This is a genomic window from uncultured Porphyromonas sp. (assembly GCF_905372525.1).
Classification (GTDB): domain Bacteria; phylum Bacteroidota; class Bacteroidia; order Bacteroidales; family Porphyromonadaceae; genus Porphyromonas.
On the sequence record NZ_CAJPPN010000009.1, the window covers coordinates 1 to 57,671 of the forward strand.

Genomic DNA, 57,671 nt, shown 5'->3' on the forward strand with positions numbered 1-57,671 from the left:
ACTCACGACCCAGTGATTAAGAGTCACTTGCTCTACCAACTGAGCTACAGAGTCATTGATTTGTGTCAGGAGTAGTGACCCCGGTGAGGCTCGAACTCACGACCCAGTGATTAAGAGTCACTTGCTCTACCAACTGAGCTACAGAGTCAATAATTGGTTGGTACATATCCCCAATAACTGAAGTAATGAGGCTCCCTTCACAAATCGTGTGCAAAGGTAGTCTAAACTTTTGAAATCACCAAATATATTTCGCTTTTCCCCTGCCAATTACACACTCTATCTCCCCCCAATAGCTACTGTGATGGAGGTGTGCAGAGGAGCCCAGCAGGTCATGAGCATGCCCGTGCAGGCTCCGTACAGGCTAAGAGACGAACCCTCAGAGGTACCCTGCTCACCTCCCCTCGGGTGCCTCTACTCCTACTATAATATATACAGAATTGAGTGAGTATACAGAAATTACTTATTTTTGTGTAGGCTAGGGGCTTAGGTGGGGTCTTCTTTCCCGGTATAGGACAAGAGGCGAGCCGCCCCCTGAACTCATTACAACATAGCTATATAGCGCAGACATACAAGAAATGGAGAAGGCAATACACAGAGCACTGATCTCTGTGTTCCACAAGGAAGGCTTAGCAGAGATCCTAGCCCTCCTACACCAGCAAGGAGTAGAGTTTGTATCGACAGGTGGTACAAGTACCTTCATCAAGAGTCTCGGCTACGAGACCACCGAGGTAGAGGACCTAACGCAGTACCCCTCTATGCTCGGCGGACGGGTCAAGACCCTACACCCAGCCATCCAGGGGGGTATCTTGGCTCGCCGTTCGCACGAGACGGATCGGGAGGAAGTCGCTCGGTACGGGCTCTCACTCATCGACCTCGTCATCGTAGACCTCTACCCCTTCGAGGCAACGGTAGCCTCAGGGGCGAGCGATGAGGAGATCATCGAGAAGATCGACATCGGCGGGATCAGCCTAATCCGAGGAGCAGCGAAGAACTACGAGGACGTCGTGATCATCCCCTCGCAGGCAGACTATGCTACGCTCCTAGGCTACCTGCAGAGCCAGGGCGCACGTACCACCCTAGAGCAGCGTCGCCACCTAGCCCGTCGTGCCTTCGCCGTGAGCTCTGGCTACGACGCGGCCATCTTCCGCTGGTTCGACGGAGCCGATGCCTCCGCCCTGCGCCTCAGTGTAGACACAGCACAGCCCCTGCGCTATGGGGAGAACCCACACCAGCGTGGAGTCTTCTACGGAGACCTCTCTCGGTACTTCACCCAGCTGCACGGCAAGGAACTCTCCTACAACAACCTCCAGGACATCGAGGCTGCCGTCAGCCTCATCCAAGACTTCGACGAGCCCACCTTCGCCATCCTCAAGCACAACAATGCCTGTGGCTGTGCCTCCCGTCCTACCCTCCTAGAGGCTTGGCGTGATGCGCTGGCAGGTGACCCCGTCTCAGCCTTCGGAGGGGTGCTCATCGCCAACCGCCCGATCGACCTCGAGACTGCTCGTGAGATCGACAAGCTCTTCGTAGAGGTACTCATCGCTCCAGACTTTTCCCCCGAGGCGCTCGAGGTACTACAGAGCAAGAAGAACCGTATCCTCCTGCGCCAGACAGCTCCCGTCACCAGCGACTGGAGCTACCGTACGATGCTGGGCGGAGTGCTCGCTCAGCAGACCGACCAGGCCACAGAGACTATAGCCGACCTACGGTGCGTTACTAAGGTAGCGCCCACCGAGAGCGAGCAGGCTGATCTGGTCTTCGCGACGAAGCTCGTCAAGCACAGCAAGAGCAATGCGATCGTCCTAGCCAAGGACGGACAGCTCATCGCCTCGGGTGTAGGGCAGACCTCGCGTGTGGATGCTCTCAAGCAGGCGATCGAGAAGGCTCGCCACTTCGGCTTCAACCTCCGGGGAGCGGTACTCTCTAGCGATGCCTTCTTCCCCTTTGACGACTGCGTGACGCTAACTGCAGAGGCTGGCATCACGGCCTTGGCACAGCCCGGGGGCTCCGTACGAGACGCCGACAGCATAGCAGCGGCAGACAAGTATGGTGTGGCGATGGTCATGACAGGCATCCGCCACTTCAAGCACTAAACAAACAGCAAATAAGACTCACCAACCAAGTATAGAGACAAGCATGGGACTATTTTCCTTCAGGCAAGAGCTAGCCATGGACCTCGGCACAGCCAATACCATCATCATCAAGGACGACAAGATCGTCCTCGATGAGCCCTCGGTCGTGGCCTTCGACAACCGCACGGGCGAGATGATCGCTGTGGGTACGAAGGCCCGAGAGATGTACGAAAAGGGCAATGCCAATACCCGTACGATACGTCCACTGCGCGAGGGTGTGATCGCCGACTTCGACGCTGCCGAGCACATGATCCGTGGCATGATCCGCATGATCAGTCGTCGCCACAGCTGGTTCACCCCATCGCTCCGTATGGTCGTCTGTATCCCCTCTGGGAGCACCGAGGTAGAGATACGTGCCGTACGTGACTCCAGCGAGCACGCCGGGGGACGTGACGTATATATGATCTACGAGCCTATGGCCGCAGCTATCGGCGTCGGGATAGACGTCCTGGCGCCTGAGGGACACATGATCGTCGATATAGGCGGTGGGACGACAGAGATCGCCGTCATCTCCCTCGGGGGGATCGTGGAGGATCAGTCCATAGATACTGCTGGAGACGAACTCACGCAGGACATCATGGATCATATGCGTGACCGCCACCAGATCAAGGTCGGGGAGCGCACCGCCGAGCAGATCAAGATCAAGGTCGGAGCCGTCTTCTCCGAGCTCGACGAGGTACCCGAGGACTACATCGTCTGGGGGGCCAACATGATGGATACCCTACCCCGCAAGGTATCGGTGAACTACCAGGAGATCAACGAATGCCTCGACAACTCAATCGGCAAGATCGAGAGCGCCATCCTACGCACGCTGGAGGCTACGCCCCCTGAGCTCTTCGCCGACATCGTCGCCAACGGGGTCGTACTGACGGGCGGTGGAGCGCTACTCCGTGGCCTAGACAAGCGTCTCTCGAAGCGCTTCGGGCTCGAGTTCAAGATCGCTGAGAACCCTCTCCACTCCGTGGCTATCGGTACGGGGATCGCTCTGCGTAATATCCACAACTTCAACTTCCTCTTCCGCTAAGCCCTCCCTTCGCTCCTCTGAGTCGTCCTAGTGAACAAGCTCCTTGAGTTCCTCCGCAGATCCAAGCACTGGTTCGTCTTCCTCCTACTAGAGGGGATCGCCCTGAGCATGGTCTTCAGCAACACCCTCTACTCGAGGAGTGTGAGCTGGTATGCTACGAATGCCCTGCTGGGTCGGGTCAATGAGCTGATGACGGAGTTCTGGGACTACATCGACCTCCGCCCCGAGAACAAGACGCTACTGGCGGAGAATGCACGGCTCCGCCAAGCCAATATCCACCTGATGCGCCAGATGCAGGAGCTACAGGCCTACCGAGAGCTACCCCGCCTCCGGGTCACCGACAGCGTGAGCCTGGGGGAGGGGTCGTACGTCGTGGCTCGAGTCCTCAATAGGACGTCTCGTATCGGAGAGGTCTTCTTCACCATCGACAAGGGGGAGGCCGACGGCATTCGCAAGGATATGGGGGTGATGAGCGCCACCGGGGTCGTCGGAGCGGTGTACTCGACCTCGAGGCACTATGCGCTGGTCATCCCGATCCTCAACCAAAACATGCGCCTCTCCTGCTCCCTCTCGAGCCAAGGGGTCAGTGGTACCCTACTTGCCCCGGTGAACCCTAACTCCAATGAGGCCGTGCTGAGCAATGTCCCCCCTCATGCTCATCCCCGTCGGGGAGATACGATCGTGACGAGTGGCTACTCCTACCTCTTCCCCGAGGGGATGATGGTAGGTACGGTGGCCGACTCCGTCCCCTCGAGCGTGAAGGGGAGCGCTGGGGTCTTTGCAAACTTCCCGGTACGCTTGGCCACCGACTTCCAATCGCTACGCTACGTATATATCCTCCTCGAGAAGCCCGTCGAGGAGGCTCGAGCCCTCGAAGACTCCGTCCGACACGATGAATAAGACCTACCTTCGCTTCCTCGTCGTCTGTGCCCTCGTCGTGGCACTACAGGTCTGGCTACTGAGTCCAGTGGCACTCTTCCGAGTGGCTACCCCCTATCTATACCCCGTCCTACTGCTCCTACTACCGATCAATGCGGGGAAGGTCTCCCTACTCCTCCATGCCTTCGTGATCGGCACCGTGATCGACATCCTAGGACTTACGCCTGGGCTACATGCCGCTGCCCTGACCGCTGCGGCCTTTGCCCGTCCGATGCTCCTCGGGCTGCTGGAGGACAAGAAGGCTCCCGAGCAAGCCCTCCCACTCTATGGTACCCTACGCACCGGGGCCGCCATCCTGATGAGCCTACTACTACTGATCCACCACATCGTCCTCTATGTCCTAGAGGCAGGGGCACTAGCTAGCGACCTGCACGTCGTCATTAGCTTCGGAGCTGGCTATGGGCTCTCTCTCCTTCTTTGCCTGATCACACTGGCCTTCGTCGGTTCGCTCGGTGAGGGACATGACAGCTAAGCCTAGATGAATGAAGATCTCTTCCGTCGGCGCTGGCTCCTGATCAGCCTGACCTTCGTCGTCGTCGTGACCTTCGTCGCTCGCCTGGCCTTCCTACAGCTCCTAAGTGGAGACTACAAGCAGCGAGCGGAGAACAACGCCTACTACATCCTCTCCACCATCCCCTCCCGTGGGGTCATCTACGACCGCAACGGCGCCCTCCTCGTGGCTAACCGCCCGATCTATGACCTGATGATCGTCAACAAGGACGTCAAGGGACAGCTCGACACGACCCTCCTCGCAGAGATCCTCCGTATCCCACGTGAGGACATCGTCGCTCGCCTCAAGCTCCTACGTGACCGTACGGTCAATAGGGGTTACTCGCCCTATACCCCTCAGGTACTAGTATCTCAGCTCGAGACCGAGGATGTGGGACGCTTCCAGGAGCAGCTCTACAAGTTCAGTGGGCTCTCCATCCGCTCCCGTACCATCCGCCAGTACGACTACCACCATGCCGCTCACCTACTCGGCTACCTCTCCGAGGCCAGCCCGAGTGACCTAGAGCGGGATAGTACGATCATCCGTGGGGACTTCGTGGGACGTAGTGGTGTAGAGCGCACCTATGAGGAGGCTCTACGTGGCGTGAAGGGGCAGGAGATCTTCTACCGAGACTCACGTGGACGCATCCAGGGGCGCCTGGATGGTGGTGCGCACGACCGAGCCCCCATCAAGGGCAAGGACGTCACGCTCGCCATCGACTCCGGGCTCCAAGCCCTCGGCGAACGACTGATGAGGGGCAAGCGAGGAGCTATCGTCGCCATCGAGCCTAGCACCGGCGAGGTACTCGCTATGGTCACCGCCCCAGGCTACGACCCAGCTCTGCTCTCAGGGCGTAACAAGGGGATCAACCACCGTGCTCTCGAGGAGACCTTTGGCAAGCCCCTACTCAACCGTGCTATCCAGGGGAACTATCCCCCGGGCTCGACCTTCAAGCCTGCTCAGGGGGCTATCTACCTCGCCGAGGGAGTCCTCACCCCCGAGACTCCCCTCTCCTGCTTCAGAGGCTACCCCCGACTAGGCAACCGCCCGAAGTGTCACGGTCACCCCTCGCCCGTCTCGCTCATTCCTGCCCTGACGACCTCGTGTAATGCTTACTTCTGCTGGGGGCTACACTTCCTGCTGGACGACAGGAAGCTCTACCCGACCGTACAGGAGGCCTTCGAGCACTGGAAGCAACGCATTATCTCTCTCGGCTATGGCTACCGTCTAGGCATCGACCTCCCCGGAGAGAAGCGTGGCTACATCCCCAATAGTCAGGTCTACGACAAGGCCTATGGCAAGAACTGGAACTCCAGCACCATCATCTCCATCGCTATCGGGCAGGGAGAGATCCTCGCTACCCCACTACAGATAGCCAACCTAGCGGCGATCATCGCCAACCGAGGCTCGTACTACCGCCCCCACGTCGTACGCAGTATCGCTGGTACCCCACTCGACACCCTCTACACGCACCGTCAGCAGACGGGGATACCGACTGCAGACTGGGAGTACATCGTCCAGGGTATGGCTGGAGCGGTGAAGGGAGGGACGTGCCGAGCAGCCAACTTTGCCCCAGGCGAGATCGAGGTCTGTGGCAAGACGGGGACAGCGGAGAACCCTCACGGTAAGGACCACTCGGCCTTCATCGGCTTTGCCCCACGCACCGAGCCTCGCATTGCCGTCTCGGTATACGTGGAGAACGGGGGCTTCGGGGCGCAGTTTGGGGTACCTATCGGACGTGTGATGATGGAGTACTATCTGCGCCAGGGCAAGCTCTCCACGACGGGCGAGGCTGTGGCCAACCAGATCGAGCAGAAGAGTCTCAACTACCTCAACGACATCTAGCCCATGATGCGCAGACACAATCCCTCGGCGAGCCTCTTCCGCTCCATCGACTGGGTGACCATCACGATGTATCTCATCCTCGTACTCTTCGGGTGGCTCACCATCTGTGGGGCTTCGTACAACTTCGAGACCGCCACACTCTTTACCCCCGGTGGTCGCCCGATGATGCAGCTACTGTGGATCGGTCTAGGGCTCTTCATCGGGGTCGTCGTCCTGTCCTTTGACTCGGACACCTATGAGGTAGGAGCCCCGATTTTCTACGTAGCGATGATGGGGCTACTAGCCGTGACGATCTTCATCGCCCCGGACATCAAGGGCTCTCGTTCCTGGCTCGTGTTGGGGCCGGTACGTCTACAGCCGGCAGAGTTTGCCAAGGTGGCCACCTCGCTGACGATCGCATGGCTCTGCAATCAGTACGACTTCCAGATCAAGACCTATGCGAGCTACCTCAAGCTCTTTGGGATCATCCTCCTACCCGTTGGGCTCATCCTCCTACAGCAGGAGACGGGCTCGGCGCTGGTCTTCTTGGCGCTCTTCCTTGCCCTCTTTCGCGAGGGCTTCTCAGGGCTCTTCATGGGGCTTAGCTTTGCTGCGGCCACGTATTTCATCGGTGCGCTGATCCTAGAGGATACCCTCTGGTGGGGCGAGACGGATGCCGACCTCTTCTTTGTCTGCAATAGTATCCTCGTCTTTACGACAGCGCTCTATGCCACCTACTGTCCAGAGCCGAGGGAGCGCACCGAGGTACTCCGCTACATCATCGGCATTACCCTAGGGGTCTACGTGCTCGCTGGGGGGATCAGTCTCATCATGCCCTTTGACCTATCGTATATCGCCGTGATCCTAGTCGTCCTGCTGATCGTGGGGCTCATCGTCCTAGCCCTCAGGGACTATCTCCTACGCTATGCGATGATGGCGCTCTTTGCGCTGGGCTCGCTGGGCTTCTTCTACTCGGTGAGCTACGTCTTCAACGACATCCTACAGCCCCACCAACAGGTACGTATCAAGGTCGCCCTAGGCATCGAGAGTGACCTACGGGGCAAGGGCTACAACGTCGATCAGTCCAAGATCGCTATTGGCTCAGGGGGACTCACGGGCAAGGGCTTCCTCAAGGGCACCCAGACGAAGCTGAACTATGTGCCGGAGCAGGAGACGGACTTCATCTTCTGCACCGTAGGCGAGGAGTCGGGCTTCGTAGGCTCGGCTTCGCTCGTGATCTTCTATGGGATCTTCATCCTAAGGATCGTCGCTCTGGCCGAGCGCCAAGTCTCACGCTTCGGTCGGGTCTATGGCTATTGTGTGGCCTCGATCCTGCTCTTCCACCTCTTCATCAATGTAGGTATGGTGCTGGGGCTCGTCCCGGTGATCGGGATCCCTCTGCCCTTCTTCAGCTACGGGGGCTCCTCGCTCTGGGGCTTCACCTTCCTCCTCTTCATCCTGATCGGGATCGATGCACGCCGTGGGCGACACATCGACTCGCTCTAGCCGACACTCCCATCCTATATCTTTCTCCCCGCACAACCTCAGGACTCATCGCCTGAGGGAGGGGGCATCGTGGGGCTTAGCCCGGGGGCGATTTAGCCCCATGGGAAGGGGGACAATCGTCCCTTCGTTATGTTTTTCAGGAAGGTCTCTAGCATATGGATAAAATTCTGTAATTTTGTAGGGCAATGAGGTAAGGTTCAGCCTCTATCCTAGTCTAGGTGTCATGTATCGGCCCTCAGGCTGGCAGGGTGTCTCCTCGTCTCACTGCCCAGACAGTATAAGCAATCAGAGTTTCTAACGATAAGAACAAGTAAGATGATTAAAGTTGGTATTAACGGCTTCGGACGTATCGGCCGTTTTGTCTTCCGTGCTGCCCAGAAGCGCAGCGACATCGAGATCGTAGGTATCAATGACCTGCTCGACGCAGAGTACATGGCCTACATGCTCAAGTACGACACGATGCATGGTCGCTTCGACGGTACCGTCGAGGTCAAGGACGGTAACCTCGTCGTCAATGGCAAGACCATCCGCGTAACCGCAGAAAAGAACCCTGCTGACCTCAAGTGGTCTGCTATCGGTGCTGAATACGTAGTAGAATCCACGGGGCTCTTCCTGACGAAGGAAAAGGCTCAGGGACACATCGACGCTGGTGCTAAGTACGTCGTCATGTCTGCTCCCTCCAAGGACGACACCCCTATGTTCGTCTGCGGTGTGAACACCGACAAGTACGTCAAGGGTACTCAGTTCGTCTCTAACGCTTCCTGCACCACGAACTGCCTCGCTCCCCTAGCTAAGGTGCTTCACGACAACTTCGGCATCACCGACGGTCTCATGACCACCGTACACGCTACCACCGCTACGCAGAAGACCGTCGATGGTCCTAGCGCAAAGGACTGGCGTGGTGGCCGTGCCGCTGCTGGCAACATCATCCCCTCTAGCACGGGTGCTGCTAAGGCTGTAGGTAAGGTGATCCCCGAACTCAATGGCAAGCTCACGGGTATGAGCTTCCGTGTCCCCACCCTCGACGTATCTGTCGTTGACCTCACGGTGAACCTCGCTAAGCCTGCTACCTACGCAGAGATCTGCGAAGCTATCAAGAAGGCTTCCGAAGGTGAGCTGAAGGGTATCCTCGGCTACACGGACGAAGACGTCGTATCTAGCGACTTCCTCGGTGACACCCGCACGTCTATCTTCGACGCTAAGGCTGGTATCGCCCTGACGGACACCTTCGTCAAGCTCGTTAGCTGGTACGACAACGAGATCGGCTACTCCAACAAGGTCCTCGACCTCGTTGCTCACATGGCTAAGGTAAACGGCTAAGCCGCTCCCCCCAAGCAACCATAAGTCTACAGCCCCACACTACCTAACGTAGTGTGGGGCTGTTGCGTTTCTCTAGCCCCTATACACGGGGGCGACTCCACCGCTTCCCAGGCGTAGGTTTGCTCGGTGTAGACCTGCCCTCTAGGAGGGGGTGGTATACACGCGTGTACACTACTGTATACACGTGGGTACACTATAGTATACACACGTGTATACACACTCGTTCTAGGTATATCCTCCATAGAGTCCCTTCTGAGATCTGAGACCGAGGGGTAACGTCTAGGGGTACAGAGCGTAGGCAAAACTCCTCACCCCCAGAGATGTACCTTACTCAAGGGGCTCCGAGGGCGAAGCCTACGGGTAGGGAGCACGCACCAGCCCGACCTCGTGACTCGGAGACAAAGCCAGAGGTATTACCTTTATGGTAGAATATAGTGTAGGTGTATCACCTGGAGTCGTGTACACAAGGCACTCTAAAATCCTTGAAGTCGTCCCAGCTCGATCCGTCGAGCTGGGACGCATCGTTTTTGCTAGGACATCTCTCGGGTAAGCCCTTATACCTTGGGTCAGTGAAGATCGCTATCTTTGTACCTATACATATCCTACAGAATAAAGCACTATGGCTGATAACTATATCGTCTCGGCACGTAAGTACCGCCCCGACAGCTTCCAGAGCATCGTCGGGCAGGGAGCTATGGCCTCGACCCTACGTACGGCTGTCCAGCAGGGGAGACTAGCCCATGCTTACCTCTTCTGTGGCCCCCGTGGCGTGGGGAAGACCACCGCTGCACGTGTCCTAGCCAAGACGATCAACTGCCTAAATCTAACCCCAGAGGGCGAGGCATGCAACCAGTGCGAGAGCTGCCGAGCCTTCAACGAAGGACGCTCCTTCAATATATTTGAGCTCGACGCAGCCTCCAACAACTCCGTCGAGGACATCCGCCAGCTCACCGAGCAGGTCACCATGCCCCCTGCCCTCGGCAAGTACAAGGTCTATATCATCGACGAGGTGCACATGCTCTCGGTCACGGCCTTCAATGCCTTCCTCAAGACGCTCGAGGAGCCTCCCTCCTATGCGATCTTTATCCTAGCTACCACCGAGAAGCACAAGATCCTACCCACGATCCTCTCCCGCTGTCAGATCTACGACTTCAAGAGGATCACCGTCGGGGACATCACTCACCACCTGCAGTACGTCGCCCAGAGCGAGGGGATAGTAGCCGACGAGGCCGCCCTTGGCTTGATCGCCGAGAAGGCTGACGGCGGGATGCGTGATGCGCTCTCGATGTTTGACCGCATAGCGAGCTTTGCCGGGGGGCAGATCACCTACGAGCATGCCCTAGAGAGCCTCAACGTGCTGGACTACTCCTACTTTATCCGCACCTTTGATCATCTGCTCACGGGCGACTATCGCTCTCTACTCCTACTGCTGGATGAGCTCCTGGGCAAGGGCTTCGAGGGACAGACGATCCTAGCCGGGCTGGCAGCCTTCGCTCGAGACCTCCTGGTCGTCCAGCACCCGGGGACGAGTGTCCTCCTGGAGAAGCCCGAGCGGGTCACACAGGCCTACGAAGCCCTGGCCTCCCGCTGTACCCCAGCCCAGCTCTTCGCCGCTATCCGTGCTCTGGTGCAGGCAGACCAGCAGTATCGGCAGGCGACGAATAAGCGTCTCCTGATCGAGCTGACGCTCCTTGGGCTCGTCAGCACCTTCCACACCGCAGGGGAGCTAGCGACTCCGCCCCCTAGTACCGCCTCGTCCGCACAGCCCCAGGCTGGAGCCTCGGCGCAGGCTACGCCGAGCACCCAGGCGAGCCCCACCCCTACCCCCACCACAGCTCCTCAGCCTCAGCCAGCGAGCCCTACTCAGCCGACCTCTGCTCCTAGCCCTCCCTCCGCACCTCAGCCCGTAGCTCAGCCCGCACCTCAGCCCGTAGCGTCTCCACAGCCCGCACCTCAGCCCATCGCTCAGCCCGTAGCGTCTCCACAGCCCGCACCTCAGCCCGTGACGTCCACGCCCTCGAGCGAACAAGTAGCAGGGGGTAGGCGACAGCTCTTCGGTCGGCGCCGTACGGGGGCTGGCGAAGCGAGCGAGGCGGGGCAGTCCGAGTCCCCTACCGAGGAGGAGCATGAGCCCTTCACCGAGGAGGAGCTCCAGCGTGCCTATGTACGCTTCGTGGAGCAGGAGCTAAGCAGTGAGCAGATCATCTGCCGTAATATCCTGCATGCCGAGCTCCCCACCCTGCAGACCGAGGGGCAGGCAGAGCTCGCCCTACCCCCAGGCAATGCCATCCGCGAGACCGTGGAGGCTGTCCTACCCCAGCTCCAGTCCTTCCTCCGCAGGACGCTACACAATACCCGCCTCGTGCTTAGCCTCAGGGAGAAGAGCACCGAGGAGCAGTCCCGTCTAGCCCTCACACCCGAGGATCGGCTCAAGAAGCTCATCGAGATCAACCCCGATGTACAGCAGCTCAAGGAGCAGCTACAGCTACGCCTCTCCTAGTGCCCCCACGTACGACCTATACATTCATCCCCATCACAATGAAGATCAAGCGACAGATAGCAGCCCTCATGACGGCTACCACCCTAGCCTCCACCAGCCCCGTGCTGGCCGATGGCCCTGCCCACATGACCCCCGAGACGATGCTCACCCTAGCACGGGTCGGCTCGGGCGCACTCTCCCCCGACGGGAAGCTCGTCGTCTACAGCGTAGGCTTCCCCAACATCCAGGACAATAAGATCCGTACCGAGTTCTTCACCATCAGCGCACAGGGTACCGGCCGCACCCAGATCACCAAGGCGATCCCCGGCCTGAGTTCTCCACGATGGATCCAGCAGGGGCGACGCATCAGCTACCTCTCCAGCGAGAGTGGAGCCACACAGCTCTGGACCATGCGCCCCGACGGGAGCGACCGCCGACAGGTCACGAATATCGAGGGGGGGATCTCCGACTACCTCTACTCGCCCGACGAGAAGCGACTAGCCTACATCAAGGAGATCAAGTTCGGCAAGTCAGCCTCCGACACCTACCCCGACCTCCCCAAGGCTACAGGTCGTGTCATCACCGATCTCATGTACAAGCACTGGGACGAATGGGTAGAGACCATCCCCCACATCTTCATCGCCACCGTCGGCGACGCCCCCATCACCTCGGGCAAGGACATCCTAGAGGGTGAGCCCTACGAAGCCCCCACCAAGCCCTTCGGGGGCTCGGAGGAACTCTCATGGAGCCCCGACGGCAATACCCTCGCCTACTCCTCCCGCAAGAAGGTCGGCCTAGACTATGCCCTCTCCACCAATACCGACATCTACCTCTACAACGTCATCGCTGGCTCTACGATAAATGCCACCGAGGGGAACGGAGGCTACGACACCCATCCTCGCTTCTCTCCAGACGGGCGCAAGCTCAGCTGGATCAGCATGGAGCGTGACGGCTACGAAGCCGACCTCAAGCGTCTCTTCGTCATGGAGCTCGGGAAGAAGACCTACCTCACCGAGGGCTTCGAGTACGACGTCGATGAGACCGTCTGGGCTCCCGACAGCAAGTCCATCTACTTCCTCTGCACCAAGCACGCCGAGACCCAGCTCTGGCAGGTACCTCTAGGGACGAAGAAGATCCGTCAGATCACCACAGGACAGCACGACTACACCTCCATTGACTTCACCGCTGGCAAGCTCCTAGCTGGACGACAGAGCATGATCGTCCCCAAGGATCTCTACCTCGTCGACCCCAAGACGGGTGTAGCCCAGGCCATCACCGCAGAGAACAAGTCCACCCTCGACCAGCTCGCCCCTATCACCGTGGAGAAGCGTTGGCTCAAGACCACCAGCGGGGAGGATATGCTCACCTGGGTCGTCCTACCCCCACACTTCGACAAGACGAAGAAGTACCCCGCCGTGCTCTTCTGTCAGGGCGGTCCTCAGAGCCCCGTCAGCCAATTCTTCTCCTACCGATGGAATATGCGTCTCATGGCAGAGCAGGGCTACATCGTCATCGCACCTAATCGCCACGGCGTACCCAGCTTCGGCAAGGCATGGAACGAGCAGATCAGTGGCGACTACTCAGGGCAAAACATCCAGGACTACCTTACGGCCGTAGATGAGCTCAAGAAGGAGCCCTATATCGACGCTGACCGCCTCGGCTGTGTCGGTGCTAGCTATGGGGGCTACTCCGTATTCTACCTCGCTGGGGTGCATCAGAAGCGGTTCAAGGCCTTCATCGCTCACGCTGGGATCTTCAACCTCGAGATGCAATACATGACCACCGAGGAGATGTGGTTCGCTAACTGGGATATGGGCGGTGCTCCCTGGGACAAGGATAACAAGGTCGCTCAGCGTACCTTCGCCAACTCCCCCCACCGCCTGGTAGCCAACTGGGATACACCCATCCTCGTGATCCACGGGGAGCGTGACTACCGTATTCTAGCTGGGCAGGGCATGGCCGCCTTCAATGCAGCCAAGCTCCGTGGCATCCCCGCCGAGCTCCTCATCTACCCCGATGAGAACCACTGGATCCTACGTCCACAGAATGCCTTGCTCTGGCAACGCACCTTCTTCGGCTGGCTAGACAAGTACCTCAAGTAGCCTACCGCCGACTCCATAATACGAGCGAGCCCCCGACGACCATACGTAGGTCATCGGGGGCTCGCTCTGTCTATGGGTGAGGGCGCTCACACGAGGTCTTGCCCAGGCTGTAGGTGTAGCATCCGCTTCGGCACGGACGAGGTGATGGCGATTCTCATAGCCTCGATGAGGGCGGTGCGCACGTACTCCCGATGGGTCACGAGATTGACCCCACGTGTCGGGCGTGGGAGCGCAAAGGGGCGTACGAGCTCTCGGTGCCGTGCCTCCAGCTGCTCCACGGCTAGCTCTGGGATAAAGGTCACCCCATTGCCCTGCTCCACGAAGTGCATGAAGGTCTCCAGACTCCCCCTACTATAGCTGTGGGGATGGTGAGGATCGAAGCGCAGGTGACAGAACTTCACCAGCTGATCTCGGAAGCAATGCCCCTCGTCCAGCAGCCATAGGTGCTTCTTCCCCACATCCGACGTACGGATATGCTCCTCGGCGAAGAGATCCGAGCCCCGTGGGACGTAGCCCATGAACTCCTCGTAGTACAATGGATGGTCTACGAGATAGTCCACCTCTGCCCGAGAGGCCACGATAGCCATCTGGATTGAGCCCAGGCGAAGAGCCTCCAGACACTCGCTCGTCTTGAGCTCGACGAAGGTGATACGAAGGTGCGGGAGATCCTTCTCCAGCCTCGGTAGGACTTGGGGTAGGAGGTATGGGGCGATGGTGGGCAAGATCCCCAGCGAGATAGAGCCCGAGAGGCTCTCCTCCTCCTCACGTACGAGCTCTCGGATCTGCTCAGACTGGATGAGGATACGTGTTGCTTGGTCGAGGATACGTCGCCCGACGTCGGTCGGGATGATCGGTTGGTGGCTTCGGTCAAAGATCTTTACCCCGAGCTCCTCCTCCAGCTTCTGGATCATCGTGCTCAGGGTAGGCTGGGTGACGTTGCAGTAGTCGGCGGCTTTGCCGAAGTGGCGGAAGCGATCTAGGGCCTGGATATATTCTAGTTGCTGTAGGTTCATGCCTGTCCATCTATTCGTTCCCTACAAATATAGCGAACCAAGGTCAAACGAGCGTACTCCCTCTCCCAAAGGTATCAGCCCGCACCCACTCAAACATTCGCCCATATCCCCCATAGGTATCTGCCCGCTCCTCATCCAAGGTATCAGATCGCCCTCCCTCCCAAGCATCAGCCCACACCTCTCACAAGCATCCGCCCACACCCACTCAAACATTTGCCCACATCCCCCATAGGTATCTGTCCGCCCTCTCAAAGATATTAGCTCACACCCCATTCAAGCATCCGCCCACATCCCCCCAAAGGTATCTGTCCGCCCTATCAAAGGCATCTACTCACCCCCCACAAAAGGTATCTGCTACCTCGCCCAAAGACATCTATCTACCCCCTCCCACACAGAGGCGATGGTGAGAGGGAGCTACAATAGCGCATCCTACTCTACCACAAACCGATACACGAACCTCCCAATTGCGCCACACCATCCTCCCCGCACCAGCTAAAAGTGCTCTAGTAAAGAACGCCCTTGCGCTCTAGTAAAGAACGCATGAACGCTCTTACCGAGAGCGCAAGGGCGTTCATACCGAGAGCGTGAGAGCGTTCTCGGTATGAACGTTTTCTCCCTCTAGGAGCACCTGACGCAGAGCAAGTTACAGAGCGCCCCGAGAGCAATGGGCAGAGGCTCATCCCAGTAGTGTTATTGGGGGGCTATTCGGAGGATAAGTAGGAGTGTATTCTCCACTAGAAAGTAGAACACTTCAGGGGAGGCTTTTAAGTAGAAAAAACTCTCATGTGTCGGATGACAACTGAATTGCTTTCGGGGACATTGATCATTAAACAATAGTTGTTATACATTTGCAGGCGAAATGCATCTATTATTGCATCCAATGCAGGAGAAGATGCATATCAATCGAGAGTATGAACAAACTAAAAAAACGGATGTATCTGAAATCAAAACGAACCAGATGGACATGGGGATGGATCACCATCCTCGGGGTAGGATGCATATCCTCGTGCCAAAATGAACTCGACCTTACCTCTCCATCGGGGGACTCTTGTCGGTGGAGATTTCTTTGCCATCGCCCATAACCACAGCCGGGAAGGCTATAATCTCTCATGCTAACCGATAATATGATAAAGAAAGTACTGATGCTAGCCTTGGGGCTTCTCTGCGGACTTGGCTCCATGACCGCACAGGTGCGCACGCATTCCCTAGGTGTAGAGCTCGGCTCGCATAATGTCCTCCTTTACGAGCTGACGCTAGCTCGCCACTTTTCTGTAGTTTCTCGGACTGGCCTTGTTGTTGGAGCGGGATTTAGTGCAAAGAGGGATGTGAACGGCAAGCAATTCACCTTCGGTGGACTAATTCCCTTCGTGGACATTGAGCCACGCTGGCACTTCTCTCGAGATTCATCAAGTGGCCTATATCACACAGGTGGCTATCTGAGCCTACGCTTCGATGGCGAGTGGGATCGAGCGACACTCTTTGGACACAAGTATGCCATGGGGGATGATCGCCCGCAGTATACACTGGCCTTTGGACCCTACTTTGGCTGGACGTTTGGGGTAACGGACAATAGCTACCTACGTCTGGCTACGGGGCTGAACTTCTTCCGTACAAAGGTTGCATACTATAGTGGAGGGCATTACTGGAGGACGACCAATACCGAGAGTGCAATCAGCGTCGGGCTCGAGATGGTCTATGGCATTCGCTTCTAGCAGATCGGTCTAGGATGGCCCTCGTATATATGGGGTGGGGTGGTATCCGAAGGTTCGGATACCACCCCACTTAACTTTTTCGGGGGCATACGCTGGCACGTGAGATAGAGACCTTTCTTATACCTGCGAGCATGGACGAAAATCTCTACCTTTGCCCACGACATTAGGACGGACTTAGGCTTGTAGCACACACTACCAGCGAGGCTCCTTGACTATACAGATAGATAATGAAAACCTATACCCTAGCCCTCTTGGGATTGTTCTTGATGAGCTACTCGACCCTCCGTGCACAGACCCAACCCGAGAGCCAGGTTAGGAGCACAGATACGATCAACATCGTTGTAAGAAGAAACGGGAAGTTCGTGGCAAGGGCTGATAAAAACTTCCTTATGCATACTTCCCCTATTGCGAAACGGTCTCCCATCGATAGTTGTCTCTATTCATTTCTCATTGAGGAGACACAAAAACTTAAACTCTTCGACCTAGATAACGTATCTAAAACCATACTTTATGAACTATACTTGGCAGACACAGCTGTGTACCGGGAGCTAACACCTTGGGATATGAAACGGATAAAGCCATCCTCCATATCCAAGTTGGTCAAAGGAATACTTGAGCATAGTCGCGGGTATCTCATTATTCTCAGCGGCTACTACCCCAACGTCCGTCTGATCCTCCAGCAACGCAATGGGATGCGCTATCGTGAATACAAGATCATCAAGTGGGACGTCGCTGAGCTCCCCCTCATCCTATAGTACACTCCTCTCTGCTCCTTGCCCGTCTCCTACCGCCATAAGTGAGGCTACACAGGACAGAGCAAGGTGATCGCGGCTGATACGATTTACTTCCACTGGAGGATCATGTCCTCCCAGTAGCCCATGACCGTAGAGCAACCTAGCTAAGTAGGACCTAGGTCGAGTAAGCTGATAGTGGGCTGTCCCCTCCACCCAGAGGGAGTACTCTTTCGTAGCCCTTTGGGCATATATCATCGAGCCCTAAGAGGCTCTAGTGATGAACACTCACACGCTCTTAGGCAGAGGATTTTCGTCCGCTCGTAGCGCTTGATACAGGACGGTATCAAGGAGGCACAGTTAGCCCAAGAGACACGACCAGGGCGGATAAGGGTGGTATGTATCGAGTGAAGTGGTGAGAAGGGGCTCTTTTGCCCCACAAGGCGAAATACCTTATCTTTGCCGAGGCCAATAGCTAAAAAGCGTTGGCTATTATATAATCAAAAGGAAGCGTTATGCTTCATCCTTTGCAGGGTCGAATCGTGAGAAAATTCAATGCAGCGAAGGATGGTATAACGGCTTCCCCATGCCTTGTGGGCGTGGGGAGTCGTATCGTATCATCGTCTCTGCATAGGCTATTCTCACGAGCCTGACCCTAGAGGATGAGCGTGCGTCCCCACGCCTTCCTCTTATTCAACTGACTAAGGCTCGGAAGGGGACGGAGAGCCAACAGCGATCTTTCTATGTGGCATATATTACGCCAGCACCTACCGATCCTCCTAGCCCTCGGGCTGAGTGCATCCATCCTCCATTCTTGCGCCGAAGAGCCTATGGGCTCACCAAGCTCCAAGGAACAATCCTCGGGCTCCGACACTCCAAGTCGAACAAAACCAACCAAGCCCAGCGACCCCACACTGCCCTCCACCCGTCCCTCCCAGATCCAGCTCCTGCGCCTCATAGAGCGTGCGGCCGAACGGATAGCCGATGAGAAGTCAAAGAGGCTCTCCCCTAATACACGCTACTCCTACACTTGGCACTTCGACGAGGAGAAGATCACCTACGACGATGTCCGAGCGCTTGCCTCCATCGAACTCAAGGTCTCCTGGAAGGCGAAGCAGTACCTGCTCTCTCTGAACTACCTACAGGCCGAGGTCACGGGGACGCTCTATGTAAACTATGCCCTACGACCTACGACCTACGCTATCTCCTTCATCCCCGAGAAGGCCAATGACTTCGCACGATGGCTCGGGGAGTCCAAGGCTCTAGCGAGCATTAGCTTCAACCTCAACTAACCTATCATGCTACGATCTCATACCCTACGCCGAGCACTTATATTCCTCCTCGGCTTCGCCGTCCTCGGATCGCTCCTACAGAGCTGTGGCATACCCGAGCAGACCTCCCAGTCTCGTCAGCCCTCCGAGGAGAGTATCCAACGTCAGCTACGGGCTGACTATGGGAAAAGCCTGGACTACGCTGCGGGGCTGATCGCCCAGACAATCCAGAAGACGATCGCCCCACAGAGTGGGCGAGAGCTCCAGCACGAGGTGAACCTATACCCGATCTACCATAACGATACTCAGGGCTGGGTCGCCTGTGACATGGAGGTCTCCTTCCTAGCACGGTCTTTCTTCAGGGGAGTCGGCTACGGCACCTGTCACCTCAAGGGACGTGTCTTCCTCATCGCCCCGCGCTACCAGGGGGAGCCCTACCAGGTCGAGTACTCTCATATCTCGCACAATGACCAACTCGTGAAGGTCTCGAACGATGGGGAGCGCCAATGGCTCAAGGAAGGCTTTACCTTCAAGCTCAAGTAGGAGGCGCAAGTTCCTAGAGAGCCCCTATCACAAGTACTCGCCATATCACATTAGCACATAGTCATCTATAGATGAAAAGGTATATCATCCTACTGCTCCTACTCTTTGTCTCCGCCTTGGCTGAAGCCCATCAGAGAGGGGATAAGTCCATCGGAGTCGGCTACAGCTACCAGACCAAGGGGAGCAGGACCGGGCTGGGAGGACGATTTCAGTACGTCCTCTCTCAGAGGATCCGCTTCGAGGGCACTGTAGACCTCTTCCTCCCAGAGCGACCCAACAAGACAAGGAGGGTAGAGGCGGAGACGAAGCGCTTCACCTCAGCCTTCCTCTTCGGTCTCAATCTCCATTATCTCATCCCCGTGGCCGAGGGGCGGTGTAGCCTCTACCCCCTCATCGGGGTAGCGGGATACCACTCCCACTACAAGCTGGGAGAGGAGGATATCGACACGAGTGAGACCGTCATGCACGCAGGCCTAGGCTTCTCGGTAGACCTCGCCTACTACTGTGCCGTCGGCCTCGAAGCCAAGTACATGGCCTCCCCCGAGCGGAGCTCTCCCGTGCTCGGGCTCTATGCCACATTCCACTTCTAGGTCAGTATGACCTTACTTCCTACTCCGAGGCGAGGGGGGGCAATTATGTAGTGCCCCCCTCGCCTCTTCTTGATTATATAGCGGCTTACCTCCCCCTTGTCCGCAAGGCACTATCGTGAATACAAGATCATCAAGTGGGACGTCGCTGAGCTCCCCTCATCCTATAGTACACTCCTCTCTGCTCCTAGCCCACCTCCCGCCTGTATAGCATAGAGTCCTCCCTCGGGAGGTGATAGGCTATGGGGGGCAAGCCCGTGGGAGGGAACCCATCCGATACTTAATGGATAGGGACGAAGATACCCGACCTTTGCCCGCTGTATTGGGGCTCGCTTAAGCCTATTGGGACAGCATCATGAAGGGGAAGCCAAAAGGCTGTTCATTTGACAGCGATTAGGAGACTGAGAGGGGAGCTACAGAGGGTGAGACGTGTCATTATCACAACTAAAGGAGGGAGGAACACGAGGAAGTGAAAGGGGAGACGGTATATCGTAAAGTATTTTAGTTACCTAAGTATCAACGGGTAACCCTCTAGGGTTTAGGTTAAAAATCGAAATAATAGAGTAAAGTGACAATGTGATTGTTTTTTTGATACCTTTGCTAGTGGGATGTGATAGCCCTCAGCACTGGTGCTGGAGGTAAACTCGCCCCCTAGTAAGCACGAAGACAACATCGAAGTCAATAACTATTCATTTTCAAATACTGCTCTTATGAAGAAGCACAATTTCTCGGCCGGACCATCCATCCTGGACGAAAGTGTGATCAAGGACGCTGCCTCCGCAGTCCTCAACTATGCAGGTACAGGCCTGTCTATCCTCGAAGTATCTCACCGTGGCAAGGAGTTCACCGCAACGATGGAGGAAGCTCGCAAGCTGATGAAGGAGCTCCTCGACGTACCCGAGGGCTACGAAGTCATCTTCCTCGGTGGGGGCGCCAGCCTTCAGTTCTATCAGGCTCCGCTCAACCTCCTTCGCAAGAAGGCTGCCTACGTAGACTCCGGCACGTGGGGGAGCAAGGCTGCTAAGGAAGCCAAGCTCGTCGGCGAGGTCGTCTCCTTCTCCTCTAAGGCAGACAACTACGTCTGGTACCCCAAGCCTTGGGAAAAGAACGAAGTACCAGACGACGTAGACTACCTACACATCACGACCAACAACACCGTCTACGGTACAGAGCTACGCTATGACCCAGACGTCAAGACACGCCTGGTGGGTGATATGTCCTCCGATATCTTCACCCGTGAGGTAGATGTCGCTAAGTACGACCTGATCTATGGTGGTGCACAGAAGAACGTCGCACCCGCCGGGGTGACCTTCGTCATCGTACGCCGTGATGCCCTCGGCCACGTAGACCGTCCTCTGCCTACGATGCTCGACTATCGTACGCACATCGAGAAGGACTCTATGTTCAACACGCCCCCCGTCTTCCCCGTATACGTCGCCCTACAGACGATGAAGTGGTACAAGGAGCTCGGTGGTGTGAAGGCTCTCGAAAAGATCAACCTCGAGAAGGCACGTATCCTCTACGATGCGATCGACTCCAGCCGCTTCTTCCGTGGTACCGTCCACCCCGAAGACCGCTCCATCATGAACGTCTGCTTCGTCATGAAGGACGAGTACAAGGAGCTCGAGAAGGAATTCCTCGACCTAGCTACGGCTCGTGGTATCTCTGGCATCAAGGGACACCGCTCCGTAGGGGGCTTCCGTGCCTCGCTCTACAACGCTCTGCCCAAGACGAGCGTAGAGTTCCTCGTAGAGGCTATGAAGGACTTCGAGCGTCAGCACTAGTCTACCAAGCATTAGGCTGAATACCCCATGAAGCAACGTATGGACACCACCTCTATATTTACCCAGGGCCGAGGTGAGCTGTCTGTACGTTGCTTCGCTTATCCACACGTCTACGTACACTAACGAACCTACCCACAGAGTAAAGAAATCATGTCTAAAGTTCTTATCGCCACCGAAAAGCCCTTCGCAGCACCTGCCGTAGCTGGTATCCGTCAGATCCTCACCGACGCAGGCTTCGACGTAGTCACCCTAGAGAAGTACACCTCCAAGGCTGAACTCCTCGCCGCAGTAGCCGACGTAGAGGCCATCATTATCCGCAGTGACATCATAGACAAGGAGGTCTTCGACGCTGCCAAGCAGCTCAAGATCGTCGTACGTGCAGGCGCTGGCTACGACAACGTAGACCTAGAGGCTGCTACCGCCCATGGCGTCTGCGTCATGAACACCCCAGGACAGAATGCCAACGCTGTAGCTGAACTCGTCTTCGCCCTCCTGCTCTTCACCGTCCGCAATCGCTTCAACGGCGCATCCGGCACAGAGCTCAAGGACAAGAAGCTCGGACTACTAGCCTATGGGAACACCGGTCGCAACGTGGCTCGTATCGCTAAGGGCATCGGCATGGAGATCTTTGCCTTCGACCCCTACACCCCAGCTGATGTGATGGTCAAGGAGGGTGTGACCCCCGTGAGCTCACAGAAGGAGCTCTTCTCCACCTGCGACGTCGTCTCCCTACACATCCCCGCTACCCCCGAGACCAAGGGCTCTATCGGCCGTGAGCTTGTAAGCCTCCTACCTAAGAAGGCAATCCTCGTCAATACCGCTCGTAAGGAGATCATCAACGAAGCAGAGCTACTCGAGCTCCTCAAGGAACGCGAAGACCTTCGCTACCTCAGCGACATCCGCCCCGCGAACCACGAAGAGATGGAGGCAGCCCTAGGCGAACGCTACTTCTCTACACCTAAGAAGATGGGCGCTCAGACTGCTGAAGCCAATACCAACGCTGGTCTAGCTGCTGCTCGCCAGATCGTGGGCTTCATCAAGGAGGGTAACGAACGCTTCCGCCTCAACAAGTAGCCGACCATCCACGTACACATCACACTAGCACAAACACCATCCTATGGCTGTCATCAAACCATTCCGTGGTATCCGCCCACCCCAAGACCTCGTAGAGCGTGTCGCCTCTCGCCCCTACGACGTACTCAACAGTGACGAAGCTCGCGCCGAAGCTGCAGGCAACGAGATGTCCCTCTACCACATCATCCGTCCCGAGATCGACTTCCCAGTCGGCACCGACGAGCATGAGGAGAAGGTCTACGCTAAGGCGGCAGAGAACTTCCGCCACTTCCGGGAAAAGGGCTGGCTCGTACAGGACGACAAGGAGAACTACTACGTCTACGCTCAGACGATGAACGGCAAGACACAGTACGGCCTCGTCGTCTGTGCCTCCGTCCAAGACTACATGACGGGCGTCATCAAGAAGCATGAGCTTACCCGCCGTGACAAGGAAGAGGATCGTATGAAGCACGTACGTGTGAACAATGCCAACATCGAGCCCGTCTTCTTCGCCTACCCCTCGCAAAAGGAGATCAACGACATCGTCGCTAAGTACACCAAGGAGGAGCCCGTCTACAGCTTCATCGCTCCGCTAGACGGCTTCGGTCACGAGTTCTGGATCATCGACAACGAAGCCGATATCCGTCGTATCACCGAGCTCTTTGCGGCTATGCCTGCTCTCTACATCGCAGACGGTCACCACCGCTCCGCCGCTGCTGCCCTCGTGGGGGATGAGAAGCGCAAGCAGAACCCCAACCATCGTGGCGATGAGGAGTACAACTACTTCATGGCTGTCTGCTTCCCCGACGACCAGCTGACCATCATTGACTACAACCGTGTCGTCAAGGATCTCAATGGCCTCACCAAGGAAGAGCTCCTGAAGAAGCTCGAGGAGAACTTCATCGTCGAGGACAAGGGCACGGAGATCTACAAGCCCGCACGCCTACACAACTTCTCTCTCTACCTCGGGGATCACTGGTACTCACTCACCGCCAAGCCCGGTACGTATGACGACCACGATCCGATTGGGGTACTTGACGTGACGATCTCCTCCAACCTCATCCTCGACAAGATCCTTGGCATCAAGGACCTGCGTTCGGATAAGCGCATCGACTTCGTCGGGGGTATCCGTGGCCTTGGCGAGCTAAAGAAGAGGGTGGACAGCGGTGAGATGAAGTTTGCCCTTGCCCTCTATCCCGTATCGATGAAGCAACTCATCGACATCGCCGACTCGGGCAATATCATGCCCCCTAAGACCACGTGGTTCGAGCCTAAGCTCCGCTCAGGTCTGATCATCCACGAGCTTGTCTAGAAGCAGTTTTCTACACAGAGAAGCCTCCGAGGGGTTGTCTTTCTGACACCCTCGGGGGTTTCTTTGCTACTACTCCTTCCCGCCCATCGGGGCACATACGTTCCTCTTTCCTCCCCTCTTTCCTCCTCCCCAATCACTACTACACACTATGAGATCGACCCTTCACTCCCTAACGCTTGCCCTCGTGGCACTCCTCCTCGTCCCTCTTGCCTCCTGCGGGAAGGATAAGCCCACACCGCCCGACCCTCAGCCAGCTAAGCGTGAAGACATCATCGGCAAGGTACATACCGTGACCTTAAAGATGCTTGATGACAAGGGTGAGGTAACCCAACGAGCCCTATTCACCTACAACAAACAGCTCTGGCAGACAGCCTTCATTCTAGAGGATTATGTAGACGGCAAGTTCGTCCCCGATACCGAGACCGAATACATCTACGATGCCTCGGGGCATCTGACCCTACGGAAAGCCCTCTCCTACAATAGAGATTCAGAAGGGACTCTAAAGCCCTCTCCAAAAAGTCAGGACAGCTACACCTATGATCAGCAGGGGCGTCTCAGACAGCACGACTCCCAGCAATTCAACGGCTACTGGATCACTCGCACTACCTACTACTATGACGCTGACAATAGGAAGAAGAGTGCCTATATCTATACGCGCAATCCCATGCAAGAAGAGCAGGTGTATTACCACTCCTACAGCTACGAGGGAGGGGTAGAGATCGAGAGTGTCTATACGGACCGAGAGAAGACAAACCGCATCGAATGCTCTCGGCGCATCTATGATGAGCAAGGGCGAGAGACGCGACACGAACGGATCCAGTATATAGATGTTCCTCGGCACCGTGGCGAAGAGGACAAGGATACTAAACAAGCCTCCAAGACTACGATCACGGAGGCTCGCTATGGAATCTTCGGTGAATTCCTTCATGACGAGACGACCGAATACAATGCGAAGAAGGAGGTCACCTATCATTCCCTATACCAACTACGCTACACCAAGTACAACTCTCTAGGTCTCCCCGTCGCAGGCATTCAGACTGAGAGGCAGCGACAGCAGCCCTTCACCATAGAGTACACCTTCTACTAGTGGCCACCCGTCACGAGTAGAGTTCACCGCATCACATTCTCTAACGACAATAACAAGCATGAAGAAAGTCATTTTTCGCACCCTAGCACTTGCCTTCGCGGCTCTCCTCCTCATCCCCCTTGCCTCCTGCGGGAAGGACAAGCCCACCCCTACACCTCCTGACCCTAAGCCCGCGGGACGTGAGGACATCATCGGCAAGGTACACACCATAACCTCTATCTTTGGTGACAAGGAGACTCCGATCAAGGCTCGCACCGTCACTACCTACGACAAGCAACTCCGCCCCCAAAGCTCTATATCGGAGAGGCTCAAGGACGGCAAGCTTGTCCCTGACGTAGAGACCTTCTTCACCTACGATGCCTCGGGCCGCCTCATCGAAGAGAAAAGCCGTGAAGTAGGATTTGGATGGGACTACAAGAGGTATAAATACAAGGATGGACTCCTTGTCCAGTTCGAGGATCTCCTCAGCGGGAATGGCGCCCAAAAGTCAATCACCCAATACACCTACGGTCTCGACCGCAAGAAGGAGATGGGGATCTATATATTTGCACAGGGCAGAGAAGATGGCACTCACTTCCTCTCCTACAGCTACGAAGGCGAGGTAGAGGTCGAGGCTAGCTACTCAGACCCCGAGAGGAAGAACCTCATCGCTCGTAATAAGCGCACCTATGACAAGGAGGGGCGTGTGATCAAATCGGTTGCCACAACGATCGAGCTAGAGCAGGGTAAGGAGATCATCCGCTCCACCTCCATCTATGAGACCCGCTTCGGGATCTTCGGCGAAGAGGTCTACTCTGAGTTCACCCACCTCGATGCACAGGGAAAGGTCACTAGCCACTCTATCAGTGGCTACCACTACACTAAGTACAACGCTCAGGGACTCCCTATTGAGGGGTTTGAGCTTGGTGACGAGGATCGGAACCTCTTCACCCTAAAGTACACCTTCTACTAGTGGACTCCCGTCACATGCCCTAACGACAATAATAATGACCCTTATGAAACCACACTTTCGCACCCTAACGCTTGCCCTCACGGCACTCCTCCTCATCCCCCTTGCCTCCTGCGGGAAGGATAAGCCCACGCCCACACCGCCCGACCCTCAGCCAGCTAAGCGTGAGGACATCATCGGCAAGGTACATCTCGTCACCATGATCAACTTCGACAAGGAGGGTAAGATCGACAGCCGTCATACACTCACCCTTGATAAGCAACTTCGCTTCTCAAGGATACTCACTGAGAGCTTCGAGAATGAGAAGTTCTCCCCCGTCTTCGACACCGAATATACCTACGACGGCTCTGGCCACCTCATCGAAGTAAAGTTCCACGAGGCAGGATTTGGCTGGGACTACAAGAGGTATAAATACAAGGATGGACTCCTCGTCCAGTTCGAGGATCTTCCTAGCGCAAAGGGGGCTACCAAGTCGATCACTCAGTACACCTACGGCCCTGACCGCAAGAAAAAGTCTGGGATCTATATATACGCTTATAATCAGACGGATGGCACTCACTACCTCTCCTACAGCTACGAGGGCGAGGTAGAGGTCGAGGCTATCTACTCAGACCCCGAGAGGAAGAACCTCATCGGACGTAATAAGCGCACCTACGACAAGGAGGGGCGTATGACCAAAGAAGTCACCACTGAGATCAAGCTAGACAAGGGGAAGGAGACCATCACCTACTCCCGCAGTCACGAGGTTCGTTTCGGTGTCTTTGGTGAGGAGATCTACACTGAAGATGTCAGTCAATATTCAGATGGAAAGGTCGCACGCGATTGGAGAGAAATTCGCTACACGAAGTATAACGCCCTAGGGCTTCCCATCGCTGGCTTCCTCGTCGACGAGAAAGGGGTTCAGCTCCCCCTTACCCTAGAGTACACACTCTACTAGCACGCTCTTGGGGGTAGGCTCAGCGAGGGGGGACGCCCCCTCACGAGCCATTCGCCTTACAAGTCCTCCCGAGAAGATATATAAGCAGCGCCGTCCCCCCGATGTGGGGGGACGGCGCTGCTTCATTTTGGCCTACGAGACTCATTCGGTGTGAGGGGTAAGGTCAGCCTAATGCACAAAGACACTCGAGGCCGACGGCAAAGCAGTCAAGGAGCCTACGACCCCAGTAATAGCATCTGCACCCTAGGGGGAGGTTTACGAGGCATACACCTCCTACCTAGGAGGGGAAAGTATACACGCGTGTATACAACAGTGTACTCACGTGTACACAAGTGTATACACGCGTGTACACAACTTCGCTCTAAGTATGTACCCCACCGGACTCTCGGTATATGACACATAAAGCTCTTAGGTCGTACCCCGCCGGACTCTTAGTATATGGCTCATAAAGCTCTTGGGAAGCGCCTCACCGAGCTCTTGGTATATGGCACATAAAGCTCTTAGGACACACCTCGTCGGGCTCTTGGGACGCACCTCGTCGGGCTCTCGCTGGGACGGCTCTCGGGGCGAACTCCTAGACACTCCAGAGGCCGAGGCTAAGACTAAGCACCCACCCAGACACGAAACAAGCCCCCACAAAGAGCCAAAGAGCCGTGCAGACGAGAGAAGAGGGGGACAGAGGGAAAAGGGAGGAATACTCGGCTCGGGGAGAGCTTTCGGAGTAACCGTATCAAAATCCCTGCTTGTTTCCTTGCCTGCTTGTTTCCTTGCCCGTTTGCCTGCTTGTCTCCTTGCCCGTTTGTCTCCTTGCCCTGTTTGCTTCCTTGCCTGCTTGTCTGCTTGCCCGTTTGTCTACTTGCCCGTTTGTCTCCTTGCCTGTTTGTCTCCTTGCCCCCATAACCTTAGTTTTATTTATATTTGTCTCTTAGATGCTTACGGGTGTAGCATCGATCAAAACTACGGAAATGATAGCTTATCTCAACGGACTATATACCGAACTTACCCCTACCGCCGTACTCGTCGAGTGTGCAGGCGTAGGCTACCATGTCTCGATCTCTCTGACGACCTACACCGCCCTCTCGGGGCTGCGTGAGGGCAAGATCCTCATCACCGAGATCATCAGAGAGGATGCGCACCTACTCTTTGGCTTTGCTACGGCAGCTGAGCAGGAGCTCTTTCGCCATCTCATGAGCGTCTCGGGGGTCGGCCCTAATACCGCTCGTATCATCCTCAGTTCATACCCTCCGCATGAGCTCAACAGCATCATCACCCTCGGACAGATCGAGCCCCTCAAGGCCATCAAGGGGATTGGGCTGAAGACCGCCCAGCGTATCCTCGTGGATCTCCGTGGCAAGCTCCCTCCCATCGAAGGCGACTTCCCCACAACGAGCACAGCTACCGAGCCGAAGAAGGGACGGGGAGCACAGCCCCTCGACACCACCACGCCCAGCGAGGCCGTCAGCGCCCTCAAGATGCTGGGCTATCCCGAGGCTGCTGCACAGAAGGTCATCCGACAGCTCATCGCCTCTGACCCCACTATACGTGTGGAGGAGCTCATCAAGCAGAGTCTGAAGCTCCTCTAGCCACGTGGTGCCCCGTAGGCTCATATTGCTCCTCGGCCTAGGCTACAGCCTCTTGGCTGGCATCCTAGCGCTCAGCATGCCTCTATGGGGACAAAGCCCTCGACCGAAATGGGTGGACAGCACCCTCCTGCTCCCAGAGAGTGACGCTGATCTACAGCGGCTCTCCCCCTCGGGGATCACCCTAAGCACACCACGAAGCGTAGAGACTCGCTTCGTGTACGATCCTCGCACTGGACTTTACTTCCTGACCACCTTCCTCGGGGGTAAGCCTCTAGGTACCCCCATCGCCTATACCCAAGCGGAGTACACCCGCTATATGGAGCGACGTAGCACGTCACGCTACTGGGATGAGCTCTACCGACAGGGCAAAAGCGCCAGCACGGAGCAGGGACGTAATCCCCTCGACCTAAGGCTGGAGCAGAGTGTGGCAGAGTGGCTCTTTGGCAAGGGAGGTATCCGTCTCAGACTCCAGGGTAGTGCCGAGCTCTCCGCTGGTCTCAAGACGACCCATACCGATGATCCTTCGCTCAGCGAACGGGCACGCCGACACACCTTCTTCGACTTCGATGAGAAGATCCAGGCCTCGGTACAAGCCACCATAGGGACAAAGCTGAGCTTCGGGATGAACTATGCCACGGGGGCAACCTTCGAGGCCGATGCACGCAGGCTGAAGCTCACCTTCGAGGGTAACGAGGACGACATCATTCGCTTGATCGAGGTCGGGAACGTCTCGATGACCCCGAGGAACTCCCTCATCAGCGGAGGGGGGACACTCTTCGGGATGCACACGCAGCTCCAGATGGGGCGCCTACAGATGGATCTACTCGTGAGCCAGCAGCGTAGCCAGACGAGGCGGGTCTCCTCCAGTGGCGGACGGCAGACAGAGGCCTTCGAGATCTCGGCTTCGGACTATGATGCCTCTCGGCACTTTTTCCTCTCGGAGTACTTCCGTTCGCACTACGAAGGGGCACTACGTACCCTCCCCTATGTCCGCTCTGCGATACAGATCACACGTGTAGAGCTGTGGGTGACGAACCGCCGAGGGCAGTTTGACGACGCACGCAATGTCCTAGCCTTCACCGACCTCGGAGAGCCCGAGGTACTGCACAACGGACATATCAGCCTGAGCTCCCCTCGGCTACCCGTACCAGCCAACCCTGCCAATAGCCTCTACCAGAGCCTTACCCTTCGCCCTGAGCTGAGACAGATCGAGGGAGTGACCACCGCCCTTAGCCCCGACTACACCGCCTCCGCCGACTACGAGCGTATCGAGAGCGCACGTAGGCTAGAGCCCAGCGAATACACCCTACACCCCACGCTGGGCTATGTGAGCCTCACCGCTGCCCTCGCTCCCGATGAGGTGCTAGCGGTCGCCTACGAATTCACCTATCAGGGGCAGGTCTATCGTGTCGGGGAGTTTGCCTCCGACCGCCCCGACAGCTCCACCGAGACCCTCTTCGCCAAGCTCCTCAAGGGGAGCAACCTCGTCCCCACCTCGCCCTACTGGCCTCTGATGATGCGCAATGTCTATAGTCTAGGCTCTGGGGTGAGGGATGTCCAGCAGGCGGACTTCCGCCTGGATGTCTACTATCGGGATGATGCTACGGGGATTGCCCTGCCCTATCTGCCCGAGGGGTCACTCCGTGGGCAGCGGCTACTCTCTGTCCTAGGCCTTGACAGGCTGGATAGTCGGCAGGAGGCACGGCAGGATGGACGCTTTGACTTCGTAGAGGGCTACACCATCCGCTCACGTGATGGGCTCATCTTCTTCCCTACGGTCGAGCCCTTCGGGGGCACACTCGCTCAGGCTCTGGGTGGGGGAAGTATGGCGAGCAAATACGCCTATACCGAGCTCTACCAAAGGACGAGAGTCGAGGCACAGCAGCTCGCAGAGAAGAACAAGTACAGCCTGCGGGGCTCCTATCGTGCGACCAACGAGGGGGAGATCTCCCTCGGGACGACAGGCGTCGCAGAGGGATCGGTGCGGGTCATGGCAGGCGGACAGCTCCTCCGAGAGGGCACAGACTACAGCGTAGACTATGGGGCAGGGATCGTGAAGATCCTCAATAAGCAGCTCCTAGAGACCAAGACTCCCATCGAGGCCTCCGTGCAAGGCGAAGGGGGGCTAGGACAGCAGCGCAAGACGGTACTAGGGCTTGACCTAAGCTACCAGCTCTCTCGGAGTCTCCGCCTCGGGGCTACCCTCATGCACCTCTCCGAGCTCCCTCTGACGACCAAGGTACGGCTCGAGGAAGAGAGTATGCGCAATACGATGTGGGGGCTCAACTTCAGCTACCAGAGCCAAGCCCCTTGGCTCACGAAGCTCCTGAACAAGCTCCCCTTCGTCGAGCACACAGCCCCCTCCTCGCTAAGCCTATCGGGGGAGTTTGCCCACCTCATCCCCGGACACTACGAGGACAAGTATACTCGGGGCTACAGCTCGCTGGATGACTTCGAGAGCTCACGTAGCACGATCGACCTCATGAGCCCTCATGCCTGGCAGCTCTCCTCCACACCCGTCTCTATGATCCCCTCGGGGATCACCCCTACGGACTACCTACGCTATGGCGAGCGAAGGGCACAGCTCGCTTGGTTCACCATAGACCCGCTCTTCACACGAGAGCGCAGTAGCCTCACACCAGCCTATATTAGGAACGACCCCGACTATGTGAGCAATCACTTCGTCCGAGAGATCCCTACACGGGAGCTCTTCCCCTTCCGTGATCAGAACCTTAGCCAGGCCAGCTACCTGCAGACGCTCTCCCTAAGCTATTACCCCGAGGAGCGTGGCCCCTATAACCTCAACTCCTCTGCCCTCCTCCCCACGGGGCGACTAAGCACGCCCGAGAAGAGCTGGGCGGGGATCATGCGTAGGATCGACCACGCGGACTTCGAGGCAGCGGGGATCGAGTACCTAGAGCTCTGGATGATGGATCCATACGTCCACGGAGCCTCGCCCCAGTCAGGAGCGCTGTACATAGACCTCGGGGATATATCGGAGGACATACTACGAGATGAACGGAAGTTCTTCGAGAACGGCCTGCCTATCCTCCCCACCCCCTCTGCCACCGAGGACGGCCCTTGGGGCAAGGTCCCGACACGACAGAGTGTGGGCTATGCCTTCGACAATGCCGCTGGGGCACGTGAGCGACAGGACGTAGGGCTCAACGGACTCTCTACCGAGGAGGAGAAGACCTACCCCGCCTATGCTGCCTACCTCTCTGCCCTGAGTAGCACCCTTAGCGCAGCCACTCGGGCTGCATGGCAGGGTGATCCCGTCAGCCCACTGAATGACCCAGCGGGGGACGACTTCCACCACTACCGAGGGGCAGACTATGATGCCGCTCGCCTACCTATCCTGGAGCGATACAAGAGGTACAACGGCACAGAGGGCAACTCTCAGGCCTCACGAGACGATGACTACAGCCAGGCCAGCACCGTCAGCCCCGACACCGAGGACATCAATAGGGACTATAGCCTCAATGAGCAGGATCGCTACTTCGAGTACCGCATCTCGCTGCGTCCCGAGGATCTAAGACCCGGCCGAGGCTTCGTCGTCGGAGAGCGTACTGCCGAGGTGACCCTGCGCAATGGACAGCAGTCCTCGGTACGCTGGCTCCAGCTCAAGGTACCCCTGCGCTCCTTCACCTCCCGAGTCGGGGGGGCACGAGACTGGCGCAGCATACGCTTCATGCGCATGTACCTCACGGGCTGTCAGGAGGAGCTACAGCTACGCTTCGGCGCTCTACGTCTGGTACGTGGAGACTGGCGCACCTATGAGGGTCAGCTGGACGAGCAGACACCACCCGCTCCCATAGGCGACCTCTCTGTGACCTCCGTAAATATCGAGGAACATGGCGATCGTGAGCCGATCAACTACGTCCTCCCCCCCGGCGTATCTAGGACACTAGACAGCCAGCAGAGCCAGAGCCTACAGCAGAATGAGCAGGCACTCTCCATCCGCCTACAGGGACTCACCTCGGGAGATACTCGTGCCGTCTACCGCAGTGCTCACTACGACCTACGTCGCTACCGCCGTCTCCAGCTCTTCGCCCATGCTGAGGAGCTGGTGGGTGAGACGACACCTACCGAGGATGGAGACTTCACCCTATTCCTGCGCCTAGGCTCAGACTATCGGAGCAACTACTACGAGTACTCCCTGCCCCTACGCATCACCCCTGCTGGACGATACAGCTCCGAGAACCCCACCGACCGAGAGCGGGTATGGCCTACGGAGAACTTCATCGACCTCGCCCTCGACCAGCTCATCGCCCTCAAGCGCCGACGCAACGCCTCCATAGAGCAGGGCTTAGGGGCGACACTCTACCAGCCCTTCTCCACAGCGAGCAAGGAGCACCCACAGCACACCCTCACCATCCTAGGTAGCCCCTCCCTCTCCTCCATCCGTACGATACTCATCGGGGTGCGCAATGCCTCAGGGATAACGAAGAGCGTGGAGGTATGGGTCAATGAGCTGCGTGTCGGCGACTACCACGAGGAGGGGGGCTGGGCGGCCAATGCACAGGCTGCCCTCCAACTCTCTGACCTAGGCTCAGCCAACGTCCGTGCGCAGTATATCTCCTCGGGCTTCGGAGCGATTGACCAGCCCCTCGGCGCACGAAGCCTAGAGAGCAGACGCAGCATACACCTCTCCTCGGGGGCTGAACTAGGTCGTCTCCTGCCCGAGCAGGCCAAGATCTCTATCCCCCTCTACTACACCCTATCTGACGAGGTCACGACCCCCGAGTACAATCCCACGGACGAGGATGTACGTCTCTCCGAGGCGCTCTCCGGACTCCCTCGTGCTCGACGGGACTCCCTCCTTAGGCGTACCATCACCCACCGGAAGACCCGAGCGCTCTCCCTCTCGGGGGTATCGGTCGGCATCCAGTCCCGTGAGCCTATGCCCTACGACCCTGCCAACCTCTCGCTATCCTTCGGGCACAATACCACCGAGGAGCATACCCCCGAGATCGAGTACAATCGTCACCTAGACTGGCAGGCCTCCGCCAGCTACGACTATACCCCGACGTGGCAACCCCTACGTCCCTTCAAGTCCCTCCGTGGGCAGAGTCCTTGGGCGACCTTCCTCAGGGACTACGGGCTCTCCCTATGGCCCTCTCGCCTCTCCCTACAGAGCACGATGCTCCGTAGCTATGACGAGGAGCAGCTACGCAGTATCGGCACCGACGACCCGAGCAGTCGCATACCTGCTACCTTCGCCCAGCAGTTCCTGTGGAGTAGGAAGCTTAGCCTGAGCTGGGCACCTACTAGTTCGCTTAGCTTCACGCTCTCCAGTGGGACGGATGCACGTATTGAGGAGCCCCACCAGCAAGTCAATCGTGCCCTCAACCCGGATGGCTGGCGTCTCTGGCGGGACTCCGTCATGCGAAGCATCGGAGAGGGGGGGACACCGCTGCACTATGCCCAGAGCACGACCCTCACTTGGCAACTCCCCACTGCTCGTATTGCCCCCTTGAGCTTCCTCACCTCTCAGCTCTCCTATACGAGCAGCTACAGCTGGGATCGTGGAGCCCTAGTCCCAGATCCCAATATACGTGTAGCGAATACACTCATGGCACAGGGAAGTATCGAGAGCTCCAGCCAGCTCCTCCTGCGCCAGCTCTACCGCAAGAGTGCCTACCTGCGCCGTCTCGAGGATCGCTATGGGCGGGATGTGGCACAGGCCGATACGAGGAAGGGAGGGACAGAGGTCAAGCGTCCCAAGCAGAGCGAGGAGCAGGGCTTCCTCTCCGAAGCACTTGATCGCCTCGTCTACACCCTCTCCTCCCTCAAGGATGTGACCCTCACCTATCGCACGACGACCCAAACACTCCTACCGGGCTTCCTCCCCAATATCAAGGCCATCGGAGGACAAGGTCGCTCCGGAGGTATGCTCACCCCGGGGCTTGCCTTCGCCCTCGGGCTCACCGATGCAGACTTCGTAGACCAGCTTGCCGAGCGAGGCGATCTCCTGCTGGATACAGAGCGTCCCACCCCTGCAGCCTTCACACGTACGGTCACCTATGACCTTCGGGCTACCCTCCAGCCCCTAAGGGACCTCACCATCACCCTCTCGGGCAACCATACCCGCACCGACCGCACCGAGGTGCAGTACATGTACTCGGGGCGACCAAGGCTCTATGGCGGAGACTTCACCATGACGACGATCGGGCTAAGGGGCTTCTTCGCCTCGCCAGGTGCTCGCTCGGGCTATGCCTCGGAGCCCTTCGCCCGCTTCCTCGACTACCGCAGGCGGATCGCCCAGCGACAGCAGAGCCTCTACTCCTCCCTCCAGCCCTCCGCTCCGCTCGAGGAGAATGCCCCTGCGGTACTCATCCCCGCCTTCCGTGCCGCCTACTCTCAGGCAGGAGGGGTGGATGGGGTCAGCCTACGTGCCCTGCCAGCCCTCGCAGGGATGCTCCCCAACTGGACGCTCCACTACACGGGGCTCACCCGTATCCCCCTACTCAGGGAGCACTTCCGCTCGATCTCCCTACGCCATACCTACCGAGCGACCTATACCGTGGGGGGCTTCTCCTCGCTAGCAGGCTGGCAAGGCGAGGACACCGACCAGCTCGGTCTCAGACACCTACCTGCCTCGGATGGCTCGGGGAGTGGGACGACCCAGCTCAGCTATGCCTTCGACATCGGTTCGGTGGCTATACAGGAGAGCTTCTTCCCTCTGATTGGGGTAGAGATGACCTGGAACAACGGGCTAGGGATGAGTGCCCAGTGGCGACGAAGCCGTGGGGTGGTGCTGAACCTCTCGGCCTTCAGCATCATCGAGACCAGCTCCAACGAACTAAGCCTAGGGCTTGGCTACAAGATCGCCGACCTACGACAGCTCCTCCACCCTACCCCCACGAAGGGTAGACGAGCCCGACGCACGAAGGCCGAGCCCTCCTCCCCCAAGGGGCTGACCCTACGAGGCGAATACAGCTATCGTCGCTCCCAGAGCCTCATCCGCCGTATCCAGGAGGTAGTCACCCAAGCCACCTCGGGGCTAGCGGACACTCGCCTCCGACTGAGTGCCGAGTACGAGCTCAGTCGCCTCATCGCCCTCAAGGCCTACTACGAATGGTCACGCAATGTCCCACTCGTGAGCACCTACTCCTTCCCCATCTCCACGACAGCCTATGGGCTCTCCCTGCGCCTCACGCTGACCAACTAGCCCTGCCCCTGTAGACTCGCCCCAAGAGTAGGAGGAGAGGCAAAGACTCCAGGCTCCACTCTCACCCCATGTAGGGGACTCCCATTGGACACCATTGGACATAAAGACAGGGGACATAAAGACGGGGGCATAAAGACAAGTGGGTCGCTATCCGATGATATGGATAGCGACCCACTCCTTAGTGTTATATGGGGGTTGCCGATAAGGGATATGGCTACCAGCAACCTCTTTCCTAGTGGTTACTTCTTAGAGGGCTACTTCCGGGCTGGCTGTCCCTGGATCTGATGATTATCGATATAGACCGAATAGTGAGCCTGGATAGATACCATCAGATTGGTAAACTTTCGTCTAAACCCTACGTAGTGGAAGGGTGAGGTAAAGTTATTTCCGCTAGCAGCATCCTCGGCATACCATTGACCATTCTCCATACGGAAGTTTTGGTCGATCGTCACCGATACAGGGGATGTCCCAGTATCCTTATGCCCGCCCTTCTTGGCATAGGGGTGGACATCGAAGGTCAGACTGAGGGTGACACGATCATACTTATCCTCACAATCCATCTGAATAATCCGATTAGCATGGATATAACGCTCGCCCTTGATACCAATGGTCTTGGGGAGGGACTCATCTCGATTTTGGGGATCCCAGAATGTATGATAGGCTATGGGATTATCTCTCTTCACGGGATAGTAGCGGACTTCGGCCTTCTTTAGACTTATCTCTCCGTGATTTGAGGGATCCCAACCATCTATCCCATGGACATCCGTATGGATATCCTTCAGGCGGATAGCGAAGTTGTTATGCTTCTCCTCAGGCAGGTACTCTGTTTTATTGTAGGAATACTCTAGCGTGTTGTGCATTCTCACGAGGGAGTTGTCGTAGAGATGCTTTATCGTGAAGGAGATCGGAGCCCCGACATTCTGAGTAGAGAACCGAGCCCCCTGGAGGATGAAGTCAGCGATATCCTTTGGGTTACCACTGAGTGCAGCCTTGAGACCCGCCTCGGCATCACCTCCACGCTGGAGCATCTTGACACGAGAGCTCTCGACGATCTCATTCTTCTTGAAGTCCCCATTGACGGCGAAGCCTGCGAAGTAGGAGTGAAGGCCCGCATAGAGTGCCTCTTCCTCCCTATCACTCTCATAGAGGAGATAGTACACTCGACCGTAGGAGACTGAGGATACGAAGCAGATAGGGTTACCTGGCCCCGTGAAGGGCTCGAGCTCATAGGCTTGTATATCAGGAGTGAAAGCTCCCAAGAAGCCCATATCGGGATCCTGATAGCTCATCGTGAAGAAGCGCTGGTAGAGCTTCACCAGCACATAGCTCTTGTTGGATCTGAGTTCCGAGCCAGCGAAGGCTTGTATCTTAGCAAATACCTTCTTTACGTCCAGCCCTGTATGAATGGCGAGTTCCTTGATATTATGTACGATCTCCATGGTGTAGGAGACGCTGGCTGGAGTACCGCTCTGCATGTGTCTACGTAGTAGCTCATTTTGGGCATCTAGGACATCCGTCTCCTGCATCTTCTGCACCTCAGTATAGAAGTTCTCTGGCTTCGACTTATCTTCTCGGCTCTCTCCAGAGACGACCTGAAGCATGATACGTCCAGGCTTACGCTTCTCTATGATGGGGATTGCGTTGGGGACACTATTGCCTCGGATGGAGTTGCCTTGGATGAGGCAGCCCGGCCACATCACAGAGGGCCAAGGGTCTAGTATGGCATACTCATCAGAGGTCTGGGTGAAGCTATAGTCTAGTTTCTGGGAGAACTTACGGCTCTTGACTAGCCTAGTTTGTCCGACAAGGTGCCTATACTCCACAGCACTCCCTACGGGCTCTCTTGAGCCTTCTTTGACCTTGAGTCCGGTCTCTGCGTCGCTAGGAGCGTCTAGGTGACCAGCAGATCGAAGGAGGGCGGTCACCTCTCGGATATTCTTGGGGGCGTTAGGGTCTACCCCGGGGTCGGGGTCTGGCCCGACGTTTCTCTGCTTACAAGAGGGAGCAAAGAGGCTAAGCCCAATGAGAGCCATAGTGGCGTAAACTCTTCTGTTCATATCGTGATGAATTAGGATGAGAAATAGTTTTATTACTCTTCTGAATGAGGGAGCGCCCCCCTCAGCAGAAAAGGGAGTGCCTGGCTAGGGAGCATCTGATTGATACCATCTAGGAAAGAGCCCGCGAAGCCTTGCGTAACCAAGCTTCTTTAGCCCTAATCGTAGTCATCATCCATCTAACATATTCTACCATACAACGCCCTCGCCCTCACATCCGACAACATCGGGGTGAACAGAGGCTAGGTCTGATAACGAAGGCTTTGCAACCATAAATGTAACATATTTTCATCCAACATAGCCCCATCCTCTGTGTACACTCAGGGTCGACGTATGATCTCGCTCGCACTCCTGCCTTTGGATCTTCGGGGGTACCATTTCATATCCCAGGGAGCCTTAGCCCATTCCTAAAGATCCTAGGCATTATCCCCATGAAACAGACATACAAGCGAGCCCTACAGAGGATATACTTAGAGCGATGTTGTGTACACGCGTGTATCACGCGTGTATACTGTTGTGTACACACGTGTATACTCATCCCTCCTAGGTAGGAGGTATTCGCATGGTATATCTAGACTAGAACACGTATACTTCTATCTTCGGCATATACACCTTGACGACCTTACCCTCGCACTATAGTGATTTCATGCGTCAGCCCTGTGTGTACACTCCAGCACACGCTCGGAACTGAGTGCCGAGTACGAGCTGAGCCGCCTCATCGCCCTCAAGGCCTACTACGAGTGGATGCGCAACGTGCCACTCGTGAGCACGTACTCCTTCCCCATCTCCACGACAGCCTATGGGCTCTCCCTGCGCCTCACCTTGACCAACTAGCCCCGCACCCGTGGACTCGCCCCAAGAGCAGGAAGAGGGGCAAAGACTCCAGACACCGCCCCTTCCAAAGCCCTCTCCCCTACCCAACCGCAACGCACTCTCCGAGAGACCCACCCACGGGATATCAAGAGACCAAGGAGAGGACTCGGTAAGAGCGTATCAATCACCTTACATAGGTGACGAAGACGCTCTTACCGAGAACGCTGTGACGCTCTTACCGAGAACGCACTTGCGCTCTCGGTAAGAGCGTTTCACCCCTCTAGTAACCTTCGTCACAGAGCCCATTTAGACGTGAGCACAAGCAGCGATATTGCATGGAAGACCAAGGGGTTCGCCAAGCCATTGGGTGGGTGAATAGCCCACACGAGAGTGGTCGGCTCAATTACCGTTAAGAGGGGGAAGCGATGTAGTAAGACGAGAAGAAGGGGAATAGAGGCGTAGGGAGAGGGGGACTATGGGTAACGCAGAATGGGTGTCTTAGGGAGGGCAAATCACACTTAGGATACAGATTTATAGTATTTTTGTTGGTATAATCATTTCACCCACTAACGATAAGAAGACTATGACCACAGAGAGAGAGGTCACGACCATAATAGAAGATGAAGGGAAGAAGAGCCTGAACTTCATCGAGCAGATCGTAGAGCGCGATCTCAGCGAAGGGAAGCACGACGGACGTATACAGACCCGCTTCCCACCCGAGCCCAACGGATACCTGCACATCGGTCACGCCAAGGCCATTTGCATGGACTTCGGCATCGCTCAGAAGTACGGCGGAGTGTGTAACCTACGCTTCGACGACACCAACCCCACCAAGGAGGATGTCGAGTACGTGGACGCTATCCGTGAGGATATCGAGTGGCTGGGCTTCCATTGGGGTGCAGAGTTCTATGCCTCGGACTACTTCGATCAGCTGTACCACTTCGCCGAGGAGCTCATCCTAGCTGGCCATGCCTACGTAGATGAGCAGACTGCCGAGCAGATCGCCCAGCAGAAGGGTACCCCTACCACCCCCGGTGTGGCGAGCCCCTACCGTGACCGCCCACGTGAGGAGAGCCTAGAGCTCTTCCGTCGGATGAACTCCGGGGAGCTGGAGGAGGGCTCGATGATCCTAAGGGCAAAGATCGATATGGCTTCGCCCAACATGCACTTCCGAGACCCGATCATCTACCGCATCATCAAGGTCCCCCACCACCGTACGGGCACGAAGTGGAACGTCTATCCGATGTACGACTTCGCCCACGGCCAGAGCGACTACTTCGAGGGTGTCACCCACTCGATCTGTACGCTGGAGTTCGTCGTACACCGCCCACTCTATGACTACTTCATCGACCTACTGAAGCAGGTCGAGCCGGGTCAGGATGGCCCTTACCGCCCACGCCAGTACGAGTTCAACCGCCTGAACCTCACCTACACGATGATGAGCAAGCGCAAGCTCCTACAGCTCGTCAAGGAGGGCTTCGTCTCGGGATGGGACGACCCCCGTATGCCTACTATCTGCGGGCTACGTCGTCGTGGCTACACCCCCGAGTCCATACGTGGCTTCATCGACCGCATCGGCTACACGAAGTACGACGGGATGATCGATGTCGCCCTGCTGGAGCACTCTGTCCGTGAGGATCTCAACCGCCGTGCTCTACGTGGCTCTGCCGTCCTGCGCCCCATACGTCTCATCATCACGAACTACCCCGAGGGACAGACGGAGGATATGGCCTTCCTCAACAACCCCGAGGATCCCAACTCCGACTCCCACACCATCCGCTTCTCCCGAGAGCTCTACATCGAGGCCGAGGACTTCATGGAGGATGCGCCTAAGAAGTACTTCCGCATGACCCCCGGGCAGGAGGTGCGCCTCAAGAGCGCCTACATCGTACGCTGCACCGGGTGCAAGCGTGATGAGGCGGGCAATGTCGTAGAGGTCTATGCCGAGTACGACCCCGAGACGCTAAGCGGACGCCCCGAGAGCAACCGCAAGGTCAAGGGTACCATCCACTGGGTATCCGCCACGGACAGCGTGGAGGCTGAGGTACGTCTGTATGACCGCCTCTTCACCGATGAAGACCCCTCGGAGATCAAGGACAAGGAGCTCTCGGAGCTACTCAATCCCGAGTCACTCGAGGTCGTCAAGGGCTGTCGCATAGAGCCCTTCCTCGCTGGGGCACAGCTCGGGGAGTACTACCAGTTCCAGCGTATCGGCTACTTCTGCCTTGACCCTGACAGCCGCCCCGATCACCTTGTCTTCAACCGTACGGTCTCGCTCAAGGATACGTGGAAGAAGGTCAATAAGTAGTCCTCCACTCGTCCTCTAGAATATAGTATGCTCGAATCATTAGGCTTCATTCAGGATATACTCCACCATCTCGACTACCTATGGGTAACGATACTCATGGCTATCGAGTCGTCCTTCATCCCCTTCCCCTCGGAGGTCGTCGTACCCCCAGCAGCCTATAAGGCGGCGCAGGGGGAGATGAATATCTTCCTCGTCGTCTTCTTCGCCACCCTCGGGTCAGACATCGGTGCGCTGGTGAACTATTACCTCGCCCGCTATCTAGGTCGCCCGATCGTGTATAAGTTCGCCTCCTCCCGCCTGGGGCGCCTATGCCTCCTCTCGGCAGAGAAGGTAGAGAAGGCCGAAGGGTACTTCGTCAAGAACGGAGTGACCTCCACCCTCGTAGGTCGTCTCGTCCCCGGTATCCGCCAGCTGATCTCTATCCCAGCAGGTCTAGCGGAGATGCCCGTCGGGCGCTTCCTGCTCTATACGACGATCGGTGCCGGGGCATGGAACATCGTCCTCGCCCTACTCGGGTGGTTCATCGGCAGGACCGTCCCCCCCGAGCTCTTCGCAGAGACCATCCAGCGCTACAGCTCCGCTATCGGGCTGGGGATCGTAGCCCTACTCGTAGTCGCAGGTATCGGCTACTACCTCTACAAGAGAAATAGGAAGGCCAAGTAAGGCCTTCCTATTCTCCTCTCTACCCTCTTGACCAAGGCCTCCCCCCAAGGCTCTTTCCCCTACCCGAAATGACTACGCTCCAGCTTACCCTCACCCCCGAGGTCGCAGCATCTGACGCACGCATCCGAGAGGAGGTCGCTCGCCAGCTCTCTATCCCTACCGAGGATATTACCTCGATCCAGATACGCAGACGCAATATCGACGCTCGCCAGCGTCGTATCCTGGTCAATCTAGGTGTCGAGGTCTATCTCACGGGGGAGGAGCCCTGCATAGATACCTTCGAGGACTTGGTCTACCCCGATGTCTCCTCCGCCCCGACAGCGGTCGTGGTAGGGGCTGGCCCCTGTGGACTCTTTGCCGCGCTTAGGCTCATAGAGCTAGGTGTGCGCCCCATCGTCGTGGAGCGAGGGCAGGATGTGATGCAGCGCAGACGAGACCTAGCCACTCTAGCTAAGACGGGGGTGATTGATCCCGAGAGCAACTACAGCTACGGCGAGGGCGGGGCAGGAGCCTTCTCCGATGGCAAGCTCTATACACGGAGCAAGAAACGAGGGAGTGTGGAGAAGACCCTGCGTGTCTTCTGCCGCTTCGGAGCTGACCCCAAGATCCTCATCGATGCCCACCCTCATATCGGCACAGACAAGCTCCCCGTGATCATCCGTAGGATGCGAGAGCAGATCCTCGGCTCAGGGGGTGAGGTGCACTTCGGCTGTCGCATGACAGAGCTCATCCTAGAGGGGGGCAAGGTAAGAGGCATCCTCACGGCCACGGGCGAGAGCTTTATGGGTCCCGTGATCCTAGCCACAGGGCACTCGGCACGAGACGTCTACCGCTACCTAGATCGGGCAGGAGTGCTCATCGAGGCTAAGCCTATCGCCGTAGGTGTGCGCCTAGAGCACCCCCAGCAGCTCATCGACCAGATCCGCTACCACAGCCCCGAGGGACGAGGGAAGTGGCTACCAGCGGCAGAGTATGTCTACAAGGCTCAGTCGGCAGGACGTGGCGTCTACAGCTTCTGCATGTGCCCAGGGGGCTTCATCGTGCCCGCCTCGACAGCTCCCGAGGAGACTGTCGTCAATGGGATGTCCCCCGCCAATAGAGGCTCTCGCTGGGCCAACTCAGGGATGGTCGTAGAGCTTCACCCCGAGGACATCCCTGAGACGGGGATCTCGGTAGAGGAACTCCATTCTCCCCTTGCCCTCATGTACTGGTGTGAGGAGCTGGAGCGTAGGAGCTACCTCGCTGCCGAACGTTCGCTCCGTGCCCCAGCCCAGCGAATGACAGACTTCCTGAAGGGTCGAGCCTCCAGCACCCTACCTTCTACCTCCTATACGATGGGACTCACCTCGGGCAACCTCCATGAGTGGATGCCAGAATTCGTGACGAAGCGACTGGCAGAGGGCTTCAGAGCCTTCGACCGCTCTACACGGGGCTTCATCAGCGAAGAGGCGCAGCTCATCGCCGTAGAGAGTCGTACCTCCTCACCCGTTCGTATCCCCCGAGATAGGGAGCACTACCGCCACATCCTCATCGACGGACTCTACCCCGCAGGCGAAGGTGCAGGCTACGCAGGGGGTATCGTCTCGGCAGCTATCGACGGCGAGAACGCCGCTACCGCCCTAGCCTCCGCTCTGCAACCCATGCGATAGCAAGGAGTGCGAGCAAGCCCCCATAGACAATAATCACGCTACGCCACGACCGCTAGACGCTAGAGCGCGACTATACAGCAAGGGCTGCACTCCGTATAGGAGTGCAGCCCTTGCTGTATAGTCGTCTTAGGGGAAGAGCCTCAATAGCCCCAGCGAAGGAGCGTACGGCGATAGAGTGCCAGACAGAGGCGACGGATGAAGTTGTGCTTAGGCCATAGGTGCTCGTAGCACCACCAGAGACGAGAGCCTAGCTCGATCACCTTCTTTCCTCGTAGTATAGCGGTCGCCTCAGCGAGGACTTGATCGGGGGTGCACTGCTCCCTCTGGTAGGGATTGCCATCCCCTCTCAGGGTGATGATATGCCCCTCTATACGCTCGACCCGATGAAGAGCATAGCCCTGAGGGATACGTACGAGTAGGAGACGACCCACCTGGATCGAGTCCCCACTGAGGGCAGAGAGGACGATCGTATCCCGAGTGTCTCTGATGAGTGGGAGCATACTGGAGCCCTTCGCACGTATCTTCACCCGCTTGCCAGAGGCTAGGCGGGATAGGATCTCACGAAAGAACTCGTCCGCCCCTACGACGAGCGAGGAGCGTCTAGTGTCCGTACGCTGCGTATCGCTCATGAGTCCTATGAGCTTAGTCCAGGAGCTGACGGGTGAGCGAGACAGCCTCCTCGTCCGGACGGCAGTCTAGGCGGTAGACCGGGATACGCTCCAGCACGTCAGCTACCGTGTCAAACATCGCTAGGTGACGCACCTTGTCCGAGTGTAGGAAGGCCGAGGAAGAGTAGATCGCATCGAAGCTATCCCGCCCTCGCAGACGAGAGAGCTTATTCTCGGGTGCTTGGTAGAGGTAGACGAAGGCCTTGACACGTGCCGACTCGTTCTTGTAGCAGGGTGTACTTCCGCTCCAAGGACAGCCATAGACACGTACCTCGCCATCCTCTAGGACACGTACGATTGGCTCATCATCATTGAGGAGCGTCGCCCCCGGGACAAACTTGCGCCAGAGACGGCTATGCGTACTCTTCCCCGTACCGCTCACGCCGAGGAAGAGCAAGGCTTGGCCATTCAGCACCGTGACCGAGGCATGCATCTTGAGCGTACGATGTGGAGCCACAGCGACCCCAAAGGCAATCATGATGAGCCTATTGATGAAGATCGCAGCCGAGGGATCATCCAGCAGGACGTCGGAGACGATCGTTCGCCAAGAGCGATCCACGCACAGCGCCTGATGACGGCGGTCAATAGTGAGCTCCAGCAGGAGCTGTCTATCATCCGTGTGATAGACCTGTGCCCGTACCCCATCGGAGGTCTTGTCCTCGAGTAGAGCGATACGCTTCTTGGTATCTAGGTCTACACTACCCGTGAACGTGAAGAGAGGCTCAACACCCACAGGGAGCTCCGCCACGCGGAAGGGCTCATAGTTCGGCAATAGGCTAGCCGTGACCTCAGGAGCAGGCGTATAGAGCACGATATGCTCCGAAGCAATGCAATATATGAGTTGTCCGTCCATTGTCTTTTGTCTTTAGCTGTGAGAGCCACAGAACCGCTTCATCAAGAGAAAAAGCTTCGGAGCGTAGACGAAGAGCTTAGCTCGTAGCTGCGCCGTCAGCGACATAGGGAGTAGCGGTCTGTGCCGTAGCACTTTGGTATAAGGGAGTAATAGTAGGAGTAGCTCTGGGGCTGAGGCTCTATGCCGATCAGCCCAGAGGACAAAGATCAGGAGACGCTCTAGCAGCGTCTGGTACAAATAGGGTAGGAGCTCTGGGGCCTTCGTAGAGAGGAGAGGGCATAGGTCCAGTAGGTTGTCAAAGAGCCATACCAGACGTCCGTCCCAATGCTCTGTAGAGCTCCCCGGTCGTCCTACCCGATAATAATAGCCTATCTCGGCCATATAATAGTATTGTCCTGCGAGGCTCAGAGCCTGGAAGACATAGGGAGTATCCTCATAGATACGTCCCTCAGGGAAGCGAAGTCCTCCCGCCAGAGCGGTACGGAATATCTTGCCCCACGGCATCCCCAGAGGTCCCTGCATGCGAGCGAAGAGCCCTAAGGCCTCCCGTGCGGGGAGGCTCTGGCTCGCCCGAAGCCGAGGCTGTACCTGCTGGGACGAAGGAGAGACCTCGGCATAGCCCAGCTCTACCACCCCCGTCTCGGGGTGCTCCTCTAGGTAAGTGATCCCCAGCCCAAAGGCCTCGGGGGCGACCCAGTCATCTGCATCCACGAAGGTAAAGTATGCGCCTCGCATCTCTGAGAGCGCACGATTGCGTGCAGCAGACTGTCCCGCATTGGGCTGATGGATGACCCTGAGGCGGGGATCTCGCTCCGCCCAAGTATCGCAGAGCGAGGGAGAGCTATCTGTCGAGCCATCATCTACGACGATCACCTCGAGCTCTGGATAGCCAGACGAGAGGATCGAGCTGAGGCACTGCTCTAGGTAGAGTGCGACATTATAGACGGGGATAATGACAGACAGCAGGGGAGCGTCCTGAGTCATCTCAGTCTGGAGGGATAGCAAGCACCCCGACTAGGCACCGTACTCCTCTGACACATCGAGCAGAGGACTAGGGTAGGGTCTCCCCATCCATCCCGGGATGGATGGGGAGACCTATAGTCGGAGGATACTCGGCGGATAGACATACGCTTGGGGGAGCAGAGCAGCCTACTACTTGATGCCTAGGCGACGTAGGAGGCTCTTCTTCTTTTTCGTCCCGTAGCCGTAGCCATAGCCATAGCCGTAACCATAGCCATAGCCGTAGCCATGTGCACTCTCGCTCGCACCATTGAGGACGATGGACATATTGTGCAGGATCCCCTGGTCGTAGAGACGCTGTAGCTCGGGGAGGGCACGCTTGTCCATACGGGCTGCACGGAGGACGAAGATCGTCAGGTCGGCGATACGGTTAGCAATCGCCGAGTCGGCCACGCTACCGAAGGGCACGTTGTCGAAGACGACGAAGTCAAAGCGCTGGGAGAGCTCCTCAGCGAGCTGCTCTAGGCGGGGGCCAAGGAGGAGCTCAGCGGGGTTCGGGGGGATCGCCCCAGCAGGGATGATCGAGAGCTTACTATAGTTGGGATCGGTGTGAATGATCTTGTCTACAGGTAGATCCTTGTCGATGAGGTACTCCGAGACTCCCTTGCCCGAGACGTGTGCTCGACGAGAAAGCGTCCCCTTGCGCAGGTCAAGGTCTACGATGACGACGGTGTTGCCGGCGAAGGTAAGCGTCTTAGAGAGGTTGTAGGAGACGTAGGACTTACCTGCAGCCTCGCCGAAGGAGGTGAAGATAAGCTTCTTGACAGGGTGATCACCGCTACCGATCATGAAGCGGAGGTTCTCACGCAGCACACGGAAGGACTCGGAGGTCTCGTCTGCGCCCTGCTCACGCACCCCACGAGGGAGTCCCTTGCCCGTAACCTCCTCCTTGGGGATATCTCCGAGGAAGGGGATGGTGAGGCGGTCGAGGATGTCCTTGCGGCTACGCACCTTGTTGTCAGCCAGCAGACGGACGATCAGCACGATGGTCGGTAGGGCAAGCCCGATGAGGAAGGCTAGGAGGATTGTCCGGAGCTTGTTGGGGCTCACCGGAGGGGCAGGTGCATCGTTCATATCGAGGATATAGGCGCTGTCCTGCGTCATCGCCTGCATGAGGGTGTACTCCTCACGCTTGTTGAGCATCTCGGTATAGAGGTGCTCCCGGATAGCGATCCGTCGGTCGAGCTCCGCCTTCTCACGTCCCTTATTCGAGACGTCAGGGAGCTGGGAGATGAGCGAGGACTGCGTCCCCTGCAGATCTCTGAGTCGAGTATTGAGGGCGATCGCATACTGATTGAGGCCTTCGCTTGCCTCCTTACGGATCTGAGCTAGGGCATGGTCATATTCTGCTATGACGGGGTTGGCGACACTCCCCTCAGAGGCCTTGACGAGACGATCCCGGTCGCTCTTGATCTGGTTGTACTTAGCGATGTAGGTGTCGAGGTTGGGATCGGAGATACCGATATTGAGGGGGAGGTACTCGCCCTGCTTCTGTGGACTATTGAGGTAGGAGAGCATGTAGGAGACGAGGCGAAGCTGAGCCTGGAGCTCAATGACCTTTACCTCCGAGTCCATCGAACGGGTGTTGTACTGCCCGACCTTGCCCTCGAAGTCGAGGGTACGGTTCTTCATCAGGAAGTCCTCCATCTCACCCTCTACGATACCGAGCTCCTTGGTGAGGATAGCGATACGCTCATTGATGAAGTTGGTCGTATTGATAGCTATCTGGCCACGCATCTCTACCTCCTCTTGGTTGTAGGCAGCCACCTGCGCCTTGAGGATATCCAGAGCACGCTGCTTGGTGTGATCGCGTAGGCTCAGCGTGAGCGAGGAAGCCTTGGCCTCGGGTTGGGTCACCTCGATCGAATGCTGATAGTAGCGGGCAATGTCGGCGACTGGGTAGCGCTGGACGGTGATGACCTCATGCTTCCAGGGAGAAGAGAAGCCCGCATGTGGCTCGATAATGAAGCGAGTCGAGCCCAGACGCACAGGGACATCGACAGGGACCTCATGCTGCTCGCCCCGACCCTCTACGGTGAGGAGGACATGCTGGGGATCCTTGTAGGAGACCTCGTAGCTGACCTCACGGTCTAGGCTATCGAGGAAATGCATGGCGAAGGGAGCTGTATTGTATAGCTCTATCTTCCGAAGGCCAGAGGGAGCCTGATAGAAGACGTTCGCATGAACCATCCGCACCGCACGCTCCAGGACTTGTCGGGAGGCGATCTGGAGCATCTCGTTGTCCATATTGAGGCGTACGTTGCGCATATAGCGCATCATATCGGCATCCACCATCGAGCGCTGAGTAGCGTCCTTGATGAAGACCTTGACACTCGTCTCATAGACGTAGGGCTGGCGAGCCATACGGTAGAGGGCGAGGGCAAGTACGAGCCCGATGGAGAGGACGTAGATGTACCAGAAGCGTACGAGGTAGAAGAAGATATCGACGAGATTGATATCTACCCCCCTATCGGCAGTCTGGCGAGAGGCGGTCTCTTGATTACTTGCCATATCGTTACTTCTTGAGGATGGTGACTAGTGCCATCGCCGTCACTAGGGTAGAGAGGGCGGAGGTCACATAGGTGATGGTGGAGAGGAGCTTGGCTTCATCATCCTTCTTCTGATACTTATACTCTGCGTAGACGATATCATTCTGTTGCAGGTAGAAGGCTGGGGAGTCAAAGATGTCCTTCGAGAGCATATTCAGTCGATAGTAAGCATACTGGTTGCCCACACGACGGATGACGCTCACACGCTCGAAGTCGGCCTGCTCCGACAGTCCGCCCACCCGAGAGATGAGCTCAAGGATATTTGTCTGCGGATTATCCAGATGGAAAGATCCTCGGTCCGTGAGACTCGTAGCATTCGTATTGAAGGAGGTCAGAGCCATGAAGGCCCCGAGGAGCATTACCCTGAGGTTATCAAACTTCGTCACCACATGAGCATCCACGAGATACTTCTCTGCCACTAGGCGTGTACGGATGATCTCGCTCACCTGATCGAGGGTCATCCCCTGCACCTGGATAGATCCGAGGACGGGGAACTGGATGTTGCCGTTCGTATCTACGAGGTAGGAGAGCTGGGCGTCGGGAGACTTCGGCTCATTGACACCCTCGGGCAGGGAGGGCGTCGGGAGGGTACTCAGGGTCTTACCTCCAGCGGTAAGGGACTTGGCGTTGAAGGGGAGAGCAAGCTCTGGGTTGCGTAGGCTGCTCACGGTGATGCCGAGCTTATCGCCCTTCTGGATCACGAGGCCACTATCGTACTTCACACCATAGGTCTGTGCGGCCTCAGCATCCTTGAGATAGACGGTACGCTGAGCCGAGTCACAGGAGGAGAGGGCGAGGATGCCGACGAAGGTTGCCGTGAGGGCCGTCGACTGGAGTATTCTTTTTACCATTGTAGGGTAGTGTCCCATCTTAGAATTTCTTACCGAAGATAATTGAAAAGGCTGTGAGGAAGATGATCTTCACATCAAACCACAGGGAGTAGTTATCCAGATACTCTAGGTCTAGATCCAGACGCTTCAGCATCTTCTCCATCGTATCCGTGTAGCCATTGTAAAGCGTCGCATAGGAGAATAGACCTGGACGAAGGGCATAGAGGCGAACGTAGTCGGGGTTATGCTCCATGATCTGATCGATGAAGTACTTGCGCTCGGGACGTGGCCCGACGAAAGCCATATCCCCCTTGAGGACATTCCACAGCTGGGGGAACTCATCGAGGTGGTGGGCTCGGATGAATGCCCCGATCTTTGTCAGACGGCTATCGCCATCCTGGTAGAGCTGGGGCTTGTTATCCTTCTCAGCATCCATCCGCATGGAGCGGAACTTATACAGGATAAAGGGCTTTCCTTTGTAGCCAATACGCTCCTGACGGAAAATGATGTCTCCATCCGGCTCCTCTCGACGGATCAGAATCGCAATGATAGCGATCACAGGGGAGAAGAAGATCAGAGACCCTAGGGCTAGCCAGAAGTCGAATGTTCGCTTGATTACGCGCTCAAAGATGTTCATGCTCTATTTTCTCTCTTTACTATTATTTAGTAGGTCTGTATAAATCTCGATCAAGTTATTGATCATCTCGTCCTTCGTGAAGACGTCGTAGAAGCGTGCTCGTGCCCCTCGGCTGTATTTCTCCCACAGCTCGGGGTTTTCGCAGATCGTCCGTATGGCCTCCGCCATAGCGGCACTGTCCTCTATGGGGACGTTAATCCCCGAGACTCCGTCAGCATTCACCCACGAGACTCCCGACTCAGGGATCTTAGTGGCGATCACGGGGCGAGCAAGGGACATCGCCTCGATGAGGACGATAGCGTAGGCCTCTGTCTTGAGGATGGAGCTGAGGCAGAAGACGTCGCAGGCAGCGAAGTAGGCGGGCTTGAGCTTACCAGGGATGAAGCCTAGGAGCTCTACCCGATCCTGAAGGCCTAGGCGCTTGATCTGCTCCTCGAGCTCTCCCCGGAGCGGACCATCGCCGCCGATCAGTAGGACGTAGTCCTCGCTGAGTAGGCGCATCGAGTCGATGAGGTGGTGGTAGCCCTTGTAGGGGACTAGGCGCCCAACGTTGAAGATAATCTTCTTCCCTGCATAGCGCTCCCGGATAGTCTCGATCTCATCTGCGAGCCAGGGGTGAGGGTCTACCCCGATAGGTAGGAAGCCCGTCTTGTGCTGTGCATGCTGTAGGAAGGGGGACTCCTTGACGTAGACGGGTGTAGTACCGAGGATGAGGTCTGCTCGGCGGATCAGCCACTTCTGTAGGGGCATGAAGAGCTTGAGCAGGAACTTCTGCTTGAGGATGTCACTGTGCCAGTGCAGCACGACCTTACCTTTGTATCCCGAGAGCCATAGGGCGAGTGTGGCCATCGGATCCGGGTGATGGATGTGGATGAGGTCATAGCGGTGGCAGATACGTCTGAGACGAAAGATCATCTCGGGGGAAATCATCGTCGCTGCAGCCTTGACCAGCGTATTGGTACGCATGATCCGGGAGCGCTCCGAGAGGACTATATCATCCACCTCCCCATCGTGGGAGGCGCAGAGCATATCGCACGAGTAGCCTCGCTCGTCAAGGCCCTCGGTGAAGATCATCATGACCTTCTCCACACCACCATGGATGGGGTAAAACTTACCCAGTTGTAGAATTCTAGTCATACTCTATTCCCATTTGTGCAGTGGGCCTCCGCCTGACTACGCCCTCTCCCACTAGGTGCTTCTCGGGGGGAGGGGTGGGCATGATCGAGCGCCTTTGACCCTATAAATTTACTGCTAATTATTAACAATATACTACAGATGCCACCAGAGAGCTTCCTCGGAGGTCCACTTACCTCTGTGACAGTGGCATTTAAGAGGTAAAGTAACGAACCCTCAGGAGGGGCTCCTACTTCCTGGGCTCCAGCACTCTCCATCGGAAGATAGGAGTAGAGGAGACGCCCCTTCTGAGGTAACGGGGGAACCCCGACTGCAATGGTTTGGATACCTAGGGGAGGCTGTATCGAGCCCCCTCAGCAGTAGGGCTGGAAGAGGAGGGATGAGTGACCTTAGCTAAGGAGCAAGGTGAAGAGCTCCTGCCAGTCCTTCGCCGTGGGTGGCGCTGTCGGGCGGGGCTCATTGGGAGCAAAGAGCGAGCTGTCCTCCCGAAGAGTCTTCTCCATCAGAGTGGCCAGCTGCTCGGCATTATCGGGATCGAAGTAAGCCACTCGGCGAGCCCCAGCAGAGGTCTCGTGCGCGTAGGGCAGGTCGGAGAGTAGCATAGGACGATCGTAGGGCATGAACTCGGAGATCGGGAGTCCCCACGTCTCAATGCGTGAAGGGAATACCAAGCAGTCCGAGCTGGCATACAGGCGCTGTAGATCAGAGGGGGGCTGGAAGCCCGCAAAGCGAAGGCTCGCTACCCCACCCCACTTCGCCCGAAGCCAAGAGGCATATTTATTCTCCTGCCCCGAGACGGTGAAGACGGTCTCGAAGACCCCTTGGCCAAGTCTTTGCTCTAGCAGGCGCGAGGCCTCGGCTAGGAGTTCAAAGTTCTTGTGTACATCGGGGGTAGAAGCAAAAAGGAAGGTAAAAGGTCTCCCCTCCCGATCCTCTCTGTCGGAGCCTTCCTCCAGGGCAACAGCGGGGGAGCGAGGTGGCGGGGCGACAATGAACCGCTCCGAGGGGATCCCAAACATCCGACTAAAGCCCTCGCGTAGCCAGCGCTGCTGCACCACCAGATAGCGGTCACGATGGATACCGATCCGATAGGCAAAGCGGGTCAGCATCGAGAAGAGGGGGATCTTGGGATCGAAACGGAAGTCTCGCAGCCTCCACTTCATGAAGGGGAAGGAGGTCTGGCAGTAGACGGCTTGACGCTCAGTCTGCACCCTAGGCGTGGTATCATGTAGGGAGAGCCAGAGAGTCGTCTCCCCAGGGAGCTGCCGAGAGATCCGCCCCATGGTATGGTATTCGCACCACAGGCGTTTACTCCAGCTGTCGATCGCCCATGGGAGCTCGATATAGCGAATATTAGGGTAGTCCGCGAGCTCCTGACGATGGACAAGAGCTACGACTTCGTAGCCAGCCCCCGGAGCCCACTCTGAGAGGAAAGCGAGGCACTGCCGGAGGATGGTCAGTGTCCCCCCCTTACGGAGATTCACAGCGGAGATAACAATGCGTTTCATCTGCGTCTAGTAGCTATTTGCTAGTGGCCTTATATAGCCCCTCGAAGAGCTCTATCCACTGCGCCATCACTTGATCTACGGTATAGCGGAGCGAGGCCTGACGAGCCTCTGCACCCATCCTCTGGCGGAGCTCCTCATCGGACATCAGGCGGGAGAGCCCGGCAACGAAGCGTTCTTCTTCCCCCAGCTCAATGAGGAACCCATCTCGCCCATCTGTGATCACATCACGAGGGCCACAGGGACAAGCAAAGGAGACGATCGGGAGACCCATCTGCTGCGCCTCGAGGAGTACCATCGGGAGACCTTCGTAGCGGGAGGTCATCGCATAGACCGAGGAGGACCGGTAGACCTCCTGCATCTGATGCGTAGGGGTAGCCAGAGTGACTGAGCCCGTGAGCCCAAGGGTCGAGACCAGAGCCGTCAGCTCGGATCGCATCTTCCCGTCGCCTACGATGTAGAGCTCCCAATCGGGGAAGCTTGGGGCAAGGCGTGCCCAAAGGCGGATGAGGAGCTCAAAGTTCTTTTGGAAGTCATAGCGTCCTGCAGCGACCACCCGATGAGCACTGCAGTCGGAGGGGGTATCGGTCGTAAAGGGGAGAGCGTTGGGGATAACACATATATTGGGTAATGCCCCCCAATAGCCTTGATCCTCCTTCGTCAGGACGACGAAGCGATCATAGGGACGTACGGTACGCTCATCTAGCTTGGTACGGATACGATCCACTAGTCGCCAGAGTCCTGTACGCCCATATTGTAGTCGCTTGAGCTTGGAGAAGTGATATTCAAGCACCTTCTTACTCCCATCAGCGATCGAGGGGAGAAGGTCAGCATCGTCCCCAAACATAGAGACAACGATATCCGCCCGGAGCTCTAGCAGGAGTGAGGTAAGGAGAGCCCTATGGCGACGTTTCTTCCCCGGGTAGGAGCAGAGCTTAGAGAGGATGCCCTCACCATTATTCTCATCATAGTTGATCCCTAGATCATACTGGGCGACTTCCTCCCTCAGGGGAAAGAAGGGTGCCTTACCCCTCTGGTCGGTGGTGACAATAGTGATCTCGTGCCCGAGGGCAGATAGGTAGTTAGCCTTCCCTGCCAAGACTCGCTCCATCCCTCCAGAGTTGGAGGTAGCTGGGATACAGTATACGATCTTCATAGTGATTACGATTGAGCCTGCTTAAATATCAGCGTGTCATCCTCAGGCCTTAGCCAGAACATGAAGGCATAGATCATTAGGATGTCCGTAGAGACCTTCACCCAGATGATGAAGCTCATAGCACAGAGGGCGATGAACATCCAGCGATAAGGTCTGTATTTCGTACCCAACATATAGGCATAGAAGACAAAGGAAAGGGCAAAGGTCACGAAACCCGTCAAGCCGGAGTAGAGGATCAGGCGACAGTAACCAATATCTGTCCCGAAAAGGAAATGTCCGTAAAGACCCGTCCCGATAATCCAAGACTGAGTATCCTTCGGCCACTGCCACATAGAGTTGAGCACTTCAGTAGAGCTCGTCGTAAATTCACCCTTTTCGACTAGGTTAAAGAACCCCTCGAAGGCAAAGCGAATAAGCTCATGATAGTATGGATCCGTGTTGTAGAGGTAAACCCCGACAGCGATCATCAGGGTCGTCACAGACACGAAGATTGGCATAATCTTACTCGGGCTAGAGGATCCCCTCAAGGAGCCAAGGGAATTTTGTAGGGCATAGATAAAGATGCCAATAGCTGCCCCCGTGGAGGTCGTACGCGAAACCATTGACCCAATTCCCAGTATAATAAAGAAAGAAAGAAGTAGATAGATGACATGGGGTGTATTGGCTCTTAGCCTCCGATCTGTACCCAGACAACCTGCGATTAGGACCAAGACAAGGGCAAAGCGTACTCCACCCATATCCAGCGACGTACTGAAGCAACGCAAGCGGTCAATACGCTCCATGAAATCGACCTCGTAATAGACAAGGGACGTATTCCATTCATCCAGCTCTGGGATATTGTCAATCAGGAGGGCACTGATGCACTGAAAGACAGAAACTCCCGCCAGATAATAGGCGACACGTGTGAAGGTCACCTGCCCATACTCTAGGCGAAGCATCGCCATTGCAGGATAGATACTGAAGACCCAGACGAAGAAGGTCGTCAGATAGTTCACATAGCTATAGTCATCCGTCGCATTGATCTCCACTGAAGCGAGGTTGATGATGGAGTAGACCCCAGCAAAGATCGCCCCTCCGATCATCAGTGGAGTAAAAGGGAGCCCCCGTCCTTGCCTCCACGAGTCGAAGAGGAACCACACGAGACCCAGCGCCGCTAGGATCATCTTCGTGTTGGGACCCGACGGCCAGGCCGCGAAGGAGAATGAGTAGTACGAGCAGAGGATGAGTACCGAGATCAGGAGTACCCTAAGGAGCTTCCACATAGACCGACACTAATGATAGAGGAGTTTGTAGAGCCACTGCATGATGACTCGGTCGTAGAGCACCACGAACCAGTACTGCCGACGGGCAGCCATCTGCTGTAGGAGCCTCGTACGAAAGGGGATGGAGCTATTGCGGGCGATGAAGGGATGGGACTCCGTATAGCTCGAGAGCCAGCGATCATAGTCCTGTCGCTTGCCTGTGATGAGTAGGGGGAGCTTGAGGTTAAGCTTGAGATATTGTAGGAGCTCCTTCACCTCGGAGCCTTTGTCTTCACGCTCGATGTAGCGCTCGAGTTCCCTGAGATTGGCATCCACCTGTTCCCAGTTCTGGGGGGTATAGGAGCTCGTCAGGGAGCTGTCATTACGCACGTAGGTATAGAGTGGCTGGTGGATAATGGAGACGCGACTCGCCCTCAGAAAGAGCTTCCCCATCAGCATCATATCCTCACCCATATTCATCCCAGGGAGGAAGCGTAGGGGCTCTGGGGTCTCGATGAGGGAACGCTTGATGAGGAAGAGCCAGAGGTTCCAGCGCATCAGCCCCCGACAGCACTGCTCGAGAGCCTCTTGGCCTGTATGGACATCAGGCTGGGGCATAGGACGGGTACTCGTCCCTTGCTTGAGGAGCCACTCACAGCCCACGAGGTCACATTGCTCTGATAGAGCTCGCTGCACGAGGAGCTCTATTGTGCTCGGGGAGAGCTCGTCATCTGCATCTACAGAATAGACATAGTCACCAGTCGCAGCCCCGAGGGCGGTGTTGCGAGCAGTAGCTACTCCCTGATTGACGGGATGACGAAGGAGCTTGACCTGTATCCCCTCTGCCTGAAGCTCTGGGGTCCTAGCGATGACTATATCGGCCCCTCGGTCTGGGCTACAGTCATCCACGAAGAGGAGCTCCAGAGGACGATAGCTCTGCTCGATGAGGCTATCGATACAGCTCGGGAGGGTAGCCTCGGCCTTATAGATGGGGATGACTACAGAGACAAGTGGGTGGGTATTGCTATCCATTGGTCTATATATAAATGGGTGTCCAGTCTATGATATGATACTATACTCGTGGATACCTAGAGCCTCCCAGAGCTGTTGGTGACCATCCGCTATCTACCACCCCTAGTCTTACCTTGCTCAACCCCTCAGAGTTGCCTATGAGCCACTTCGTGTGCCTAAGACTAGACGGACTACACCCCGAGCACTCAGGGCGGATGGAGTCTTCACCCCGAGCGATGCCGAGACTAGGGAGACTGTGCCTCATGAGCTCGAGCGGGTTACGGGCGAGGATCAAGTAGGCATGTTTCATGTAGCTACAAAGATATAACGTTCTCTAGGGATAAGCAAAAACCTCCCTCGTCACCCCCGGACTATGCACTAGCCGACGAACTGACGAGGGAGGTATTCCTTATAGTGGTTCCTTTGTGAGGCTCACGCTGGGGCAAGCGTCCTCAGCGTGAGCTCTGGGAGAGAGGTTACTCTGCGACCTTCGTTAGGACGGAGCGGCTGCAGCGGGGGTCGTTGTAGAAGAGGTTCCCAACACCACCGAAGGAATCAAGCTTCAGCTGAGACTCGGAGACACCGAACTCCTTGACGAGGCAGTCGTAGACGACCTCTGCACGCTTACGAGCGAGGAAGATGTTACGCTTTTCGCTACCCGTACCCTTGTCAGCGTAGCCAGAGACCGTGTAGACGAGGTTGGGGTTAGCCTTCAGAGCATCTGCCAGGAAGCCGAGGTTCACACGATCCTTGTGTGCCAGCGTCCAGCGGTCGATGGGGAAGGTAACCAGGAGAGGCATCGTCGTGACGGTAGCTGGGGTGACAGGGCGGTTCAGAGCCTCCTCGAGCTGACGACGAAGGTCGTCGTTGAGGGACTGTAGCTCATTGACACGGCCACGTAGGTTCTCTAGGACCTGCTCATTGACACGGATCGTGGTGACCGTGCTACGATCCCAACCACGGCGGGGGAAGTTGTAGCTGATACCGAGGGTAGCCGTGAGCAGACCTTCGCCGAAGCTACCAGAGCCGGCGTAGTAGTTGTAGCGCTTGTCAGGCTGAGCGGAGATATCCTCCTGGTCGAAGTGATCCCCCGTGTAGGCAGCACGGACATCGAAGTTGATATCCCAAGCACTGCTCAGACGGAAGCGGTTGATCACACCGAAGCTCCCGGTCACTTCGTGTGAGTTGCGACCCGTCGTAGAGGCTGGCTCTAGGCTGGTAGCGAACCCGACACCGAGGTAGGGAATCAGCGAGTAGACACGATGCTCATTGTAGCCACAGATCATCTGGGTGAGGTTCAGCATGACATCCCCATGAGCGTGGATGTACTTCATCTCGGTCTCATAGAGGGGGTAGCCTACATTAGCCTTGCTGTAGGGCTTGCTCCCCTGCTGGAGGGCAGGATCCCACCCTACGATGAAGCCCTGATAGTTCCCTCGGTTCAGGTTAGGCTGAGAGAGTTTGTGCCCTGTCCAGCCAGAGAGTCCCTTGATCTTGTAGCCGTTAGCTCCGAGACGCACACCGATACCGGGAGTGAACCACTTACCGAAGTAAGCCTCGAAGTTAGGAGTAAGGCGATCAACGAGCTCCATTTGGCGATCGTGATCACCGAAGTACATCTGGGCACCAGCACCAATGCCGAAGAACCAATTACTACCGAAGTGGTTCGTCTCGACCTTGTACTTGCTAGCGTTCTTGACCTCTACAGTGTAGACGGAGTCGGTCGTGCTCTGAGCCCACAGCCCCTGTCCAAGGAGTAGGCTAGATACAGCGACGACTAATACCTTTCTTAACATCATACAATTTCTTACTATAGTTATTCTTTTATAAAGTTGAACTCATCTCTGAATTCCCCTGCCCGTAGGCATAGCTATAGCCGTGCAAAGTATATTACCATTGAAGCAACCTCACACAGGCTAGATCTGAAAGAATCCTTTTACCCCAGCCAAGCAATCTTTTATTTGTTAGCCTTCCTTTAAGGGGTATACCAATTACAGCACAAAGATAATTCTTTTCTGTATAACTAAC

Annotated in this window: 39 protein-coding genes and 1 tRNA gene; 25 read left to right on the top strand and 15 right to left on the bottom strand. The window is 56.8% G+C overall.

Annotated features, from left to right (window positions below; genetic code table 11):
* Positions 1-75: 75 nt before the first annotated feature.
* Positions 76-148, bottom strand: a tRNA-Lys gene (locus tag QZ170_RS02870).
* Positions 149-575: 427 nt separating this feature from the next.
* On the opposite strand from QZ170_RS02870, the gene purH reads away from it, so the two are divergent.
* From purH to QZ170_RS02915, 9 genes are all read left to right on the top strand, one after another.
* Positions 576-2,093, top strand: coding sequence for a bifunctional phosphoribosylaminoimidazolecarboxamide formyltransferase/IMP cyclohydrolase (gene purH / locus QZ170_RS02875; RefSeq protein ID WP_297176802.1), 1,518 nt, complete (start codon positions 576-578; stop codon positions 2,091-2,093).
* Between the two features lie 43 nt (positions 2,094-2,136).
* Positions 2,137-3,156, top strand: a complete 1,020-nt coding sequence (locus tag QZ170_RS02880) for a rod shape-determining protein (protein WP_297176805.1) — start codon at positions 2,137-2,139, stop codon at positions 3,154-3,156.
* Between the two features lie 30 nt (positions 3,157-3,186).
* A complete protein-coding gene (gene mreC / locus QZ170_RS02885; RefSeq protein ID WP_297176807.1) occupies positions 3,187-4,056 on the top strand; it encodes a rod shape-determining protein MreC in 870 nt (289 codons plus the stop codon).
* The gene (locus QZ170_RS02890) at positions 4,049-4,567 is read left to right on the top strand and encodes a rod shape-determining protein MreD (RefSeq protein ID WP_297176810.1); all 519 of its coding nucleotides are present in this window, start codon (positions 4,049-4,051) and stop codon (positions 4,565-4,567) included. Before mreC ends, QZ170_RS02890 begins: the two co-directional genes overlap by 8 nt.
* 6 nt (positions 4,568-4,573) lie before the next feature.
* Positions 4,574-6,430, top strand: a complete 1,857-nt coding sequence (gene mrdA, locus QZ170_RS02895) for a penicillin-binding protein 2 (protein ID WP_297176813.1) — start codon at positions 4,574-4,576, stop codon at positions 6,428-6,430.
* Positions 6,431-6,436: 6 nt separating this feature from the next.
* The gene (gene rodA / locus QZ170_RS02900; RefSeq protein WP_297176925.1) at positions 6,437-7,915 is read left to right on the top strand and encodes a rod shape-determining protein RodA; all 1,479 of its coding nucleotides are present in this window, start codon (positions 6,437-6,439) and stop codon (positions 7,913-7,915) included.
* A 315-nt stretch (positions 7,916-8,230) separates the two neighbouring features.
* Positions 8,231-9,235, top strand: a complete 1,005-nt coding sequence (gene gap, locus QZ170_RS02905) for a type I glyceraldehyde-3-phosphate dehydrogenase (protein ID WP_297176815.1) — start codon at positions 8,231-8,233, stop codon at positions 9,233-9,235.
* A 619-nt stretch (positions 9,236-9,854) separates the two neighbouring features.
* A complete protein-coding gene (locus QZ170_RS02910) occupies positions 9,855-11,735 on the top strand; it encodes a DNA polymerase III subunit gamma/tau (RefSeq protein WP_297176818.1) in 1,881 nt (626 codons plus the stop codon).
* Positions 11,736-11,773: 38 nt separating this feature from the next.
* Entirely contained in the window at positions 11,774-13,816 is a 2,043-nt protein-coding gene (locus tag QZ170_RS02915) for a S9 family peptidase (protein WP_297176821.1), read from the top strand.
* A gap of 86 nt (positions 13,817-13,902) precedes the next feature.
* Here the strand turns inward: QZ170_RS02915 and QZ170_RS02920 are convergent, their stop codons facing one another.
* Positions 13,903-14,829, bottom strand: a complete 927-nt coding sequence (locus tag QZ170_RS02920; RefSeq protein ID WP_297176824.1) for a hydrogen peroxide-inducible genes activator — start codon at positions 14,827-14,829, stop codon at positions 13,903-13,905.
* Positions 14,830-15,953: 1,124 nt separating this feature from the next.
* Here QZ170_RS02920 and QZ170_RS02925 point away from each other — a divergent pair.
* The 13 genes from QZ170_RS02925 (at position 15,954) to sprA (ending at position 35,552) form a co-directional block, all read left to right on the top strand.
* Positions 15,954-16,541, top strand: coding sequence for a hypothetical protein (locus QZ170_RS02925; RefSeq protein WP_297176827.1), 588 nt, complete (start codon positions 15,954-15,956; stop codon positions 16,539-16,541).
* Between the two features lie 563 nt (positions 16,542-17,104).
* A complete protein-coding gene (locus QZ170_RS02930; protein ID WP_297176830.1) occupies positions 17,105-17,296 on the top strand; it encodes a hypothetical protein in 192 nt (63 codons plus the stop codon).
* A 719-nt stretch (positions 17,297-18,015) separates the two neighbouring features.
* Positions 18,016-18,564 carry a hypothetical protein gene (locus QZ170_RS02935; protein WP_297176832.1) on the top strand — a complete coding sequence of 183 codons (549 nt, stop codon included), beginning with the start codon at positions 18,016-18,018 and terminating at the stop codon, positions 18,562-18,564.
* Between the two features lie 6 nt (positions 18,565-18,570).
* Entirely contained in the window at positions 18,571-19,086 is a 516-nt protein-coding gene (locus tag QZ170_RS02940; RefSeq protein ID WP_297176835.1) for a hypothetical protein, read from the top strand.
* Between the two features lie 71 nt (positions 19,087-19,157).
* Positions 19,158-19,676: an outer membrane beta-barrel protein gene (locus QZ170_RS02945; RefSeq protein WP_297176837.1), complete on the top strand. Its 519-nt coding sequence runs from the start codon at positions 19,158-19,160 to the stop codon at positions 19,674-19,676.
* A 707-nt stretch (positions 19,677-20,383) separates the two neighbouring features.
* Positions 20,384-21,457 carry a 3-phosphoserine/phosphohydroxythreonine transaminase gene (gene serC / locus QZ170_RS02950; protein ID WP_297176840.1) on the top strand — a complete coding sequence of 358 codons (1,074 nt, stop codon included), beginning with the start codon at positions 20,384-20,386 and terminating at the stop codon, positions 21,455-21,457.
* A gap of 150 nt (positions 21,458-21,607) precedes the next feature.
* Positions 21,608-22,531 carry an NAD(P)-dependent oxidoreductase gene (locus tag QZ170_RS02955; protein WP_297176843.1) on the top strand — a complete coding sequence of 308 codons (924 nt, stop codon included), beginning with the start codon at positions 21,608-21,610 and terminating at the stop codon, positions 22,529-22,531.
* Positions 22,532-22,574: 43 nt separating this feature from the next.
* Complete coding sequence (locus QZ170_RS02960; RefSeq protein ID WP_297176846.1) at positions 22,575-23,822, top strand: DUF1015 domain-containing protein; 1,248 nt, start codon at positions 22,575-22,577, stop codon at positions 23,820-23,822.
* A 148-nt stretch (positions 23,823-23,970) separates the two neighbouring features.
* Positions 23,971-24,909, top strand: a complete 939-nt coding sequence (locus QZ170_RS02965; protein WP_297176848.1) for a hypothetical protein — start codon at positions 23,971-23,973, stop codon at positions 24,907-24,909.
* A gap of 58 nt (positions 24,910-24,967) precedes the next feature.
* Positions 24,968-25,861 carry a hypothetical protein gene (locus QZ170_RS02970; protein ID WP_297176851.1) on the top strand — a complete coding sequence of 298 codons (894 nt, stop codon included), beginning with the start codon at positions 24,968-24,970 and terminating at the stop codon, positions 25,859-25,861.
* 43 nt (positions 25,862-25,904) lie between these two features.
* Positions 25,905-26,795: a hypothetical protein gene (locus QZ170_RS02975; protein ID WP_297176854.1), complete on the top strand. Its 891-nt coding sequence runs from the start codon at positions 25,905-25,907 to the stop codon at positions 26,793-26,795.
* A 965-nt stretch (positions 26,796-27,760) separates the two neighbouring features.
* The gene (ruvA, locus tag QZ170_RS02980; RefSeq protein ID WP_297176857.1) at positions 27,761-28,378 is read left to right on the top strand and encodes a Holliday junction branch migration protein RuvA; all 618 of its coding nucleotides are present in this window, start codon (positions 27,761-27,763) and stop codon (positions 28,376-28,378) included.
* A 112-nt stretch (positions 28,379-28,490) separates the two neighbouring features.
* A complete protein-coding gene (gene sprA / locus QZ170_RS02985; RefSeq protein WP_297176860.1) occupies positions 28,491-35,552 on the top strand; it encodes a cell surface protein SprA in 7,062 nt (2,353 codons plus the stop codon).
* A gap of 254 nt (positions 35,553-35,806) precedes the next feature.
* Here the strand turns inward: sprA and QZ170_RS02990 are convergent, their stop codons facing one another.
* A complete protein-coding gene (locus QZ170_RS02990) occupies positions 35,807-37,609 on the bottom strand; it encodes a thiol-activated cytolysin family protein (protein ID WP_297176862.1) in 1,803 nt (600 codons plus the stop codon).
* 1,393 nt (positions 37,610-39,002) lie between these two features.
* Here QZ170_RS02990 and QZ170_RS02995 point away from each other — a divergent pair.
* The 3 genes from QZ170_RS02995 (at position 39,003) to QZ170_RS03005 (ending at position 43,039) form a co-directional block, all read left to right on the top strand.
* Complete coding sequence (locus tag QZ170_RS02995; protein WP_297176865.1) at positions 39,003-40,727, top strand: glutamine--tRNA ligase/YqeY domain fusion protein; 1,725 nt, start codon at positions 39,003-39,005, stop codon at positions 40,725-40,727.
* Between the two features lie 27 nt (positions 40,728-40,754).
* Positions 40,755-41,390 (top strand): DedA family protein, encoded by a 636-nt coding sequence (locus QZ170_RS03000; RefSeq protein ID WP_297176868.1) that lies wholly within the window; start codon positions 40,755-40,757, stop codon positions 41,388-41,390.
* A gap of 68 nt (positions 41,391-41,458) precedes the next feature.
* Positions 41,459-43,039, top strand: a complete 1,581-nt coding sequence (locus QZ170_RS03005; protein WP_297176870.1) for an FAD-dependent protein — start codon at positions 41,459-41,461, stop codon at positions 43,037-43,039.
* Between the two features lie 140 nt (positions 43,040-43,179).
* On the opposite strand, the gene QZ170_RS03010 is transcribed toward QZ170_RS03005, so the two are convergent.
* The 12 genes from QZ170_RS03010 to QZ170_RS03065 all read right to left on the bottom strand — a co-directional run bounded on the left by QZ170_RS03010 (position 43,180) and on the right by QZ170_RS03065 (position 57,442).
* The gene (locus tag QZ170_RS03010) at positions 43,180-43,668 is read right to left on the bottom strand and encodes a S24/S26 family peptidase (protein WP_297176873.1); all 489 of its coding nucleotides are present in this window, start codon (positions 43,666-43,668) and stop codon (positions 43,180-43,182) included.
* Positions 43,669-43,681: 13 nt separating this feature from the next.
* Complete coding sequence (locus tag QZ170_RS03015) at positions 43,682-44,560, bottom strand: hypothetical protein (RefSeq protein WP_297176877.1); 879 nt, start codon at positions 44,558-44,560, stop codon at positions 43,682-43,684.
* 12 nt (positions 44,561-44,572) lie between these two features.
* Positions 44,573-45,544 carry a glycosyltransferase family 2 protein gene (locus QZ170_RS03020; RefSeq protein ID WP_297176879.1) on the bottom strand — a complete coding sequence of 324 codons (972 nt, stop codon included), beginning with the start codon at positions 45,542-45,544 and terminating at the stop codon, positions 44,573-44,575.
* A gap of 168 nt (positions 45,545-45,712) precedes the next feature.
* Positions 45,713-48,091: a polysaccharide biosynthesis tyrosine autokinase gene (locus QZ170_RS03025; protein WP_297176882.1), complete on the bottom strand. Its 2,379-nt coding sequence runs from the start codon at positions 48,089-48,091 to the stop codon at positions 45,713-45,715.
* A 4-nt stretch (positions 48,092-48,095) separates the two neighbouring features.
* Positions 48,096-48,980 (bottom strand): polysaccharide biosynthesis/export family protein, encoded by an 885-nt coding sequence (locus QZ170_RS03030; protein WP_297176885.1) that lies wholly within the window; start codon positions 48,978-48,980, stop codon positions 48,096-48,098.
* A 19-nt stretch (positions 48,981-48,999) separates the two neighbouring features.
* Positions 49,000-49,596 (bottom strand): sugar transferase, encoded by a 597-nt coding sequence (locus tag QZ170_RS03035; protein WP_297176888.1) that lies wholly within the window; start codon positions 49,594-49,596, stop codon positions 49,000-49,002.
* A gap of 3 nt (positions 49,597-49,599) precedes the next feature.
* A complete protein-coding gene (locus QZ170_RS03040; RefSeq protein WP_297176890.1) occupies positions 49,600-50,733 on the bottom strand; it encodes a glycosyltransferase in 1,134 nt (377 codons plus the stop codon).
* 386 nt (positions 50,734-51,119) lie between these two features.
* Positions 51,120-52,238, bottom strand: coding sequence for a glycosyltransferase family 1 protein (locus tag QZ170_RS03045; protein ID WP_297176893.1), 1,119 nt, complete (start codon positions 52,236-52,238; stop codon positions 51,120-51,122).
* Between the two features lie 13 nt (positions 52,239-52,251).
* The gene (locus tag QZ170_RS03050; RefSeq protein ID WP_297176896.1) at positions 52,252-53,391 is read right to left on the bottom strand and encodes a glycosyltransferase family 4 protein; all 1,140 of its coding nucleotides are present in this window, start codon (positions 53,389-53,391) and stop codon (positions 52,252-52,254) included.
* Positions 53,392-53,396: 5 nt separating this feature from the next.
* Complete coding sequence (locus QZ170_RS03055) at positions 53,397-54,653, bottom strand: hypothetical protein (protein ID WP_297176897.1); 1,257 nt, start codon at positions 54,651-54,653, stop codon at positions 53,397-53,399.
* A gap of 9 nt (positions 54,654-54,662) precedes the next feature.
* Complete coding sequence (locus QZ170_RS03060; protein WP_297176900.1) at positions 54,663-55,664, bottom strand: glycosyltransferase; 1,002 nt, start codon at positions 55,662-55,664, stop codon at positions 54,663-54,665.
* Between the two features lie 455 nt (positions 55,665-56,119).
* On the bottom strand, positions 56,120-57,442 hold the full coding sequence (locus tag QZ170_RS03065) for an OmpA family protein (RefSeq protein ID WP_297176903.1): 1,323 nt from the start codon (positions 57,440-57,442) through the stop codon (positions 56,120-56,122).
* Positions 57,443-57,671: the final 229 nt, after the last annotated feature.

Excerpts from the sequence above, each read along its gene's own strand:
- purH (WP_297176802.1), top strand. The coding sequence starts at position 576 with ATGGAGAAGGCAATACACAGAGCACTGATCTCTGTGTTCCACAAGGAA.
- QZ170_RS02880 (WP_297176805.1), top strand. The coding sequence starts at position 2,137 with ATGGGACTATTTTCCTTCAGGCAAGAGCTAGCCATGGACCTCGGCACA.
- QZ170_RS02890 (WP_297176810.1), top strand. The coding sequence starts at position 4,049 with ATGAATAAGACCTACCTTCGCTTCCTCGTCGTCTGTGCCCTCGTCGTG.
- mrdA (WP_297176813.1), top strand. The coding sequence starts at position 4,574 with ATGAATGAAGATCTCTTCCGTCGGCGCTGGCTCCTGATCAGCCTGACC.
- rodA (WP_297176925.1), top strand. The coding sequence starts at position 6,437 with ATGCGCAGACACAATCCCTCGGCGAGCCTCTTCCGCTCCATCGACTGG.
- gap (WP_297176815.1), top strand. The coding sequence starts at position 8,231 with ATGATTAAAGTTGGTATTAACGGCTTCGGACGTATCGGCCGTTTTGTC.
- QZ170_RS02910 (WP_297176818.1), top strand. The coding sequence starts at position 9,855 with ATGGCTGATAACTATATCGTCTCGGCACGTAAGTACCGCCCCGACAGC.
- QZ170_RS02915 (WP_297176821.1), top strand. The coding sequence starts at position 11,774 with ATGAAGATCAAGCGACAGATAGCAGCCCTCATGACGGCTACCACCCTA.
- QZ170_RS02920 (WP_297176824.1), bottom strand. The coding sequence starts at position 14,829 with ATGAACCTACAGCAACTAGAATATATCCAGGCCCTAGATCGCTTCCGC.
- QZ170_RS02925 (WP_297176827.1), top strand. The coding sequence starts at position 15,954 with ATGATAAAGAAAGTACTGATGCTAGCCTTGGGGCTTCTCTGCGGACTT.
- QZ170_RS02930 (WP_297176830.1), top strand. The coding sequence starts at position 17,105 with ATGAAACGGATAAAGCCATCCTCCATATCCAAGTTGGTCAAAGGAATA.
- QZ170_RS02935 (WP_297176832.1), top strand. The coding sequence starts at position 18,016 with ATGTGGCATATATTACGCCAGCACCTACCGATCCTCCTAGCCCTCGGG.
- QZ170_RS02940 (WP_297176835.1), top strand. The coding sequence starts at position 18,571 with ATGCTACGATCTCATACCCTACGCCGAGCACTTATATTCCTCCTCGGC.
- QZ170_RS02945 (WP_297176837.1), top strand. The coding sequence starts at position 19,158 with ATGAAAAGGTATATCATCCTACTGCTCCTACTCTTTGTCTCCGCCTTG.
- serC (WP_297176840.1), top strand. The coding sequence starts at position 20,384 with ATGAAGAAGCACAATTTCTCGGCCGGACCATCCATCCTGGACGAAAGT.
- QZ170_RS02955 (WP_297176843.1), top strand. The coding sequence starts at position 21,608 with ATGTCTAAAGTTCTTATCGCCACCGAAAAGCCCTTCGCAGCACCTGCC.
- QZ170_RS02960 (WP_297176846.1), top strand. The coding sequence starts at position 22,575 with ATGGCTGTCATCAAACCATTCCGTGGTATCCGCCCACCCCAAGACCTC.
- QZ170_RS02965 (WP_297176848.1), top strand. The coding sequence starts at position 23,971 with ATGAGATCGACCCTTCACTCCCTAACGCTTGCCCTCGTGGCACTCCTC.
- QZ170_RS02970 (WP_297176851.1), top strand. The coding sequence starts at position 24,968 with ATGAAGAAAGTCATTTTTCGCACCCTAGCACTTGCCTTCGCGGCTCTC.
- QZ170_RS02975 (WP_297176854.1), top strand. The coding sequence starts at position 25,905 with ATGAAACCACACTTTCGCACCCTAACGCTTGCCCTCACGGCACTCCTC.
- ruvA (WP_297176857.1), top strand. The coding sequence starts at position 27,761 with ATGATAGCTTATCTCAACGGACTATATACCGAACTTACCCCTACCGCC.
- QZ170_RS02990 (WP_297176862.1), bottom strand. The coding sequence starts at position 37,609 with ATGAACAGAAGAGTTTACGCCACTATGGCTCTCATTGGGCTTAGCCTC.
- QZ170_RS02995 (WP_297176865.1), top strand. The coding sequence starts at position 39,003 with ATGACCACAGAGAGAGAGGTCACGACCATAATAGAAGATGAAGGGAAG.
- QZ170_RS03000 (WP_297176868.1), top strand. The coding sequence starts at position 40,755 with ATGCTCGAATCATTAGGCTTCATTCAGGATATACTCCACCATCTCGAC.
- QZ170_RS03005 (WP_297176870.1), top strand. The coding sequence starts at position 41,459 with ATGACTACGCTCCAGCTTACCCTCACCCCCGAGGTCGCAGCATCTGAC.
- QZ170_RS03010 (WP_297176873.1), bottom strand. The coding sequence starts at position 43,668 with ATGAGCGATACGCAGCGTACGGACACTAGACGCTCCTCGCTCGTCGTA.
- QZ170_RS03015 (WP_297176877.1), bottom strand. The coding sequence starts at position 44,560 with ATGGACGGACAACTCATATATTGCATTGCTTCGGAGCATATCGTGCTC.
- QZ170_RS03020 (WP_297176879.1), bottom strand. The coding sequence starts at position 45,544 with ATGACTCAGGACGCTCCCCTGCTGTCTGTCATTATCCCCGTCTATAAT.
- QZ170_RS03025 (WP_297176882.1), bottom strand. The coding sequence starts at position 48,091 with ATGGCAAGTAATCAAGAGACCGCCTCTCGCCAGACTGCCGATAGGGGG.
- QZ170_RS03030 (WP_297176885.1), bottom strand. The coding sequence starts at position 48,980 with ATGGTAAAAAGAATACTCCAGTCGACGGCCCTCACGGCAACCTTCGTC.
- QZ170_RS03035 (WP_297176888.1), bottom strand. The coding sequence starts at position 49,596 with ATGAACATCTTTGAGCGCGTAATCAAGCGAACATTCGACTTCTGGCTA.
- QZ170_RS03040 (WP_297176890.1), bottom strand. The coding sequence starts at position 50,733 with ATGACTAGAATTCTACAACTGGGTAAGTTTTACCCCATCCATGGTGGT.
- QZ170_RS03045 (WP_297176893.1), bottom strand. The coding sequence starts at position 52,238 with ATGAAACGCATTGTTATCTCCGCTGTGAATCTCCGTAAGGGGGGGACA.
- QZ170_RS03050 (WP_297176896.1), bottom strand. The coding sequence starts at position 53,391 with ATGAAGATCGTATACTGTATCCCAGCTACCTCCAACTCTGGAGGGATG.
- QZ170_RS03055 (WP_297176897.1), bottom strand. The coding sequence starts at position 54,653 with ATGTGGAAGCTCCTTAGGGTACTCCTGATCTCGGTACTCATCCTCTGC.
- QZ170_RS03060 (WP_297176900.1), bottom strand. The coding sequence starts at position 55,664 with ATGGATAGCAATACCCACCCACTTGTCTCTGTAGTCATCCCCATCTAT.
- QZ170_RS03065 (WP_297176903.1), bottom strand. The coding sequence starts at position 57,442 with ATGATGTTAAGAAAGGTATTAGTCGTCGCTGTATCTAGCCTACTCCTT.